This is a genomic window from Pseudomonas sp. YNh, assembly GCF_037993085.1.
GTDB classification, from domain to species: Bacteria; Pseudomonadota; Gammaproteobacteria; order Pseudomonadales; family Pseudomonadaceae; genus Aquipseudomonas; species Aquipseudomonas putida.
Map to the genome: position 1 here is coordinate 110,432 of NZ_JBBMRJ010000015.1, position 45,467 is coordinate 155,898.

Genomic DNA, 45,467 nt, shown 5'->3' on the forward strand with positions numbered 1-45,467 from the left:
GCGCCGGCCCGCGGGTTGATCCTTGAGTCGACCTTCACCTCCCTGGGCGATGTCGCGGCAGCGGTGGCCAATACCTCCCTCCCGGTGCGCTGGTTGATGTCGCAGAAGTTCGACTCGCTGGACAAGATCGGCAACATCGGCCTGCCAGTGCTGCTGGTGCATGGAACGGATGACCGTCTTGTACCCCCTCGCTTCAGCCAGCAGCTGTTCGACGCAGCCCGGCAGCCCAAGACATTGCTGCTGGTGCCGGGGGCCACCCATAACAACAGCATGAGCCTGGCCGGGCAGCGTTACAGGCAGGCAATACAGGCGCTGCTCTGAAACTACCAATGGCCTTGGGTGGCTGAAAACCTGGGGCCGCTACGCGCCCCTTTCGCGACATAGGGCGACTCCTACAAGGCCCTGCGCAACGGCTACGGTTCACTGCACGGGCAAAAAATTCATCAGCAACAGGCTTTGGGCGTAATTCAAACCAATCCGCCGATAACGTTCATCCAGCAACTCGGCTAACAGGTCCAGCCGCGCAACGATCTTGCCAAACTCCACGGCAAAACTCAGGTTGCTGCCCTCTTCCGAAATCTCGTTGGAGAACAGCAGCAACACCCCATTGGCGTCCTGCCGCTGGCTGAGCATCCAGGTGGCCTTTTCGATATTGCGCGCCGCATTGTTGATGAACAACGGGTCGATGGTATCGGTCATGTAGAACTCGGTACGCCCGCCGTGCGCGGTAATCAGCATGCTGCCGATGGCGTAGATGAATGCGCCCACCCGATCACCACGAAACTCCGGGCTCAGCGCGTAGCTCAATGCCGCCAGGTCACGGCGGTTGCCCAGTTGCGGCAGTGGCTGACGATGTTCGATAGCCATGCGGATCTGCCGCTCGGCCGTGGCAGCGTCCACATAGCCCGACATCTTCCACTGGTTGGGGTTGCGCAGGTACAGCTTGTTCATCAGCAGGTACAGGCTTTGCAAGTTGTCGCGCATCGATAGCGTGGCCAGGCGGTCGACGCTGGTCTGGAACAACTCACTGGGTTTGCCGTTGCCGAACTGGCTGACAATATCGCGGCCTTGCTCCTGGGTGCAGGCGCACAGGCATGTGAGGGCGCCTGCCAGCAGCAGGCGTGGGAGGAAATTCGGGGAGCTTGCAACCATCGGCACCGGGTCGATATTCGGCGGCCGCACCGGGGGTCAGTGCAGCCTGGCCAAGCATAGAGCCCGGAAATCGTAAAAAGTGCAGTGATCGGGATAGGTGGCTCACATGGCGTGGCGCAACATCTCTACCATCTGCGCATGCAGCGCCGGGTCACCACAGGCCACAACGCACCCGCCATTCTGTGCACTGCTGCCATCCCAGGCAGTGATCACCCCACCCGCCCCTTCGATGATCGGCATCAGTGCCTGTACGTCATACGGCTGCAGGCTCGCTTCGACAATCACGTCGACAAAGCCCGAGGCCAGCATGCAGTAGGCATAGCAATCGCCGCCGTAGCGCATCAGGCGCGCCTTGCCGGCAACGGCCTCGAACGCGGCTTTGCGCTCGGCGGTATCGAACATGTCCGGCGTGGTGCACATCAGCGTGGCCCAAGCCAGGTCGGCACAGGCACGGGTTTTCAGTGGCGTACCGCTGCGCCAGGCACCTTCAGGGGTACCGACAAAGCGTTCACCGGTGAATGGCTGGTTCATCACGCCAACCACAGGGCGCGTGCCATCGTTCAGGGCAATCAACGTGCCCCACAACGGCAGGCCGGTGATGAAGGCACGGGTACCGTCGATCGGGTCGAGCACCCAGGTCAACGGGCTGCTGCCGACGGCCACGCCCGCCTCTTCACCAAGAATACCGTGGTCCGGGTAGCGGGCCTGGATCAGCGCGCGCATGGCGTCCTCGGCCGCCTTGTCAGCCACGGTCACTGGGTCGTACAGGCGCCCGCCCTTGTCCTCGACATCCAGGCTGGCGCGAAAGTATGGCTTGATCGCCACTGCGGCAGCATCGGCCAACTGCTCGGCGAAAGCGCAAAATTCACCAATCTGTTCAGCGCTCAGGGACATGGGACAGGCCTTTTGACAATGATGGGGCACGCATCATACCCGACACATGGCGCTAGCCGCACTCAGGCAGGCGCAGGTGGAAAACGCCTGATCGGCTTGACCGGGCGCACACGGGTCTAGACTCAACAGAACCAGGTAACCGGGGGGCTGCCACACGTGGAGGTGTGAGATGAGCCAGTTCAAGCGCTTGTTTGTCATGCTCGGCCCGCAGATGCGCCATACGCCAGCGCTGCAACGCGCGGCGGCTCTGGCGGAATCCAGCGGTGCACTGCTGGATATCAACGTTTTCGTCGACGATGTCGACACCTTTGGCTTGATGAGCGATGGCCGCGAGCGTGAGCGGCTGCTCAGTCACAACCGCCAGTGGCTGGCAGATGAGGCTGAACAGTTGGGCAATGCTGGCCTGGACGTGTCTACCGAACTGTTGCTGACTCGCGACCCGCTGGGCAGCGCGCTGGAGCGGGTCGAACGGCAGGGCTGCGATTTGCTGGTCAAGGACGTGCAGCACGAACCGGTACTCAAACGCCTGCTGGTCACGCCACTGGATTGGCAGTTGCTCAAGGACAGCCCGGTTGCCGTGCATCTGGTCAGCGACATCCGCCTGCCCCTGCCCCGGCAGATTGCCGCGGCAGTAGACCTTAACAGCCACGGTGCTGGCGAGCACCTGGACGAGCAGGTGATCCACAGTGCCCGTGCCCTGGCCCTGCAGTGCAACGCCGAGTTGCACTTGCTGCATGTGTGCGACGCGGCCAAAACCCATATTGCCGACTTCGGTGCCGGTACGGTGACCATGCCCGGCTTCGACGGCAGCGTGCGTACTGCGCAGCGGGCGGCGTTCAACCGGCTGGGTGACCATCACCAGATCCCGCTGGAGCGTCGGCACTTCCTGGAAGGCCCAGCTATCAGGGCCATTGCCGAGTTTGTCGGCCACAGCCGGGCAGATGTGATCGTGATGGGCAGCCATCGGCATGACGCCATGCAGACATACCTGGGCGGGACCACAGCGCATGTGCTGGAACACCCGCTGTGCAATGTGCTGGCGATCAAGGCCGTTCGCTGAGTGTTAGCATGCCTTGGCCGGCCTCTAGGTGGTTTGATCCGCGAGAAGGCTGGCAACGATCCGGCACCTACGCCGACCCGGGAGCACCTCGGACGGTGCAGGCCGGGTTTCGTATACGCACTGAAAGGCTGGGGCCGCACTGCGGCCCCCTGCTTCAGAAACCTTTGCTGTAGAACAGCGAGTAGGACTCAATACCGTCGTTTGGCTGCTTGATTCCCGCATTGGAATAATGCATCGCGCGAATCCCGACTTTCTGCTCACCTGGCAACTTCAGGCCGAAACCGATGCGGTCTTCGAAGTTGACCGCCGACCCCATGCGCTGGTCACCCACGTCGGTCTTGGAAAACGCCGCCAGGCCAATACCGGCCTCGATGTACGGCGTGTAGGTAAAACCGCTGAACTCGTAAGTGAACACCGGGCTGAACGACAGCGAGTGCGCACCACTGGCGTCACCGCCCTCCCAATAGGTGTAGGCAGCATCCCAGTAACCGGTCACATAGCCAGTACTGCTCTCCAGCCACTTCTTGTCCCAATCGAAGGACAAGCCAATACGGTAGGTCATGTCACCTTGGCTGGTGGCGCCAACGGCGCCGGATACCTGCGCAGCCTGGGCCAGGTTGGCCCCTGCAAAGGCCAGCACTGCAGCGGCCAGCGAAGCAGCGAGACGGGTTTTCATCAATGACTTCTCCTGATGGTCTATAGAGCAAGCGGGGGCTTTGGCCCCTCGATTTTTAGAGTGAACCGGTGCATCCAGACCGGTCACACGAAGTAATAGTTTTTTGATTATTGTCCAGATGATCAGAAAGTTGAAAGTGTATTGCCACTATTGGCTAAATCGCTTGCTTAAGATGTGCCTTCTCGTGCTCCGCGCCTCAGTCGTATTCCGCCTCTTCATGTTCGCCCAGCAAGCGCCGCCCTGCTCGGTCAACATCTCCAGCTGAAGATCCAGGCTCATGGCGATGCGCTCCTCTCAGGCAGGAGTACATCCGTACTCCTGCCGTATTTTTTTATCAACGCCAGTTAAGGTTCACGGTCGCGGGGCCCTTGCCGTTCACGGTCACCAGTTGCTGCACCGTCTCACCTTGGGCATTGCCAGTGACCTTGTACTTGCCGGGAGGCAACTGCACATACAGCAGCGGCCCGGCATCCGCGACGCTGAGGACGGGCTGGCCTTGTGCATTCTGAATGTCGACTGTGGCACCACTCTGGAACTTGCCTTCCGGGCCAGTGGAAAGCTCCACGTGCAAGTCATAGCCGGTGGTTTTGCGTAGCGCATTGGCCTCATCCTGGCCAATACCACCTTGCAAATAGCGCACGCCGTTCTGCTCCTGCGGTTGCAACCGCACGGCCTGCATGTCGATGGGGGCATTGAGGTCGGCGGCAGCAGCCAGGGTCCATGGCATGGCCAGGGTGATCAGCAACGCCGCGCCGAGGGCATAGTGATGGTTACGCATGGTATGACCCTCCTTTAGAGGATGGCTTACCTATTATCTGATCCTCCCGGGGTATTGGTGTTCTGGCTGATGCATGGTCGTCATCGTGACATTCGGCACTAACCCATCAATCGAATGTAAATTTAGATACTGATCAAGAGGTTGTACGCCCTTCCTCAAGCAGTTTCACGAACATGCTCAAGCTGCGTGATACAGCGCCCCGCCGCCAGACCAGCCAGGTTTTCAGGTAGCGAAAATCTTCCGACATAGGCCAGGCACTGACTGTGCTGCACCCGGGCATATTGTCGAGCATGCTGCGCGGCATCATGGCCAGGCCTGCGCCAGCGCTGACGCACGCCAACATGCCATGGTACGACTCCATCTCGTGAATCTTGCCCGGCACTGCCTGGTCCTTAACGAACCAGTTCTCGAAGTGATGGCGATACGAGCAGTTGGCACGGAAGGCGTAGATGCTCTCACCGTTCACATCCTGGGCGCGCGTAACTGGCGCATGGTTGAGCGGCGCGATGACCATCATTTCCTCTTCGAACACCGGCATGCCTTCCAGTGTCGGGTGCAGCACCGGGCCGTCGACGAACGCGGCCACCAGCCGGCCAGACAACACGCCTTCGAGCATGGTCCCGGATGGCCCGGTGGACAGGTCAAGGTCTACCTTGGGGTAGCGCTGGTTGTACGCCGCCAGCAAAGCCGGGATGCGCACCGCTGCCGTGCTTTCCAGCGAACCGAGGGCAAAGGTGCCCTGCGGGTCTTCACCGGCGACGGTAAGGCGCGCCTCGTGCACCAGGTCGAGGATGCGCCGGGTGTATTCAAGAAAATTCCAGCCTGCAGGCGACAGGCGCAGGCGGCTTTTCTCGCGAATGAACAGCTCCACGCCCAGGTCTTCTTCCAGTTGCTTGATGCGCGTGGTCAGGTTGGACGGCACCCGATGGATGTGCTGCGCGGCGGCGCTGATGCTGCCCTGCTCTGCCACCGCCTTGAAGATCTCCAGTTGCACCAGGTCCACAGCCTTTCTCCAAACGTGAATGTTTCGCTCATTATTATTCAGTTTTCATTAAAGCCATAGCCCACTAGTCTGGCGTCACTGATTAACAACAACGAGAGTGTCCCGCCATGAGCGCGATCAGCAGCCTGACCCACGCCATCTCCCTCGACCCGTACAGCGGCGAGCAGATCGGCGCCTACCCGTTCGACACCGACGCCGCACTGGAAGCGGCGCTGCAACGTGCCAAGGTTGGCTACGGCCAGTGGCGCCAAGTGTCGCTGGGTCAGCGCAGCGAGTACCTGCTCGCCTTGGCCAGCACCCTCGAAGCCAAGGCCGAAGCCTTTGCCCAGATGATCAGCCGCGAAATCGGCAAGCCGATTGCCCAGGCCCGTGGCGAAGTCAGCAAGTGCGTCGGCCTGTGCCGCTGGTATGCCGAACACGGCCCGGCCATGCTTGCCGCTGAGCCGACCCAGGTTGAAAAAGCCCGTATCGAATACCGCCCGCTCGGCCCGATCCTGGCCGTGATGCCGTGGAACTTCCCGGTCTGGCAGGTACTGCGCGGCGCCGTGCCGGCGATCCTGGCAGGCAATACCTACGTGCTCAAGCACGCGCCGAACGTGATGGGCAGCGCCTACCTGCTGGGCGAGCTGTTCAAGGATGCCGGCCTGCCGGATGGCGTGTTCGAAGTGCTGAACGTGACCCCGGATGGCGTCACCCGCGCCATCAACGACCCGCGTATCGCCGCCGTGACCCTGACCGGCAGCGTGCGTGCCGGCATGGCGATTGGTGCCCAGGCCGGTGCGGCACTGAAGAAGTGTGTACTGGAGCTCGGTGGCTCCGACCCGTTCATCGTGCTGGCCGACGCCGACCTGGATGCCGCCGTCAAGGCCGCAGTCATTGGCCGTTACCAGAACACCGGCCAGGTCTGCGCAGCGGCCAAGCGCCTGATCGTGGAAGACAGCATTGTCGAGGAGTTCACGCGCAAGTTCGTTGAAGCAACCCGCGAGCTGAAAGTCGGCAACCCACTGGAAGACGACACCTACATCGGCCCGATGGCCCGTTACGACCTGCGCGACGAGCTGGACGGCCAGGTTCAGGCGACCCTCGCCGAAGGCGCCACCCTGCTGCTGGGCGGCAACAAGGTCGAAGGCGTGGCCAACTTCTATGCGCCGACCGTGTTCGCCAACGTCACCCCGCAAATGACCGCATTCAAGCAGGAGTTGTTCGGGCCAGTGGCTGCGATCATCACTGCACGTGATGCCGACCATGCGGTGGAATTGGCCAACGACAGCGATTTCGGCCTGGCCGCGACCATCTACACCGCCGACTATGCGCTGGCCGAGCGCATGACTGCGGCACTGGATACCGGTGGCGTGTTCATCAACGGCTACTGCGCTTCCGACCCCCGTGTGGCGTTTGGTGGCGTGAAGAAGAGCGGGTTCGGGCGTGAGCTGTCGCACTTTGGTGTGCGCGAGTTCACCAATGCCCAGACGGTGTGGCTGGACCGTAACTGATTCAAAACTTCTGGGGCTGCTTTGCGGCCCCAGATGCCTCAATCCCGAACCAGGTCCTTGACCCAGTCCAGCATCCCCCCCGGCACGATCAGTTCATGCCGCGCCCGCGAACAGGCGGTATACAGCCCCGCCAGCATCCGCGCCCGCTCATTGCGGTTGCCCGCCACCTGCGGCGCCACCATCAGCTCCGGCGACACCATCACCCGGGCGAACTCCATGTTTTTCACATCCCGCACCCGCCCCAGGAACAACTTGGGCGCCTTGTCCCAGCGGTAACGGCTCTTGGCTTTGGCAAAATGCTCCGGCGTATAGCCTTTGCGCAGCATGTTGGCCACGGCAACAAACGCCTTGTCATCGCCCTTGTCCTGCTCCAGCGCCTGCCAACTGGCGTAGCGGAACAACATCGGGTGACGCGGTCGAGTGCCAAAGCGGTATAGCTCGATGCAGTCCTCCACGAACAGCTCGAAGTCCTTGCGCGCGCTTTTCAGCAATACGAACGGCACACTTTGGTGCGTCAGGCGCTGGAACCAGCCAAACAGCCCCCACTCGTCATCGACGATCAGCGCCGTGGGCTGTTCCGGCACGGTTACCGTATCGAAGAAACTGACCCGCGTGTAATGCTCGGCGCTGCCACTGAAGGCTGCCTGGATCGCCGCCGGGTGTGCCTGGATCAGCGGGTTGAGCACATTGTCCATCGCCGGCCCGGCACGCAGGGAATGGTCGATGTAGCGTTGGCGGATGAAGCTGCCATGGTGCGGGCTGAGGCCGTTGAGGTTCTGCAACTCGTCGCCCAGCGCAATGATCGACTGCGGGCTGCGGTCCAGCACGGCAAGCATCGGTGCCGACAGCTCGTGAGCCTCGTCGACGATCACGTGGGTGTAGCGGCTATCGATCACATAACCGGTCAACGACAGCAACTTGACCCGGTGGTAGTCGCGCACCGGCAGCTGGACTTCCCGCGCGGACGGGCGAATCAGCTCTTGCCAATACAGGCGGGCCTTTTCCAGCAGTACCTCCTGATCCAGCGGCGAAGTACCCGGCCCGGCCCAGGGCAAATGGTGCAGCTGAAGCTGGGTATCGGCACTGTGGCAGAAGGTCCGCACGGCACGGACGCACAAGGCAACCACATCGCGCGCGGCGAGCGGGCCGATGTCAGGGATGGCCAGCCAGCGTACAACCTGCTCATTCTGCGGGCGCCATGACAGTTTGGTGCGATACGGGTCGCGCAGACGCCAGCCGTTGTTGGTGAGGTCGCGGTTGAGCAGCTCGTCAGCCAACTGACCGAAAGTCAGCGCGGTGTAGGCGGCAGCGTCCTTTACCCGCGCCTGCAAGGCGCGCAACTGGCTTTCGGTCAAAGCCAGAAGCAACGTGCGCTGTGGTTCCAGCAGGCGGGCGAACTGGTGAATCAGGAAGGTCTTGCCAGTGCCAGCAAAGCCCTGCACCGCCACTGACTCGTCGATACCACTGAGAAACTCGCGCAGCAGGCGGTTCTGCTGGTCGCTGAGCATCAGATCACTGGCCAGCGACGGCAGGTACACCGGATGCAGCGGTGTGGCCCGCTGGCGGTAGGTGTCGGCGAACTGGAAATTCCACTGGCCTTCGGTATCCAACAGTTCGTCTAGCGTGTACTGCACCTCGGCGGACAGCAGAGCAATGCCGTTTTCGCCCAGCATGCCCAGGCCCATGGCAAAGGCTTCACGATCGAAGTGCTGCGCTACCTGGCCTTGAAAGCGACCAGGCGCGGCGCTTTCAACTTCGTTGGCGATGCGTACGATTTCGGCGAAACGGCGCTCTTGGGCGTCGGCCGAGGCGGTGGCGGGCTGGCGCGGCAGGTTTTGCGCGAACAACACTGCGGCGGCTTCGAGGACGCTGGCAGTGGTGAAAAAGTCGGTTTTTGGTTCGCTGGCGAGGCGGTCGGCCTGGTCGCTGGGCAAAGGCAGGTAGAACATCGGCACCTCGGTTTGGATCAGGGCGGCACGATAGCAACTTTCGGCGTGAGATGCTGAGTTCAGTGCTGGCTGGGCCGGCCTCCTGGCGGGCGCGCCCGCTTCCACAGGATCGCCTCAGGTCCCTGTGGGAGCGGGCGGAGCGGGCAAGCCCGCGAAGAGGCCAGCAGCTTTTTCGCTACCTTAGCCCCTGCTCCGCTTCAAGGTTTCGCTCGGAAACTCCTTGAACAATTGCCGGTAACTCTCTGAAAACCTTCCTAAATGCCAGAATGACCAGCGCATCGCGACCTCGGCCACGGTCGCCCTGCCATCGCGTAACAGATCGCGACGCGCGCCATTCAGCCGGCGCAAGCGCAGCCACTGGGCAGGCGGCATGCCGGTAAATGCCTTGAACGCCTGCTGCAACTGGCGCAACGAGACCCCGGCAACATCTGCCAGCTCCACCAGGTTCAACGTCTCTTCTGGGCAGTCCGCCGCCCACTCGCTGACCCGGCGCATGATCGCCCGCTCTTCGTCGCGCCGCCCCAAGGCTATGCCCTGCAGGCGCTGGCTGGCGTTATCGAGAATGAACAGGCAATCCTCCAGCAGTTGTTCCGCCAGGGCTTGCCCCTGCAATGGGCAGTCGGCCTGCCCGAGGCGGGTCAGCGTGGCACTCAGCCAGCTGCCAAACAATGCGTTCTGCCCACTGCCCAGCGGCACCATGAACAACCCTTCGAGGCGTTGCGGGTCCAGCCCATGGCGGGCCAGGAAGGCTTGGTCGAACACCACTGCCACTTCCTGGTAGTTCTCCGGGGTGATCCAGATGTTGCGGCTTTGCTCGTTCAGCAGGTACAGGCTGTTTTCGCTGCGGTCGAAGCAGAACGCCAGTGAACCGCTCGGCGCACGGAAAAACTGTTCCACGCGGGTGTTCAAGCGCTCCTCGTACACCTCCACGCCGTCCATCCCCAGCCAGCGCAGCTCACCGCTGAAATGCCCCGGCGACATCTGCCGGTACTGCTGCTGCCAGCCGGGGGTAGCGCGCACTTGCTCGGAGACGTCGGTGGTATGGAAGGCCTGGACTTGCAGCGCATTGGGCGTTGTCACGCGAGATCCTAGTTGCACTCTTTTGGTGCATTGCTTGCCGAAGAAAATGGATAGATCGGCCCGGGGGGCTGCGACCAAGATAGTCTCCAGTGCGTCACCTGGGAAGTACAACGCCTTGTTCGCCTTGCCATGGCTTTCGCGAGCAGCATTGCTCCCACACTAAAACCCAACCAAGAGGTCTGTATGAACGCCCCCTTCGATCAGCTGTACACCTGGCTGAAAGAACACCGCATCACCGAAGTCGAATGCGTGATCAGCGACCTGACCGGCATCGCCCGCGGCAAGATCGCGCCCACCGCCAAGTTCCTCCACGAGCGTGGCATGCGCCTGCCCGAAAGCGTGCTGCTGCAGACGGTCACCGGCGACTACGTTGACGATGACATCTACTACAACCTGCTCGATGCCGCCGACATCGACATGGTCTGCCGGCCCGACCCCTCCGCCGTTTACCAGATCCCGTGGGCGATCGAGCCCACCGCGATCGTGATCCACGACACCTTCGACAAGCAAGGCAACCCCATCGAACTGTCGCCGCGCAACGTGCTGAAGAAAGTGCTCAAGCTCTACGCCGACAAGGGCTGGCAGCCGATCGTCGCGCCTGAGATGGAGTTCTACCTCACCAAGCGCTGTGAAGACCCGGACTTGCCATTGCAGGTGCCGCTGGGGCGTTCTGGCCGTGCGGAAAGCGGTCGCCAGTCGTTCTCGATCGATGCCGCCAACGAATTCGACCCGCTGTTCGAGGATGTCTACGACTGGTGCGAGATCCAGGGCCTGGACCTGGATACGCTGATCCACGAAGACGGCCCGGCGCAGATGGAGATCAACTTCCGCCACGGCGACGCGCTGGACCTGGCCGACCAGATCACCGTATTCAAGCGCACCATGCGCGAAGCTGCACTCAAGCACAACGTGGCCGCCACCTTCATGGCCAAGCCGATCACCGACGAGCCGGGCAGTGCCATGCACCTGCACCAGAGCGTGGTCGACATCGCCACCGGCAAGCCAATTTTCGCCAATGAAGATGGCAGCATGAGCCAGCTGTTCCTGCACCACATCGGCGGTTTGCAGAAGTACATCCCCAAGCTGCTGCCGATGTTCGCGCCCAACGTCAACTCGTTCCGCCGCTTCCTGCCAGATACCTCGGCACCGGTGAACGTTGAGTGGGGTGAAGAAAACCGCACCGCCGGGCTGCGCGTGCCTACCTCCAGCCCAGAGGCAATGCGGGTGGAAAACCGCCTGCCGGGCGCCGATGCCAACCCCTACCTGGCCATCGCTGCCAGCCTGCTGTGCGGCTACCTGGGCATGGTCGAGCAGCTTGACCCCAGTGCACCCGTACAAGGCCGTGCCTACGAGCGGCGCAACCTGCGCCTGCCGATCACCATCGAAGACGCCCTGCAGCACATGGAAGACTGCGAGACCGTACAGCAGTACCTGGGCAAGCAATTCGTCCAGGGCTATGTGGCGGTCAAGCGTGCCGAGCACGAGAACTACAAGCGGGTCATCAGCTCCTGGGAGCGTGAGTTCCTGATGATGAGCGTCTGACCCACCCCGGGGCGCTTTGCGCCCCCGTACACCGAACTCGAAGAACAAAACCAACGAGGTGTCCCCATGCGTCATCTGCAAGCCCTGATCCCCGCTGCGTTCACCCTGCTGTTCGCCACCACCACCCAGGCCACGCCCTCGGTCAGTGTGTACAACTGGACCGACTACATCGGCGACACCACCCTGGCTGACTTCCAGGCCAGCAGCGGGATCAAGGTGGTCTATGACGTGTTTGACTCCAACGAAACCCTCGAAGGCAAGCTACTGGCCGGGCGCACCGGCTACGACGTGGTGGTGCCGTCCAACCACTTCCTCGCCCGCCAGGCCCAGGCTGGCGCCTTCCTGCCGCTGGACCGCAGCAAGCTGCCGAACTGGCAACACCTGGACCCCAAGCTGCTCAAGCAGCTTGAACAGAACGACCCTGGCAACCAGTACGCGGTGCCCTACCTGTGGGGCACCAACGGCATCGGCTACAACGTCGACAAGGTCAAGGCGGCATTGGGCGTCGACCATATCGACTCGTGGGCGGTGCTGTTCGAGCCCGAAAACCTGAAAAAGCTCAAGCAGTGCGGCGTGGCCTTCATGGACTCGCCCGACGAATTGTTCCCGGCAATACTCAACTACCTGGGCATGGACCCGCGCAGCGAAAAGCCGGCGGACTACGCCAAGGCTGAAGCACGCCTGCTCGAATTGCGCCCCTACATCACGTACTTCCATTCATCCAAATACGTGTCCGACCTGGCCAATGGCGACGTCTGCGTGGCCTTCGGCTACTCCGGTGACGTGTTCCAGGCCGCCAACCGCGCTGTTGAAGCGAAGAACGGCGTAAAGGTCGCCTATAGCATTCCCAAGGAAGGCAGCAACCTGTGGTTCGACCTGCTGGCCATCCCCAAGGACGCCAGCAACCCCGACCAGGCCCTGGCCTTCATCAATTACCTGCTCGACCCGAAAGTGATCGCCAAAGTCAGTGCCACGGTCGGCTATGCCAACGCCAACCCGGACGCCAAGGCCTACATGGATGCGTCGCTGGTGCACAACCCCGAGATCTACCCACCCCAGGACGTGCTGGACAAGCTGTACATCTCCAGCACCCCGAGCCCGAAGATCATGCGTGTCATGACCCGCTCCTGGAGCAAGATCAAGTCCAACCGCTGAGCCGAGAACGCCCATGTCTTTCGATTCCCAACACACTGCTTCGTACTACGCTGCCACGGCACGCAACGCGGCGCCCTACCCCAGCCTGGACGACGAACTGACGGCCGATGTGTGCGTGGTCGGCGGCGGGCTGACCGGCGTCAACACCGCCCTGGAACTGGCTGAGCGCGGCTTGTCGGTGGTGCTGCTGGAAGGCCGGCGCATCGGCTGGGGCGCCAGCGGGCGCAATGGCGGCCAGCTGATTCGCGGCATCGGCCATGACGTCAGCGGCTTTACCCGGCATGTCGGTCAGGACGGCGTGCGCTACCTGAAGCAGGCCGGCATCGATTCGGTGGCGCTGGTGGCCAGCCGCATTGCCCAGTACGGCATTGCCTGCGACCTGCGCTGGGGTTTCTGTGAACTGGCCAACACAGCCGAGCAGTTCGCCGCTTTCAAGGACGAGCAAGATGACCTGGCAACGCTTGGCTATCGCCCTGAAACCCGTCTGGTAGGCCCCGGGCAGTTGCACGAAATCGTCGCCAGCGACCAGTACGCCGGCGGCCTGATAGACATGGGCTCGGGCCACCTGCACCCACTGGATCTGGTCCAGGGCGAAGCCCGTGCCGCGCATAGCCTGGGCGTGCGCATCTTCGAACAAAGCCCCGTACTGCGAATCGAGCACGGCCCCCGCGTGACCCTGCACACGGCCCGTGGCAAGGTGCGGGCAGACAGCCTGGTGCTGGGCTGCAATGCCCACCTCGATGAGCTGGAACCGCGGCTGAGCGGCAAGGTGCTACCGGCCGGCAGTTACGTAGTCGCCACCGAACCCTTGCCCGAAGCACTGGCTGCGACCCTGATCCCGCAGAACATGGCGCTGTGCGACCAGAAGGTCGGCCTGGACTATTACCGCCTCACCGCAGACCGCCGCTTGCTGTTCGGCGGTGCCTGCCACTACTCCGGCCGCGATCCCAAGGACATCGCCGCCTACATGCGGCCCAAGGTGCTGAAGGTATTCCCGCAACTGGCCAACGTGCGCATCGACTACCAGTGGGGCGGCATGATCGGCATCACAGCCAACCGCTTCCCCCAGGTCGGGCGCCTGAGCCAGCACCCAAACGTCTATTACGCCCAGGGCTATTCCGGGCACGGGCTGAACGTGACGCACTGGACGGCGAAACTGCTGGCCGAAAGCATCGCAATGGGCCACAGCCAAGGCCTGGACGTTTTCAGCGCCGTGCCCCACCTGACGTTCCCTGGCGGCAAGGCCCTGCGTTCGCCGCTACTGGCAATGGGCATGCTGTGGTACCGGTTGCGCGAAGCGCTGGGTTGAGTTCACCGCAAACCACGCGGCGCCCGGGAGATCGGGCGCCGCCACTTTTTGCCTTTTCCACAGGGGATTGAACTCGCCCACTGGCCAACTGCGGCGCAGCTGCTAGCGTTGTTCTGGCCGACCTCTCATGGATACGCCTTCATCATGAAATCACTGCCTCGCATTACCCTGTTGTGCGCCGCACTGCTTGCCGTGGGCGCCTGCTCCAGCAATCGCGTGGACCCCAAGGATTACTCCGGCTTCCTCAAGGATTACAGCCGGTTGCAAGAAGCCAAGAGCCCGTCGGGTGCCCCGGTAATGCGCTGGATCGACCCCAAGGTCAACATCAACCAGTACAGCCAGGTGTTCATCGAGCCCAGCCAGTTCTACCCCAAACCGCAGCCCACCCCGGTCATCTCCGCGCAGACACTGGGGGAAATCACCCGCTACTTCAACGAAGCGCTGCGGCGTGAAATCGGTGGTGTCATGCCGCTGGCCAATGGGCCTGGCCCGGGCGTGATCGTGGTGCGGCCGGCGATCACGGCAGTGTCTACCAGCAACGAGGGCCTCAAACCCTATGAGGTGATCCCCATCGCGCTGATCGCCGCAGGAGTGAACACCGCCACGGGCGGCCGTGACCAGGACGTGGACGTGGCCGTGGAGGCGGCGTTCCTGGATGGTGCCAGCCAAAAAGTGCTGGCCCAGGTGGTACGCAAAGGCGCGGGTCAGGAGCTGGAGAACGACACCCAGAAGCTGACCTTGAATGACGTCAAGCCGGTGCTCGATGGCTGGGCCAAGGACATGCGGGCGAGCTTCATTGAAGCCAAGCAGAAAGCCCGCTAAGGGGCCGCTCCCACAAAAGACCGCATTGCCCGATGCGGTTTTTTAGCACTCGACAAAAGCAACTGCCAAGCCGCCGCGCGAGGTCTCTTTGTAGTTGGCATGCATGTCTGCCCCGGTATCACGCATGGTGCGGATCACCCGGTCGAGCGAAATGAAGTGCTCGCCATCGCCACGCAACGCCATCTGCACCGCGTTGATCGCCTTCACCGCAGCAATCGCATTGCGCTCGATACACGGCACCTGCACCAGGCCGCCAACCGGGTCGCACGTCAGCCCCAGGTTGTGTTCCAGGGCAATTTCGGCCGCGTTTTCCAGTTGTGGCGGCGTCGCCCCCAACACCTGGGCCAGGCCGGCGGCAGCCATCGAACAGGCCGAACCCACCTCGCCTTGGCAGCCTACCTCTGCCCCCGAGATCGATGCATTTTTCTTGCACAGGATACCGACGGCCGCTGCCGCCAGCAGGAAGTCGACCACATCGGCATCGCAAACGGTCGGGTTGAATTTCATGTAGTAATGCAGCACTGCAGGGATAATGCCTGCGGCACCATTGGTGGGCGCGGTGACCATGCGCCCGCCGGCGGCATTCTCTTCATTCACCGCCAGGGCGAACAGGTTCACCCACTCCATGGCGCTGAGCGTCGAACCAATCACGTTGGGCTTGCCCAGTTCCTGCAAGCTGCGGTGCAGCCGGGCAGCGCGGCGCTTGACGTGCAGCCCGCCAGGCAAGATGCCTTCGTTGCGCAGCCCGTTATCCACGCACTCACGCATGGCCGCCCAGATGCGCAGCAAGCCTTCACGTATTTCCGCTTCCGGGCGCCAGGCCTGTTCGTTGGCCATCATCAGTTGCGCCACGCTCAAGCTGTGTGCTTTGCACAAGGCCAGTAACTGGGCAGCACTGTCGAACTCATAAGGCAGCACAACGTCATTGGCTTTGGCTGCAGGGGCATCAATTTCGGCCTGCTCGACGATAAAGCCGCCGCCAACCGAATAGTAGGTCTGCAGCAGCAGGCTGCTCTCCCCGTCCATGGCCTCCAGGCTCATGGCATTGGGGTGGTAAGGCAGGTTTTCGTCGAGCAGCAACATGTCCCGGCCATACTCGAAGGCCAGCGGGTGGCTGCCATCCAGCATCAGGCAATGCTCCTGCAACACTTGGCCAATGCGCGACTCGATGGTGGCCGGGTCGATGCGGTCCGGCCACTGGCCCATCAGGCCAAGCAGGCAGGCGCGATCGGTGGCGTGGCCAACCCCGGTGGCCGATAGGGAGCCATACAACCGCACTTCGACGCGCGTTACCCGCGCCAGCAGCCCCTGCTCACGCAGGACCTGGGCAAACATCGCCGCTGCCCGCATCGGCCCGACGGTGTGGGAACTGGACGGGCCGATGCCGATTTTGAAAAGGTCGAAAACACTGATAGCCATGCTAATGCCTGACCGTGCCCTGATATGAATCCACAGCACGGTTATCTGATGAAATTGAGCGGTAGTGCGATTTTGCGCGATACTGACGCGATGACTCATGGATGACCAACGAAACTTTCTAAGCAAGCCTTTAGCAGGACTAAACAATGCGACGGCAACTCAATGGGCAGATGTTCGTCTGGCTGCATGTATTCGCCTGTGCAGCCCGGCATCTGTCCTTTACCCGATGTGCCGAAGAGCTGCACATCACCCCCGGCGCGGTCAGCCAGCAGATGCGCCAGCTGGAAGAACGCCTGGGTTACCGGCTGTTTCTGCGCCGGGCGCGCGGTGTGGAGTTGAGCGCCGAAGGGCAACGCCTGGCCCAGACGGTGGCCGAAGCCTACGGCAGTATCGAGGCTGAACTGTTGCGCCTGGACGCCGGTGAAATTCGCGGCACCTTGCGTGTGCGCTCCATTCCGTCGTTCCTGGCCAAATGGCTCACCCCGCGCCTGCCGCGCTTTCAGCAGCGATACCCGGACATCGAGCTGCGCCTGGTGGCCGAAGACAGCGCCCAGGCATTGACCCCGGGCGACTTCGACCTGGCTATCGACCTGAACGATGGCAGCTACCCTGGCATGCTTTCGACACCGCTGCTGGACGAACAGATCTTCCCGGTGTGCTCACCCACCTTGCTGCGGGGGCGCCCGCCACTGCATGGGCCGGCAGACCTGGTGCACTACCCGCTGCTGCATGACATCACAGCCTGGCGTGGCAGTTCGGAGTATGCAGAATGGGAGTTCTACCTGGAGGGGATTGGCGCCGCCGGCCTGAATGTGCGGCGTGGCCATACCTTCAACCGCAACCACCTGACCATCGAAGCTGCAATTGCCGGTATTGGTGTAGCGATCGCCCGGCGGACACTGCTGAATGACGAACTGGAGCGCGGCGCGCTGATCGTGCCGTTTGGCGTGGCGATCGCCAACCACAAACGCTACGTGGTGCATTACCCGCCAGGCGGGTTGAATCAGCCGGGAGCGCGGGCGGTGCATGACTGGCTGGTGGAGGAAGCGCGGGGGTTCAGGGAATTGCATCCACTGAACAAGGTGTAGGAGCGGCCTTGTGCCGCGATGGGGTGCGAAGCGGCCCCGGCAAGGCCGCTCCGACAGGGGGCTTGCGAGCGTTCGATGATTAGTAAGCCTGCTTGCCGGTAAACGCATTGAGTGTGCGCACCAGAATCACAAAGTCCAGCCACAGCGACCAGTTGTTGATGTACTCGATGTCCGAGTCCACCCGCTGGATCATCTGCTCGATGTCCTTGGTCTCCCCCCTGAAGCCGCGCACTTGCGCCAGGCCAGTCATACCCGGCTTGATGTTGTGGCGGGCAAAGTAATCGACGATGTCCTGGGAATATAACGTGTCATGTTGCAACGCATGTGGCCGTGGCCCAACCAGTGACATCTCCCCGGTCAGCACATTGAATAACTGTGGCAGTTCATCGAGGCTGGTGCGGCGGATGAAAGCGCCAATTTTAGTCAATCGCGGATCATTCTTCTGCGCCTGTTTGACCACGCCATTGTCCGGCTGATGAACATGCATGCTTCTGAACTTCCAGATACGGAATGACTCGCCGGTCCAGCCCGTACGTTCCTGGCGGAAGAACACGGGCCCGCGGCTGGTGAATTTGATAGCCAGTGCAACGCCAATCAACACAGGCGATGCACACAGCAGTATCAATGCCGCCAGCACCCGGTCCTCGATATTCTTCAGGAACAAACTCATGCCCGTCAGCGGTGTTTCAGACAAAGTCAGCACAGGAATACCGGCAATTTCCCGCACGCTGTGGTTGATCAGGCGCAACGAGAAGATATCCGGCACCCAGTTCACGGCAATGCACTTGTCGAGCAACTTGAAGTACACGTCGTTGATAACCTCGGAGCCCCCCAGCGGTGTCACCAGGTACACGGTGCGAATGCCATACTGGGCAACGATTTCATCCAGATCTGCAATGTGGCCGAGCACGGGCAGGCGCTGCTTGCCCTCGCCACCTTCGTACGCCTGCTCGCCAGCCTTGTCGGTCAGCACACACCCCAGAACCCGTTCGCCAAACCAGGGGTTGTTGCTGATTTTCTGATAAAGGAAATTGGCCAGGTCGCCGTTGCCGATAATCAGGGCATTGTCCAGCCGCGCATGCGCGGTAAACCGTTTTTGCAGTTCACGAACCGCAAAGTGCAAGAACAACTGGGCAATGTAACCAATGATGAACAACTGCACGACCAACAACCGTGAGTACGTTTCACTCTGTTTAGTGAGAAAGGCCATGACCACAAGAAAACAGAATGTTGCCGACCACGCCTTGAACAGGCGGAAGGCCTTGATCGAAAGGCCGACGTTAGTGCGGTAGATTGCATAATGGTCGTAGATGACGGCCAGTGCGCCAATCAGCAACAGCAGCATGATTACATAATCAGAGGTAATGTAACCAAACTGGTCATAGATGAGATACCAGGCAATACCGATTACTGCAATGCCATCGAGCCCCGCCTGAATGGCGTTACTTACGCTGCTTCTTCTTTGGAGTAAGGAACGACTGCTTCTGGGTTCGAAAACCATTTCAGACCTCATCTATTTGAGCGTAGCAAGTGCCGTCCATCAAACATCAAGTCTTGAATACAGCTTATTCAACGCCAGTGAAGCAGGATCGTGCAGCCCCCAAGCCACTGCTTTCACTGTAGCAGCCACCCGCCATCAGCGCGGATTTTGGCCGATTCATACGGTGCCCCTGGCCGAATCGGCTGCCTTGCGGCACAGCAGGGTGCGCAGCAAGAACAATGGATTGCCTACCACATAACGCATGAACAAACGTTTCGGCTCACGCAACAGACGGTAGGCCCACTCGCCACCCACATGCCGTAACCACTGCGGGGCCCGGCTGACCTTGCCACCGAGGAAATCCAGAATCGCCCCGCCGCACACGATCAGGCACGGCCCGCCAACGGCTGCCAACCTGGCCGCCACCGCTTCCTGCTTGGGCATGCCCATCCCCAGCACGATCAGTTCCGGTTGCTGTTCCTTGGCCAACTGCAGGTAGGTGTCGATGCTGGCAAAGCCATCGTGGACCGATACCGGCACCACGCCAAACAAGGCTTCGCTGCGCTGCACCGCCTGGTTCAGGTACGGTTGCTGCGTGCCCCAGAACGCAACCCGCCGCCCGCGGTATGCCTCCATGAGGCTGGGTATGAAGTCGGTGCCATTCATGTTGAGCCCAGGCTCCAGCCCCAACCGGCGATAAAGGATCGCCATGCCAGAGCCGTCGCGCAACAGCACATCGGCCGCCGACAACGCCTGACAATACTCACCGTCGTGCACCACCAGGTTCATTGCATGGGCATTGACGAACCCCAGCACGGTTGCAGACTCCGGGGCGGCAAGCCGGTCGAGCAGGCACTGCGCCGCGCTGCTGTCAGGCACCACCTCAAGCGTGTCGATAATGCGCTTCCAGCGTTTCTGCCATTGCCACTGAGCCATCAGTCATCATCCCGTTTGGAGCGCACCCATTCGACCTGGCGCTTGATCAGGAACCCCAAATACAAGGGGATCTTCCTTGCGGCGTAAAAAGGCGCGTACAACAGCACGGAAAACGGGATCAGCTCACGGCAGAAGCGTGCCCACGCCAGCACAACGGCAAGGCCGAGCATGACCAGCGCAGCCAGTGCGATCCACGCAGGCGCCGCATGGCCTGACAGCAGGTAAGCCAGCCAGGTCACCAGGTTGAGCCCCAGCAGCGCCAGCACCAGTAGCGCCAGAGGTGGCACCAACAGGTCCAGGGTCATGGCCAGCAGGCTACCGTTGCGCTGGCGGATGGCGGCCAGCGCACGCTTGGGCGCATCCGCCAGCATCAAGCCCAGGTGGCCGTGCTCCCAGCGGGTGCGCTGGCTGTTCATGCCTTGCTGGCTGGCAGGAAACTGGCTGGTGACCAATGCCTCGGGGCAAAACACCGGCGGCTTGCCCTGCTGGCACAGGTCCAGGCCCAGCTTCACATCTTCCACCAAGTGCCCATTGGCCAGGTTGATCAAAGCCAGGTCGTGCCAACCGAATGCCATGCCTGCCCCCATCAGCTGGCACGGTAGCCCCAGCCGCGCCCAGCCACGCGGGCGCACCAGGTTCTTGACCCGCCAGGCAAACTCGGCCACCTGCACCTTCAGCCCGCTACCGGCGGGCGCGCGCATCAGGTACAGCGCCTGCACCGGGCGTTGGGCCTGGTGATAACGGCGTGCCAGGCAGTCAATCGCGCCCTCGGCTACCTGGCAGTCGGCATCCACCACAATCACCACCTCGGGCGGCTGCAGGGCCAGGTGTCGTACGCCGAAGTCCAGGGCATAGCCTTTGCCACGCAGCACCGTATCAAACCGCTCTACCACCTCGGCGCCGGCCTCGCGGGCAAGCCGCGCCGTGTCGTCCGTGCAGTTGTCGGCCACCACCAGCAAGCGGTCGCCTGGCAGCAACTGCGGGGTTACGCTCGCCAGCGTTGCACGAATGATCGCAGCCTCATCATGGGCCGGTACCAACACTGCCACCCGCGGACGCACGCTGACGCCCAACGGCCGCGAGCGCGGCGGCAGGCAAGCCAGCAGCATCTGCAGGAAGAAAACGGACACAGGCACAAGGGCGATGACCGCCAGCAGGCCCAGTAACCAACTCAATACACTCATCATGCGGATGCCTTGAAGTAGCCGGCCAGCTTGGCCGCCTCGGTGTCGATGTCATGCCGTTGCAGCACACGCTGGTAAGCCGCCTCGCCCATGCGCTGCAGCACTTCGGCGGGTTGCGCAAGGCACTCGCCCATGGCCTGGGCCAGTTCGTCCACGGCGCCAGCGGGGAACAGCCAGCCGTTCTCGCCCTGACGCACCAGCTCCGGGATACCGGCCACATAGGTAGTCAGCACCGGCCGGCGCAAGGCCATGGCTTCCATGATCACCACCGGCAGGCCCTCGGCGAAGCTCGGCAATACCAGCGCGCGGGCGGCAAGTATTTCCTCGCGCACCTGTGCACTGCTGATCCAGCCGGTGATGCGTACTTGCTGCTGCAAGCCATGCCGGGCAATCAAGGCCTCGACCTGCTGGCGCATCTCACCGTCACCCGCCAGCACCAGTTCGAAGGCGATCGACTGCGCCGCAAGCTGGCCCGCCGCCTCAAGCAACAACAGTTGGCCTTTCTGTTCACAGAGCCGCCCGACGCACACCAGCCGCGGCACTGCCGGCACACCGACTGGCGCCACCTCATGAAACCCTCGCTCCAGGCCGCAATGCACCACTTTCACCTTGGCCCAATGCTCGTGCGCCACCCAACGAAACAGCTGGCTGCGCCCGTAAGAACTTACCGCGGCAACAAAGGCGGCACGCCGCACCTTCTCGTCCATGTGCAGGAACTGTGGTTTGTCGAATTCTTCCGGCCCATGCACGGTAAAGCTGTAGGCCGGACCGCCCAGCAAGTTGGCCAGCATCACTACCTCGGTAGAGTTGGTGCCAAAATGGGCATGCACGTGTTTGGCCTCCCCGGCCTGCAGCCATTGCAACACCTGGCAGGCCTCGGCCAGGTACACCAGGTGGTAGGGCCACGCGCGGTCGGCGCGCAGGCCAAGGCGCATGGCCACCCGCAATGCCTGGAAAAAACGCCGCGGTTGCGCACGCAGCACCTGCAACGTTGGCGTCAGCAACCCCTTGACGCCGCCTTGCAACACATACCGGGTCCTGGCCCGTTCGCTCGTGTCCTCGGCGTCCTGCAACTCGGCGTCCCACCCCCGCAGGGCAATGCGTTGTACCTCTATGCCCTGGCGCTCCAGCGCCAGTATCTCGCGGCGGATGAAACTGTGGCTGACCTTCGGGTACTGATTGATGAAGTAAGCGATGCGCATACGAATCCAGATCCAAACCCGCTTGATGACCCACCTCCCCTGCCAACCTTCACTTCAGGCTGTCGACTACGGGCGGTCGGTCCACTGCCGATGCACTCACAGCAAATGCATCCCCCTGTTTTCCTTGTAGTCCAAGGTTGTGACTGCTGCTTGGCAATGCGGCCTGCAAGCGTGAGAAAACATCGTCGAGCATCGCTTGGCGGCGGCGGTACATCGCCCGTTTCTTCGCTGGAATGTCGGCTTCTGCCCGCTGCGCCTGGGCAAGCGGAAGGCTGAAGAAATCCGCAAAATTCGATGCACTGGCACCGTGTTCATGCCAGATGACGTCATAGTTGGCGGCAAGGTCCTGGCCCTTGTCGCTGCCAAAATACGCATGCCGATGGTGCCGGCAGTCATCGCTGACCGCGTACAGGTGCGTGACACCCAGCGCCCGGGCCAGGCACTTCAGCGCTTCGAGCACCAGGCTGCGCGGGCGCAGGCCTTCGAAGTCCTTGGTCAGGTCGCGGTAGATAGCCAATGAGGTTTCGCTGTCGATGCCTTTGTGAATGCCCTGCACGGCCCCGATGAACAGGCACAGTTCGCCCTGGCTGCGGCACAGGGTGAACGCCAGTGAAGCCACGCGCAGGTCGCCCTGGAACAGGTTCAGCACCAACTCGCCTTCGCGTTTGAACCAGATCGGCCGGTCCAGCACCAGGCGGCAGCCCGGCGAATGGCTGGCCAGATCGCACAGCGTCAGGCTTTCGTCCCGCCCCAGCAGCAACAGCGCCGGAAACTCGCCGGCCAGCACTTCATAGTGCGAAGCGACCACCGCCAGGCGCTGCGGGGCTTCCCAGCATTTGCTGAGGTAAGGCCACTGCACCACACCGATGCAGTCCACACCCAGCCGCCGCACGCCTTGCTCGCCGAGTGCCGCCGTGATGCGCTGCATGAAACCATTCAACTCAGGCCATTGCCTGGCAATCTGCAGCATCAATTTGTACTTGTTGTTCAACGCCCGCAACGAGTAGCCCGGTTGCAAGGTAAACACGCTTGTCACGAGGGTGCCGAGCATCATGGTCATCTCTCATTTGTACTCGATCAACGCTGATTTGCCGGCCGCGAAGCGGTGGCGCAAGAACTTCAGCTGGCCGAGCATTTCCGGGAATTTGCCCAACACCAGGAATACCGCCTGCAGCCAGTTTTCGCGCGCCGACTTGCCACCGCGGCGAGCCAGGCGCACGACCTGCAACGGGTAAATCAATAGCAACAGCAAGCCCCAGCCACCCAGCAGCAGGCAGGCCAGCACGATCACCAAGGGTATGCCCAGGCCCCATAGCCAGGCCCGACGTGACTCGCGCAACCAGTGCTGCTCGGGCGGCTTGCCATGCAGGTAGGCCCCTTCGGCATAGGCGTGGCCGGCACGCAGGCTGCGCCGCCACCACTGGCTGAACCGGGTCATGGCAGCGTCGTGCAAGGTCATTTCGGCGGCCAGGCGCCAGACCTTCCAGCCCTTGGCGCGCAAGCGTACGCACAGTTCAGGCTCCTCACCGGCAATCAGCTCGGAGCGAAAACCACCGACGGCGGCAAAAGCGTCTGCCCGCATCAGCGCATCGCCACCGCATGCCTTGGCTTCACCGATGGGGGTGTCCCATTCCAGGTCGCAGAGCAGGTTGTACACCGACCGCTCCGGGAAGCGCTCCCGTCGGCGACCACACACCACCGCCACCTCGGGGTGCTGGTCGAGAAACACCTGCGCCGTGGCCAGCCAGTGGGCATCCACCTCGCAATCGCCATCGACAAACTGCACCAGTTGCATCGAAGGCAGCAGCCGCTGCAAGGCGCTGAAGCCTTCGTTGCGCGCGCGCGCGGCGGTAAACGGGATGGCCATGTCCAGCGCCAACACCTCCACCCCGAGGCTGCGGGCCAGTTGCAGCGAGCCGTCGGTGGAGCCCGAGTCGACATACATGACCTTGCCCGCACCGTTTACCAGCGAACGCAGGCAGCGCTCCAGGCGCGGGCCCTCGTTGCGGCCAATGACCACCACACCGGTTACTGCCGCCATGGGCCTCACTCGGCGGCGGCCGTGGCGGCTGGCTGCCTGGCCTTGATGGTGGCTGGCACCCCTACTGCCAGGCAATTGTCCGGAACATCCACCAGCACCACGGCATTGGCGCCGATGATCACGTTGTTGCCAATGCGGATGCTGCCCAGCACCTTGGCCCCGGTGCCGATATCGACATTGTTGCCGAACACCGGGGCAATCGGTTCATCGACGTTCTTCAAGCCCACCACCACACCGTTGCGGATGCGGCAGTCATCGCCAAACCGGGCATAGCCACTGACGACGATGCCACCAAAATGGTCGATGACGAAGTTGCGGCCGATCACCACTTCGCACGGCAGTTCGATACCCGTGATGATCTGCACGAACTTGAACAGCACCTTGTAGACCAGCGAGAAGAGTTTGCGCAGCAGTGCCGGGCGCACGGTGTAGCGCCAGCGGCCAAAGCGGTACACCAGCAGTACCCAAAAGCCCTGCGCGCCCCAATCTCCGCCATGGGCGCGCAGGTCGGCACGAATATTCTCGAACATGGCTTTACCTACCTTGTCGGTTGGCTGGCGTACCGGGTCTTGAACAACAGTGACCAGGTCGCCCGGCAATGACGCCAGCAGGCCTGAATCGCGCCCCAGCCGCGTCGCTTCAACAGCGCCTTGAGTGCCAGCACCAGGTCACCCAGGGTGACCAGCACCATGTGCAGGGCAAGGCCCGCCACCCCGTGATGCTTGCGGAAATACAACAGCTCGCTTTCGATCTGGTAGGACGAGATCTGCCGGCTGGCCGCCTCCAGCTCTGCCACCGACTTGGAGCTTTCGCCCCCGATGTGCACCACGGTGGTATGCGGGTAGAACACGACTTTCCAGCCCGCTTCCTTCACCCGCTTGCAGTGGTCCACCTCTTCGTAATAAAGAAAATAACGCGGGTCGAACAGGCCCACCTTGTCCAGCACTTCGCGGCGCACCAGATAGAAGCAACCCGGTAACCAGTCACACTCGCGCACCGAGGCGTGGTCCCAGGTCATTTCATCGACCATCTTCAGCCCCGGGAAAAACCGCCCCAGCCCTGTACGCCCGACAAAGACGTTGAGCGGCGTTGGGAAGTAGCGGCAGCTGGGCTGCAGGTCACCGTCGCGGCCTTCCAGGCGCACCCCTAGCACGCCGCACTCCGGGTGAGCGTCCATGTAGTCGAGGGTTTTTTGCAGGGAGTCGGCGGCAACGAAGGCATCGGTATTGAGCAGCAAGGCGTACTTGCCCTGCAGGTGCGCCAGCAACTGGTTATTGGCCCGGCCGAAGCCCACGTTCTGCTTGTTACTCAGCAGCAGTGCCTCGGGGCACACCTGGGCCATGCGCTGCACCGAGTCATCGCGCGATGCGTTGTCTACTACCAGGTAACTGGCCAGCCGCTCGCTGTCGGCCCGGCGCAGCGCATCGAACATCGGCTGCAGCAGCCCGGCGGTATTGAAGTTGACCACCATGACATCCACAGGTTTGCTAGCCATTGTTGCCGTCCCCGAAGAAGTACTGGCGCCTTTGCGCCATCAACAGCGGTTCAACTTCCGGGTCGTAAGCGCCGTTGCGCTGTTTTACCAGTTCGATCCACGGGTAACTTTCGCAACGCGCCTCGACCCGTTTGATCAACTGTTCGGTGGTGCAGATGAACTGCGCCGGGTTGCCGCCAAACACGGTGCCTGGTGGCACGTCCTTGGTCACCACCGCGCCTGCGGCCACGATCGATTCCGGGCCGATGGTCACGCGGGGCATGATGATCGCGCCATGGCCGATGAAGCAGTTGTCCTTGATATCGATGAAACCGACCGAATCCAGGTGCTTGCCAAAGCGATGTTCGATCAGCAATACCACCCCGTCATGACCGATCAGCGTGCAGTCGGACAAGCCCACGCTGTTACCAATGCGAACCAGCGAAGGGTCGAGAAACTTGCAGCCGGTATTGACGAAGAAGTTGCTGCCGACAGAGTGGAAGTTCCCCCATCGGGCGAGGTAGGCACCCCATTCAAGACCAGAAGGGTTGCAGAACCTCCTGTAGAACTTGCCCCCTCGCCCGGTTGCATGGGCGTAGTGCGCCACTGCCTTGCGTATCCATCCCTTCATACTGCCTGGCCTCGCGATCTGAACAATCTGGAGTGTCCTGAGGCGTTCCGGTCTCGTTCTTCTAGGTGCTGACCGCAGCGCTCAACCCATGTACAACCTGCATCATGCAGCGGCGCCGCTAGCCGCTCTCATCCTGGTGTCGAGGTGGTCGGCCAGCCGCACGGCAAACTGCAACAACGGCATGGTCGGGTTGGAAGCGCCGCCCTTGGCGAAGATACTGCTGCCGGCGACATACAGGTTCTCGGTACCGAACACCTTGCAATTGGCATCCACAACACCGAACTGCGGCGAAGATGCCATGCGCGTGGTACCCATGTGGTGGGCATGCGGCGCCATCTTCAGCGGTATCGAGGTGTCGTAGACGAAATCGTTGAGCTTGACGAAGCCCAGGTCCATTTCAGCGAACTGCTTGGCCAGTTCGCTGCCAATGCACTTGATGGTATGTCGGTCATCAGCACTCAGCGCCCAGTTGACATTGACCTTGGCCACCCCCAGTGCGTCCTGCTCGTCCAGCAGCGAAATGCGGCTGTGCAGGTTGGGGAACTGCTCGATCATGGTGCTGATCACGCCGTCACCGGGGCAGCTGAACTTGGCGACGAAGGCGATCTTGCTGGCAACCCCCATGTCGCAGGCCAGGTTCTCGAGAAAATGCTTGACCTCGGCGGTGCGGCCATAAGTCTGCACATCGGCCAGCAGCGCGGCGGTGACATTGCCTTTACCGGCCTTGTACTCCTCGACAAAAGCATCGGTGGTGTAATACTGGCGCGGCGCCGGGTCCTGGCCGGACTTGAGGATGAACGTGCCCAGGTCGATGTTCAGGTGCTCCATGAAACAGCCACCGACCAGCCCTTCCTTGCTCACCACGCCTGCCGCCACCAGCGTCTGGCTGTTAAGCAACTGCCGGGCGTTCTCGATGGCACCCGTAGCCAGAATGAAGTGCCTTGCCACCAGGCGCTGACGATTGCGTTCATAGTCGGATAGAACCACCGCAGCCAGATGGCCGGAGCCTTTATCGAACTCCAGGTCTACGCAATTGCAGTTGATGAACACGTCCAGGCCTTTGGTCTGCTCCATTGCCGTGGCGTACTTTTGCGCAAAACGTGTCGGGGTGCTGAGCAGAAAGCGGTCTGCCTCGAAGTCACCGCCATCCAGGCCGGTATTCATCGCACGAAAATCCGAGCCGGCTGGCAGGTCGACGATGTCCATGGCCGCCGGCAAGTAGCCTTCGATCTCCGAATAGGGAATCGGCCAACCGGGCAAGTCACCTGGCGGGTCGACGGTAAAATCCGACGGGGTGAAAGGCCGGCAACGGCCGGCCCAGTGGTTGGAGGTGCCCCCCAGGTAACGCAGGCGGGTCTCCTCGGCATACAGCTCCAGGCCCGTGGATGCGCAGGCGTACAAGCCTTGCGAGTGCGGCGCATACTCGCGTCCCCCGCCTTCGGCGAGTAATACGTTCCAGCCGGCGGCGGCCAGGCGCAAGCCCAGGGTAATACCCGCCGGGCCGGCACCGATGATGCAGAAATCGTAGTTGTCGCGCAGCGCTTTGTGCTGCTGAAAGTCCTTGATCATGCTGGCTGGTTCCGCAGGTAACGGGACGGCAATACCCAACCGTTGATTATCACGAACCCGGGCGGTTCGACAGGTTTGCCAGCCACGGACGCCGAGGCGCCGAACACCGCCCCACCCACACCGAGCAAGACACAACTCTGGAGAAAGCCTCTACGGCCCAACTGCGCAGTACAAAAAATGAGCTTCCCCATGATCACGTGACCTGTACCCATGAAAGTTACACCCAGCACGCCGCTTTACAGCCAGTCGAAAAAGGCCGTCAGCAGCGCCCCGCACAGAGCCCCGACCAGCAGCATCGGCAGCACTACCAGCTCACGTTTCAGGCTGAACATGCCCAGTTTGCAGTTCACATACACAACCAGCACCAGGGTTGGCACGGCATGCAGGGCAACCCCCCAGATCGCCCACTCCACACCACCAATCGCCAGCAATAGCGGCAGCAGCCCCCATAGCGAGACCAGGCGGATGATGTTGTCCATGGCCTGATACTTGGTCAGGCCCAAGGCAATCCACACCTGATGAGCCAATGTATAGCGCATTACGATGAACGACAGCGAAAGAATTGCCAGCATAGGGCCAGCTTCACGGTAGCGATCATCGTACATCCAGCCAATCAGCAGAGGGCTGGCGGTCAGGAAACCACCGCAGATGAACAGCACCAGCAGGTCGACCAGCAGGCGGAAGCGGTGATACAGCGCTGTCAGGCGCTCCTTGTCATCGGCCCTTGCCGCTTCACTGAAGGCAGGAAGCGCCACGGCACCGACAATTTTCATCAGCGCGGTCTGCACCGCGCCAAGAATCAGCACGGCAATCGAATACACCCCCAGTTGCGCCGCCGACATGCTGGCGCCAAACCAGATGCGGTCACCGTACATGGCCAGCACGCCAACCATCGACGACAACAGGATCCAGCGGCCAAACACGATCAACTCGGTCAGCGCCGTACGGTCCCAGCGCAGGTGGTTGTTCGGCCCCAACAGGGCGGTATGCCCCAGCACGGTCCAGGCTACCGCCGAAACCAGGCCAGAGATCACCAGGGCCCAGATCGAATGGGTCAGCAAGCCCAGCACCAGCATCACCACCAGGCCGGCCACCTGCGAGGCCAGGTCGACCAGCACCACGCGCTTTTGTTGGAAAGTTCTTACAGCCACATCTATCTTGGTGGACTGGAATCCCCAGATGGCTGCCGACAGGCCAGTTACCGCCAGCACCATCGGTAGCACCGGGGCAGCATAGGTGGAGTCCGCAGGCCATAGTTCCGCCAGTTGGGCCAACCAGGCGCCCACCGCCAGCAGCAGGGTGAGGGCAAACAGCAGGAAGCCGCGAATGATCTGCACGGTCCAGGCGGTGTTGAGGAAATCCGGGTCGTCACCCCGGTGACTCTGGATGATGTTCTGGCGCAGGCCGACATCGGAAAGCAGATGCAGGAGTACCGAAACGGTGGTGGCGATAACCATCACCCCGAACATTTCCGGCAGCAGCAAGCGGGCCATGATCAGATTGCCGCCCAGGCGCATCACCTGAGAAGCCACCTGCGAGACCAGGTTCCACGACCCGGCCCTCAAGGCCCGGTTGCGCAGGCTCGCAGCGGCTGACACATCAATCGACGGCATGACTTCAATCTCTGACTGATTGGCTAAAAGTCACTATAGTTTCAATTAGCCACGATGCTAGCCGTTGCCCACCGAGGGAAAGGTGTACATAGCCGATGCCTGAACATTTTCGTGCGTTGATCGTCATCCTGTTTTTGGCGAGCGTGGTCTTCCTGATGGCGCGGCGACCCGCCACCGACCTTATTCCGCTCAGCGACTACAAGCGCCGGCGCAATCTCTGGTTCCTGCTGACGGTGCTGGCCTTTGCCTCGCACAGCTTCTGGCTGTACCTGGGTGCAGGCGCGGTCATCCTGTTGCTTGCAGGGCGCCGCGAGCACAACCCCATGGCGCTGTTCTACATGCTGCTGTTCCTGATTCCGCCGGCATCGGTGCAGGTGCCCGGGTTTGGCGTGGTCAACTACCTGGTCGACCTCAACCATATCCGCCTGCTCACCCTGTGCGTGCTGCTGCCGGCCGCGCTGCAGCTGCGCCGGCAAGCGGACACGTTGCGCTTCGGCCGTACCTGGGCGGACAGGCTGCTGGCAGCCGGGCTGCTGCTGATGAGCGTTTTGTATCTGCGCGAAACCACCCTCACCGACACCCTGCGCCAGGCGCTGTACCTGTATGTCGACGTATTCCTGCCGTACTACGTGGCCAGCCGTGGCCTGCGCCATATCAGCGATTTCAAGGATACCTTGCTGGCCTTCGTGCTCACCGCCTTCATCATGGCGTTGATCGCCGTGGCCGAGTATGTGCGTCACTGGTTGCTGTACAGCGCCCTGATCGATGCAATGGGGGTGCCGTGGAGCATGTCCGGCTACCTCAGCCGCGGCGGCGCGCTGCGGGCCAGCGTCACCACCGGCCAGGCGATTGCCCTGGGTTATGTGATGAGTGTGGCCATCGGTCTGTTCCTGTTCGTCCAGGGGTATGTGCAACGCCCGCTGCACAGAGCCATGGGCGCCCTGCTGCTGGCCGCCGGGCTGTTCGCGCCGTTGTCACGTGGGCCGTGGATCGGCGTCGTGGTCATCGTGGTGGTGTTCATTGCCATGGGCAAAGGCGCAATCAGGCGCCTGGCGCTGCTAGGCGCGGCTGGCATGCTGGCGCTGCCCTTGCTGACCGTCGTACCGGGCGGTGACAAGGTGCTGGACCTCTTGCCGTACATCGGCAACATCGAAAAAGAGAACATCACCTACCGCGAGCGGCTGATGGACAACTCCTGGATCGTCATCCAGCGCAACCCGCTGTTCGGCTCGTTCGACTTCCGCAACACCCCGGAAATGCAGTCGATGATCCAGGGCGAAGGCATCATCGACATCGTAAACACCTACATCAACCTGGCGCTGCGGGTGGGGCTGGTCGGGCTCGGCCTGTTCGTTGCGTTCTTTGCTGTGGTGTTGAGGGGTATCCGCAGGGCCATGCTCACTTTCCCCGACAAGGATGACGAACGACGACAGCTGGGGCGAGTGCTGCTGGCAACACTCATCGGCATTCTGGTGATCATTTTCACCGTCAGCAGCATCACCTTCATACCGGTGGTGTACTGGTCAATCGCGGGGCTTGGCGTGGCGTACATCCAGATGGTCCGCCGGCTGGACGACAGCCCGGCTACCGAGCTGGCCGAAACCGGCCTTCAACCCAGGTAATGTCCATGAAACTGCTTACCCTGCGTCACCTTGTGCAGGCTTCGGCCATGGCTGGCCTGGCTTTGCTGCCGTTGGCCGGCTGGGCTTCGCAGTGGCAGGTCAGTGTCGATGAGCAGAATGGCCTGCCTACTGTGACATACGGCGGCGGGCCGGTGATGAAAGCCAAGTTCGACTTCTGGGCGGCCAACTGGAGCTGGACCGGCTTTTACACCGATTTCAAGGTCAATGGCCCCTACCAGTACACGCTGCTGGGCAAGAACAAGGAACTGGACTTCGACCTGAAGGCGGATATCCGCAAGGAACAGGCACAAACCCTGAGCTGGGCCTTCGACCTTACCGCACACAGCCGCCAGGCCGGGGTGATGGGCGGCGGCATGGTGTTCCAGTTCGACCCGGCGCAAATCGCCGGCGACATGGGCGCCCCGCAACTGCTGCCCGACAATCGCGGCTGGTCATGGGGCAAGGCGGACCAGGGCCGACGCGTCGAGATGCGCTTCGATCCGCCACTGGCCAAGGTCTATTTCGAGCGCGGCAACCCGTCCGAGCTGCGTGCGTTCCTCTACAAAGACCCGATCAACGCCGGCCGACAGCAGCTGAAGGCGGTGCTCAACGTTACCGGCGACATCGAGCTGGGGCCCACCCCCACCGAGCGTTTCGGCCTCGCCGACCCCGCCAGCTGGCCCGATGACCAGCTGGACTGGCGCACCTCGCCGGTGGACCTGTCCTTCCTCAACGCCGCGGAAAAGCCCGCCGGCAAGCGCGGTTTCGTCAAGGCGGTCGGCGAACAGCTGATGTTTGCAGACAACACCCCGGTGCGCTTCTGGGGCACCAACCTGTCTGCCTATTCGCTGTTCAAGAGCCCGGACGAGGAAATCCGCCAACAGGCCAAGCGCCTGTCGGCACTGGGCTTCAACCTGGTGCGCCTGCACCACCACGATTCGTCTTGGGTCAGCCCGAACGTGTTTGGCGACGGCACCCTGGTGCGCGATACCCAGCAGCTCAGCGCCGAATCGCTGCGCAAGCTCGACCTGTGGATCAAGGCACTCAAGGACGAAGGCATCTACATCTGGCTGGACATGCATGTGCAACGTGCGTTGACCGCCAACGACAACATTGAAGACTTCGATGAACTGCCCGAAAAGGAGGGCCGCGCAGACCTGAAGGGTTACGCCTACATGAACGACAGCATCCAGAACGCGATGAAACGCTTCGCCGAGCAGTATCTGACCCATGTGAACGAATACACCGGCCTGGCCTACAAGGACGACCCGGCCATCGCCGCCGTGTTGATCACCAACGAAAACGACCTCACCCAGCACTACGGTAACGCTCTGATGCCGGACAAGGACGTACCGCGCCATAGCGAGCGCTACATGGCGGCAGCCAAAGCCTTCGCCAGGCAACATGACCTGCCCGCCGACCTTACCTGGCGTGCCTGGGAGCATGGCCCGTCGAAGCTGTTCCTCAACGACCTGGAGCAACGCTTCAACGCCGACATGATCGCCCACCTGCGTGGCCTGGGCGTCAAAGTGCCGATTGCCACGACCAGCACCTGGGGCGGCAACGGCCTGAGCGCACTGCCGGCGCTGACCGCAGGCGATGTAGTCGATGCCCACAGCTACGGCGCCATTGGCCAGCTGGAGAAAAACCCGTTGACCAGCGATGGCATGATCGACTGGATCGCCGCCGCCCAGGTCGTCGGCAAACCGCTCACCGTCACCGAGTGGAACGCCGAGCCGTTCCCGCTGCCCGACCGCCACTCGTTGCCGCTGTATATAGCCGGCACCGCCAGCCACCAGGGCTGGGACGCCATGATGCAGTACGCCTATAGCCAACAGGGGTTCAACCCGGGCTGGCGCACGGCGGACAACTGGCACGCGTACAACGACCCGGCGATGATCGCCACCCTGCCCGCAGCCGCCCTGCTCTATCGCCGTGCGGACGTCAAGCCGGCAACGACCCGCTACGTGTTCGCGCCGACGCCCGCCACCCTCTACAACCAGGAGATCACCCCGCGCAATTCGGTACTGCTGCGCACGGCCATGGAAAAGGGCCAGTTGCAGATTGCCCTGCCGCCGACACCGGAACTGCCCTGGCTGAAACCCGCTGCCATCCCGTCTGGCGCGCAAGTGTTGCAGGACCCGGGGCAATCGCTGCTGCCCGCAGATGCAAAGGAGTCGGTGACCGACACCGGCGAGCTCAAGCGCGACTGGCAACAAGGCATCTATACCATCGACACGCCACTGACCCAGGCCGCCACCGGCTGGCTGGGTGGTCGCTCGATCAGCCTGGCGGCCGTCCAGGTACAGACGAAAACACCTTACGCCAGCGTCGCGGTACAGAGCCTGGACGGCAAACCCTTGGGCCAGTCGCGTGAGCTGCTGCTGTCGCTGGGCACGCGTGCCATGCCCAAGGCCGATGACAAGACGCCGTTCAACGTGGAACCGCTTCAAGGCACTTTGACCATCAAGGCACCCGCCGGTCTGAAACTGTTCGCCCGCGATGCACAGGCACAGTTGAAGGCATTGCCGGTGGTCTACAAGGATGGGCAGTACAGCATTACGTTCGACGGCAACTACATGTCCAACTGGCTGTTCTTGAAATAGGGCATAGGGCCATCTACGCTCAGGTCACCTGTAGCTGATCATCCCACCTGCACGTTTCAGGGACGGTTCACTGCGTCTGTAAACAGCAGATTCCAGGAGGTGCGGATGAAATTTCTGGTAGTGGGTGGTGCAGGCTACATTGGCTCACACATGGTCAAGCACCTGCTCGGTGCCGGCCATGAGGTGGTGGTGGCGGACCTGGTTTCGCCTGGCCCCGGCATCCAGTGGGCCAAGCTCGACATTGCCGACGAAGCTGCCCTGGATGTGCTGTTCGGCGTCTGCCACTTCGATGCGGTGTTCCACTTTGCCTCTTTCATCCAGGTGGGCGAGTCGGTCAGCGCACCCGGCAAGTACTACCAGAACAACGTCGCCGCCACCCTCGCCTTACTGCAGGCCATGGTGAATGCCGGCATCAAGCACTTGGTGTTTTCTTCCAGTGCCGCCGTTTACGGTAACCCGCAGTACGTACCAATCGATGAAGCGCATGCCAAAGGGCCGATCAACCCTTATGGACTGAGCAAATGGATGGTCGAGCAGATTCTCGAGGACTTTGACCGGGCTTATGGCTTGAAGTCTGTATGCCTGCGTTACTTCAATGCCGCCGGTGCCGACCCCGATGGCCAGCTGGGGGAACGCCACGAACCGGAAACCCACCTGATCCCGCTGATCCTGCAGGCCGCTTCAGGCCGCCGCGAGGCGGTGACGGTGTTTGGCCGGGATTACGATACGCCGGATGGCACCTGTATCCGCGACTACGTGCATGTGGCCGACCTGGCGGCCGCGCATGCGTTGGCGGTGGATTATCTGTTGGCGGGGGGCGAGCGCACTGCGTTCAACCTGGGCAATGGCCTGGGCTTTTCGGTGCAGCAGGTGATCGATACAGCCAGGGCGGTAACGGGGCGGCAGATCAATGCCCTTGACGCGCCACGCCGCGCTGGCGACCCTCCACGGCTGGTGGCGGATGCGAGCAAGGCGCTGCAGGTGCTGGGCTGGCGGCCGGAGTTTGCTTCGCTGGAGCAGATTGTGCGGCATGCGTGGCAGTGGGAGTTGCAGTATCCCTGGGTTACGCGCCAGCATACCTGAGATTCCGAAGGCGCTGCGCCTTCTGGGAGCAGCAGCTGTCTTGCTCAGACTCTGCAAGCTTGCGCAATCACTGTGGGAGCGGGCACGCCCGCTCCCACAGGGGCCATGATCCACGGACAAGCCAATGAATCAGTAGTAGGTTCGCGGCTGCTCGTCAGCCTTGTTCAGCACCGTCCCGACCAGGTTCACCGTGGCCAGGTGGTGCAGGCAGTCCTCGATTTCCTTCTTGTTGTTCATTCCGTTGGCCACCACCAGCAGTACACAATCGAACTTGGGTATCACGGTGATCGCATCGTCAGAGCTGAGCAGTGGCGGCAAATCGAAAATGCAGATGCGCGAGTCGTAGCGGTTGCGTAAATCACTGATCAGGTTGTTCACCTTGGGCGACGACAGCATCTCGGTCGACATCGGCACCGGCACACGTGTCGGCAACACCACAAAGCGCGGTAACGTCGGGTTGACCAGGCATTCCTGCAACTCGGCCTTGTCCGTCAGGTACTCGTTCAGCGCCTGCTCCATGGGCAGGCCAAGGGTACTGCCGACTTTGGGCCGGCGCAGGTCAAAGTCCACCAGCAACGCAGTCTTGGTCGTGTGGTGAGCAATACTCATGGCCAGATTGATCGCCAGCACCGTCTTGCCCGCCTCAGGCGTTGGCGAGGTGATCGCCAGCGTACGCCAGCCGTTCTCCTCCATGGCCCTGAGCACCTGCGTGCGCAGCAGGTCGATCGGCCCGTTCATGTTGGAGTTCTTGTTGTACGCCACGATGCGGTGGCGCTCCAGATGGTCCGCCCGCAGCGGCACCACTTTGGTGTTCACATAATCGAACTGGCCTGGCACTTCCGCCAGCGCGGTGCCGGGGGCGGGTGACAATGCCTGGGGGGTGCCCGGGGTAACCTGGTGAAGATTATTGCCAACAGACGGCTTGGTCCTGTCCATCACTGCTTTCCCTATGCAAACCGAGATATGACTTTGAACAACAGCACATCCAGTGGCATGTAGAAGACGTGCACCAGCACTACCATGATAGCCGCCAACGCCAGTGCCGCCAGGATCAGCCAGTTACGCCAGCGTTTGCGCCTGGCCACGTCGGCCCGGGTATCGATGTAGGGGATTGCCACCAGCACCCGTTTGCCCAGCAGGTTTTCCAGAGCACCGACGCCACGCACGCGCTGGTTGAGCATTTCCAGCAGCATCACCAAGGCGCCGCCGCCTGCCGGTGCCAGCACCAGGCCCAACGCAGCGATCTTCTTGCGATTAGGCTTGATCGGTTTTTCAGGCATCAGCGGTGGCTCCAGCAGCACAAAGCGCTCGGCCTTGTTCTCCTGCTCCAGGCTTTCGGTAATCTTCGCGCCCATTTCCTTGGCGCGGATTTCTTCATACTTCTTGCGCGCGTTATCGTGGTCACGCATCAAGGTCACCAGGCCACGCTCGACTTGCGGCGCCTCGAGGATTTCGGCCTCGTAGCCCTCCATCTTTCTGGTCAGCTCGCGCTTCTGATCGGCCAGCGAGCTGATACGTTCCTGGGCCGCGCTCATCTTGGCGCGAACGCGCGCCACGTCGAGGCTGACTGTGGACGTGGTGGCCGTGCGCCCGCCGCTGGCTTCGAGCGCCTGGATCTTGCGCTTGACCGCCACCACATCCGGGTGGGCATCCTTGTAGCGGGTCAGCAACCGGGCGTATTCGGCCTTCAGGCTTGGCAGGTCCTGGGGCTGGTCGGCACTGGCTGGCTTGCTGCCTTCGGTAGTCTTGGTGGCCAGGCCGGCATTGGCCGCCGACAGCTCAAGCTCCAGGTAGCGCAGTTCTTCCTGGGCGGCCTTGTAGTCACGGTCGACTTCGCGGAACTCCAGCTCCGAACGCGAGAGCATGTTCATGCGCAGGGTCTGGTGCTCTGGCAAGGCATTGGCGTGGGCCTGTTTGAAGTCGGCCAGCTGATTCTCCAGGCTGGCCAGTTCGGCGCCCAGCTTGTTGGCCTCCTGGGTAAGAAACTCGGTGGTTTCGTTGGCCCGCTCGGTGCGCTGCTTGAGGTTTTCGTTGAGAAACAGGGTGACCAGTTCATCGGCCACTTCCTTGGCGACTTCCGCCTGCTTGTGTTCGAAGGACACATTGAACGCAACCGTCGCCTCGCCTCGCCCGCGCACGAACGTGGTAAGGGTTTCGACCACGATGGCATTGCGCATCTGGTCGATCTTGTCGGACTCGCTCAAGCGCTTGTCGGCGAACAGGTTGTACTTGTCGATAATGCGCAGCAGGTTCTCGCGGGTCATCACCCGCTGGCGAATCACCTCGATGCGCTCATCGGCAAAGCTGGTGGTGTTGGTCGACACCAGCTCGGGCGAAATCTGCTGTGACTCCACAAGGATGGTGCCGGTCGACTGGTAGAGCGGCGGCACCATCAACGCGACCGCCACGGTCGCGGCAAGAATGACTACGGCACTCACCCCTAACACCAGGGCCCTGTCCTTGATAATGGCGATGTAATCTCTGATGGAGAGTTCGTAGTCAGACTTCATGGGGCCACCTGCCTGAAGTTCAGATGTCGGGGTACCTGTACGTCAACGTCAAACCAACGATCGTAGCGGTTGCATCGGGCGCCTGGTCCTGTTGCCGCTCCTTGTACATCAGCGAAAGACGCAGGTCCCAGTAAGGTGAAAACTGGCGGCTGGCCCAGACGCTGTACGTCTGCAATGTATTAGGGCTCTGCCCTTTGCTGTCTTGCCAGGCAGCGTCAGCGCCCACCCGGTCCAGTTCGGTGAGGGCGTAACTCCACACGCCACGCACCTGGTCCAGCTCGGCAAAGCCGCCTTCAGCACTGGCCACCGTGCTCCGCTCGGCGGTCAGGCTGGCAATGGCACGCGTGCCGGTGTAGAGCAACGCCACCCCACCCTCCCCGCGTCGACCGCCGTCGTCGCCAGACACCTGGTTGACGCCAATGTGGGCATCGGCGCTCAGGCCTTCGGCAAGCTGGTACTTGATGCCGACTGCCGGGGTGTAGCTGTTGGACGCGGTCGCGGTAAGGTCCTGCTCTGGCTCATAGCGTCGGGCACCGAAGCGGGTATACACATCGGCCCGCTCGCTCCAGGCATAGGTCCAGGTAAACACGTTTGCCAGTTCGTCGTACCCCGTCAGCGTACTGATGTCATAACGGGCACGGTTAAAGGTGGTTTCGTTGCTCAAGGTGCTGCGCTCGGTAACCGCCTGGCTCCAGTTGCCGGTCAGGGTGTAGAGCTTTTGCGTACCGTCAGTGGTGATCACCCCGGTATCCAGCACTGTCCCCGACAGTGTCGAACTTTCGTTGTAACGCGCCACCAGGCCGAAACGCCCACGCTCGGTGGTACGCTGCCAGCCCAGGCTGATATCAGGGTCTTCACGGTCATCGACCACATCCGTGTCGGACGAGCGCAACACATGCATGCCCAGCCCCAACCTCAATTCGTCCTGGCCGAAGGTACCGATCAGGGTGTAGTCCGGCGCGATGATCGTGCGCGTTACACCCTTTTCCCCCGAGGTCAGCAACAAAGGGTTGCTGTCATATTCGACGGATGTCGGTACCACTACCGTAGACTGCCAATTTGCCGCCAGGACCGCGTCCGTGAACGGCAAGACCAAGATTGCCGTTGCAATGCTAGTTGTTCTAAGAAGAGGCATTAAATGTTCTTATTAAAGGCAAGATCAAGGAACGACCAGCGTATCGCCAGCCTGAAGTTGGATGTTGGTGGACATATCCCGCCCAGACACCAGGTCCTTATATCGCACGGGCAGGATCTTTTGGGAAGCACCGGTGCCGCGGACCACCTTGATATCGCTTTCGTCAGCAAACTTGTCCAGGCCGCCCGACATGCTCAGCGCCTGAAGCACTGCGGTAGGGCCTGCCATCTGCACGGGGCCTGGCTTGATCACTTTGCCTTGGACATAGACCAGGTTGCCGGCGATGCTCTTGACGACAACGCTGACATTCGGGTCGGGGAGGAATTTTTCGAGTTTGGCAGCCACTTGCTTCTCAACTGCCGTTACATCCAGCCCGGCAACATTTATGCGCCCGGCCAAGGGGAAGGTAATACTGCCATCGGGTAGTACGGTGGCTTCTTGACGCAGGCTGTCTTCCTGCCACACCGAAACCATCACCACATCACCGGGGCTGAGCAGGTAAGCCGCACCGCTCTGATCGGCGTTGCCAGCACTGGACCACACGGTCAGCACGCAGAATGCGGCAATCAATGAACGCATCATGAGGGTCCCTCCGGCCAAATGGCCCGAAAAAGAGCACTGAATGAGAACAGCACACCAACTCTCGCTCTGCTTCGCGGCTCAAGCCCGCCGCGATGGCCTCGTCTTTCCTGGAGGCCCCAACCTTGACGCTGTACAGGTAGGCTGCCTTGCTCTGCAAACCAAGGCCTTTCAAGGGCTACTGGGAATATAGCAACGGTTGGGAAATTCACAAGCCAGGCCCCGGGCTTGCAACAACCTCTGCCCACGCTGCAAAAAAGGCGGTCAGCCTCAGATTTTTCTTCTGTTTGCCACCAGCACAAAGCCAACCACTGCGAAGGCTAACAACCAGCCGGCGGTTGAAACAGGAATGATACTGTTTTGGTTTACATATGAATCTGCCGCACGCGCAGCGCCACTCAGCAACACCAGCAAGAACATCGATTTGATAATCAGAGTCGTGCGCATACGCCCCTCCAAAAAAACAGGAAAATCAATTAGTTATTTGCTCGGTGTGGCGGGAGTTGTTTCGCTGTTGACTTGAGCTTATGGGCACAATGACACTACGTCAATGATCCGACACCATAATAAAATTCAATGGGAGATGGGGGTATTCGTCAAAATACCGACATGCAAATTATGCAAAGAAATGCCGCTGCAAGGGACGCTGCGTTTCACGGATGAGAATACGTGGGGGCGTTGCCCTGCCCCCTGTGGTTTTATTCGTCTGCGTGGTGAACCACGACCAGCAATTGCGCCGGCTGGGCACCTACCGAGCGTAGTCGGTGCGGTGTCTGGGCGTTGAAATGCAAGGCATCGCCCTGCTCCAGCAGCACCCGTTCGTTCATGAAATCCACCTCCACCTGGCCTGCGTGCACAAACAGAAACTCCTCGCCCAGGTGTTCCTTGAACGTGGGGTCGCTGAACTCGTTCGGCGGCTGGATCAGAAACGGCAGCAGGCTGCGCTGCCCGACTTGGCTGGTGAGGGCTGCATAGCCCGGCCCTTGCCCATCGCCTACCAGGGCCTGACGTTCGCCATGGCGCACCAGGCTGTAGCGGCTCTGGCCGGCCTGCTCTTCAGCGAACAGCTCTTCGACATTGACGTTCAATGCCCGTGCGAGCTTTAGCGCGGCGGCAATCGAGGGTGTATTCAGGCCGCGCTCGACCTTGGACAGGTAGCTTTTGGTCATGCCGGTCTTCTCGGCCAGCATTTCCAAGGTCATTCCCAGTTTCTTACGCAGCAGTTTCAATCGGATAGACATGTGACGCGGGTTTCCCAGGCTGAGGCAGCCTGGTAATGATACGTGGACTGCCGGCGAAATGCTGGGGCTGCTTTGCAGCCCATCGCCGGCAAGCCAGGCTCCCACAAATAATGCATCACTTTTTGACCATGAGCCGTACCTGTGGGAGCTGGCTTGCCGGCGATAGGCCGCACAGCGGCCCTGCCTTCATGGCATCACAGGCGGTACGTATTGCAGCGTCGTACCCAGCGCCCACAGCAACACCAGCACCAACGGCACGTGCACCAGCAACTGCACGAACGAGAAGCCGATCAGGTCGCGCGCCTTGAGCCCCAGCACGCCCAGCAGCGGCAGCATGTAGAACGGGTTGATCAGGTTCGGCAAGGCTTCCGCAGCGTTGTAGATCTGCACCGCCCAGCCCAGGTGGTACTGCAGGTCGTTGGCCACCAGCATCACGTACGGCGCCTCGATGATCCACTTGCCACCGCCCGACGGGATGAAGAAGCCCAGTACCGCCGAATACACCCCCATCAGCACGGCATAGGTGTCATGGGTGGCAATCTGGGTGAAGAACAGCGAAATATGGTGGGCCAGCGTCTGTTCATCGACACCCTTCACCTGGGTGAGAATGGCCGCGATGGAGCCGTACAGCGGGAACTGGATCAGTACTCCCGTGGTGGTCGGTACGGCACGCGCCACTGCGTCAAGAAAGCTGCGCGGGCGCCAGTGCAGCAAGGCACCGAGCATGATGAACAGCAGGTTGTAGGTATTCAGCCCGGAGATCGCGGTAATCGCAGGCTTGGTGGCGAACTCCTGATAAAGCCAGCCAGCGGCCAGGGCCACCAGCAGCAGGATCAGGATCGGGCTGTGCTCCAGCCACTCACCCGGGCGAGTACGCTGCGGTGCAGGTGGCGCGGTGAAGCTGGGGTCGACGCCGCAGTCTTCGGCGCTACGTGCACTGTTCGGGCCTGGGGCCGTGGCATAGGCGATGAACAGCGAGACCACCACCAGCGCCGCCAACATGACGCCGGACTGCCAGAGGAAGATGGTTTCAGTGAACGGAATCACGCCGGTAATCGACAGGATCGAAGGTGGCAGGCTGGCCGGGTTGGCCTGCAGTTGCGCCGCCGACGATGACAAGCCCAGTGCCCACACTGCACCCAGGCCCAGGTAGGCGGCCGCGCCGGCGGCGCGGTAGTCCATCTTGAGATCGGTGCGCCGCGCCAGCGCGCGTACCAGCAGGCCACCGAATACCAGCGACAGCCCCCAGTTGAGCAAGGAAGCCAGCATCGAGATGAGCGCTACCCAGCATACTGCCGAGCGACCATTGCCGGGGATGCGCGCCAGGCGATCGATCAGCCGCGCGGCGGGCGGCGAGCTGGCCACCACATAACCGCCAATGACCACGAAGGCCATCTGCATGGTGAACGGGATCAGGCTCCAGAACCCGTCACCAAAGGCTTTGGCGGTGTCGGTCGGCTTGGCCCCCATGGCCAGGGCACCGATGCACACCAGCAGCACCGCCAGGGCGGCGAATACCCACGAGTCGGGGAACCAGCGTTCGGCCCAGTTGGAACAGCGCAAGGCAAAGCGCGCGGAACGGCTGTCTTGGATTTCAGCGGCCACAGTGGAATTCCTTTTATTGGTTTTATCGGATAAATCAGCAAAAACACAAAACCCCTGTAGGAGCAGCCTTGTGCTGCGAAGAGGCCAGTACAGACAAACATTATGTGAATGCCTGCACTGGCCCCCTTCGCAGCACAAGGCTGCTCCTACAGGGGAATGTATGAAGCCCGTTGAATCAGAAGGTCATTTCCTTCACATCATCCGGCACGATCAGCTTGCCGGCGGTTTTCGCGATGATCTCTTCAACGCTTACCCCTGGCGCGGTTTCGCGCAGGATGAAGGCGCCGTCTTCGATTTCCAGGTAGGCCAGGTCAGTCAGCACCTTGCGGATGCAGCCGGCGCCGGTCAGCGGCAGGCTGCATTGCGCCAGCAACTTGGACTCACCGTCCTTGGAAGCGTGGGTCATGGTGACGATGATGTTCTCGGCGCCAGCCACCAGGTCCATGGCACCACCCATGCCCTTGACCAGCTTGCCGGGGATCATCCACGAGGCGATGTTGCCTTGTACGTCCACTTCAAAGGCACCCAGCACGGTCAGGTCGACGTGGCCACCACGGATCATGGCGAACGATTGTGCCGAATCGAAAATCGAGGCGCCGCGGCGGGCGGTGACGGTTTGCTTGCCGGCGTTGATCATGTCGGCATCGAGGGTGCTTTCGGTCGGAAACTCGCCCATGCCGAGCAGGCCGTTTTCCGATTGCAGCATCACATCCATGTCTGCGGGTACGTAGTTGGCCACCAGGGTCGGAATGCCGATGCCCAGGTTGACGTAGTAGCCGTCTTTCAGTTCACATGCGACGCGTTGCGCCATCTGTTCGCGGGTCAGTGCCATGGTCAGGGTCTCTTTGTTGTTCTGGTGGATGGCGCTCAGGCCTTGACGGTGCGCTTTTCGATACGCTTCTCGAAGGTGCCGACGATGACACGGTCCACGTAGATGCCCGGGGTGTGGATTTCGCTGGGCAACAGCACGCCGGGTTCGACGATCTCTTCCACTTCGACCACGGTGATCTTGCCGGCGGTGGCAGCCAGCGGGTTGAAGTTTTGCGCGGTGTTGCGGTAGACCACGTTGCCGTAGTGGTCGGCCTTCCAGCCCTTGACGATGGCGAAGTCACCGGTAATGGATTCTTCAAGGATGTACTTGCGGCCCTTGAACTCGCGTACTTCCTTGCCCTCGGCAACCGGGGTGCCGTAACCGGTGGCGGTGAAGAACGCCGGGATTCCGGCACCGCCGGCGCGCATCTTCTCGGCCAGGGTGCCCTGCGGGGTCAGCTCCACGTCCAGCTCACCGCTGAGCAGTTGGCGTTCGAATTCGGCGTTTTCTCCCACATAGGAGGCGATCATCTTGCGAATCTGCCGGTCTTCCAGCAACACGCCGAGGCCGAAGCCGTCGACGCCGCAGTTGTTCGACACTACGGTCAGGCCCTTGACGCCACGTCGCTTGATTTCGCTGATGAGGTTTTCCGGGATGCCGCACAGGCCGAAACCACCGGCCAGCACTGTCATGTTGTCGGTCAGGCCTTCGAGGGCCTGTTCGTAGGTTGCAACGCGCTTGTCCAGTCCGGCCATGCTGATCCGCCTTTTGTAGTTGTAGAACCGACGAGGCTGTCGGTGAGCGTGTGCAGACATCTTCACCGCACGCGACTGATTTGTTAATTTTGTTTTCGTCATCGATTGATAACTTTTACAAAACAAACAATAGGCCTGTCATGAACGTCAAGCAACTGCGTGCCTTTGTCGCCGTGGCCAAGTACCAGAGCTTCGCCCAGGCCGGTGAGCACCTGCATATATCGCAGCCCGCCCTGAGCCTGACCATCAAGGCCCTGGAAGAAAACCTCGGCGGCGCCCTGCTCAGCCGCACCACGCGCAGCGTCAGCCTGACCGCCGAGGGCGAAGTGTTGCTGCCGCTGGCACGGCGCCTGCTGGCAGACTGGGACGACACTGAAGAGATGTTGCGCCAACGTTTCACCCTGCAACTGGGCCGGGTGTCGGTGGCGGCCATGCCAGCCTTTGCCGGCAACCTCCTGCCCCAGTCGCTCAAGGTATTTCGCCAGTGCTACCCAAAGGTCAACGTCACGGTGCATGACGTGATCAACGAACAGGTGCTGGAACTGGTACGCCATCGCCGCGTCGAACTGGGCATCGGCTTCGAGCCGGACAACATCGACGGGCTGGATTTTCACCCGTTGTACCTGGACCGCTTCGTCGCGGTGGTACCGGCCGACTCGCCCCTTGCGCTGCTGCCTCAGGTCAGCTGGGCACAGCTGATGGCCGAAGACTTCGTGGCCCTGCAACGCCCTTCGGCGGTGCGCCTGCTGATGGAGCAGAATGTGGCCACCCACCACGGCAAACTGGCCGTGGCATTCGAGAGCCACCAGTTGGCAACCATTGGCCGCATGGTCGCCAGCGGCCTGGGGGTCAGTGCCGTACCGGCGCTGTGCATCAACCAGATGCAGGAGCTCGGCGCCCGCTGCATTACCTTGGTGGAGCCCACCGTCGAGCGGCGCATCGGCGTGATTGCCCTCAGTGAACACAAGCTTTCCACCGCAGCGCAAGCGCTGCTTGAGGTTCTGCTTTCCAATACACGGATCCCGGAGGTGACATGCGTTACGTGAAACTGGCAGGTTCGAGCGTTCCGGCCATTGGCCAGGGCACTTGGTACATGGGTGAGGACCCCGGCCGCAAGGCTGCCGAAGTGGCGGCCCTGCAACAGGGTATCGAGTTGGGCCTGACCCTGATCGACACCGCCGAGATGTATGCCGAAGGCGGCGCGGAAGAAGTGGTTGGCCAGGCCATTGCCGGGCGCCGCGACCAGGTGTTTCTGGTCAGCAAGGTGTACCCGCACAATGCCAGCCAGCGCGGCATGGCGGCCGCCTGCGAGCGCAGCCTCGCCCGCCTGGGTACCGACTGCATCGACCTGTACCTGCTGCATTGGCGTGGCCAGCACCCCCTGGAAGAAACCGTCGAAGCCTTCGAGCGTTTGCGCGAGCAAGGCAAGATCAGGCGCTGGGGCGTGTCCAACTTCGACGTCGACGACCTGCGCGAACTGCACAACCCTGAATGCGCCACCAACCAGGTGCTGTACAACCCGGCGCAGCGTGGCATCGAATTCGACCTGCTGCCGTGGTGCGAAAAGCGCGCGCAGCCGACCATGGCCTACTGCCCGCTGGCCCAGGCCGGGCGCTTGCTGCAGCACCCGGTGCTGGCAGAAATTGCCGAGCGCCATGGCGCCACGCCGGCCCAGGTCAGCCTGGCCTGGGTGACCCGTAGTGACGGAGTGATCGCCATCCCCAAGGCCGTGGCGCCCGAGCATGTGCGGCTTAATGCAGCCGCAGGTGCGCTGACCTTGAACAGCGAGGACCTTCGGGCAATCGACCGGGCGTTCCCGGCACCGACGCGCAAGCAGCGGTTGGCGATGGTGTAACTCACGAGCCGTGAATCGTTTTTATCTTGCCGATCTGAAAGCGTGCGCGGCCCCTGTGGGAGATTCTATGGTTTTCAGCAAGGCGCTTTCCCACCCTTGGTGACATATTCGTCCT

Annotated in this window: 41 protein-coding genes (1 of these 41 cut by a window edge); 13 read left to right on the forward strand and 28 right to left on the reverse strand. The window is 61.8% G+C overall.

Features of this window, described 5'->3' with window-relative positions:
• Positions 1 to 321, forward strand: partial view of an alpha/beta hydrolase gene (locus WF331_RS17015; protein ID WP_284398232.1) — the 3' end only. The gene continues 564 nt to the left of window position 1, outside the view; the window shows 321 of its 885 coding nt (coding positions 565-885); its start codon lies off the left edge, out of view; its stop codon occupies positions 319 to 321.
• A gap of 99 nt (positions 322 to 420) precedes the next feature.
• Here the strand turns inward: WF331_RS17015 and WF331_RS17020 are convergent, their stop codons facing one another.
• Positions 421 to 1,152, reverse strand: coding sequence for a hypothetical protein (locus WF331_RS17020; RefSeq protein ID WP_016499602.1), 732 nt, complete (start codon positions 1,150 to 1,152; stop codon positions 421 to 423).
• A gap of 102 nt (positions 1,153 to 1,254) precedes the next feature.
• A complete protein-coding gene (hisN, locus tag WF331_RS17025; RefSeq protein WP_284398230.1) occupies positions 1,255 to 2,046 on the reverse strand; it encodes a histidinol-phosphatase in 792 nt (263 codons plus the stop codon).
• Positions 2,047 to 2,215: 169 nt separating this feature from the next.
• Here hisN and WF331_RS17030 point away from each other — a divergent pair, with 169 nt between their 5' ends.
• Positions 2,216 to 3,106 (forward strand): universal stress protein, encoded by an 891-nt coding sequence (locus WF331_RS17030; protein ID WP_284398228.1) that lies wholly within the window; start codon positions 2,216 to 2,218, stop codon positions 3,104 to 3,106.
• A gap of 154 nt (positions 3,107 to 3,260) precedes the next feature.
• Here WF331_RS17030 and WF331_RS17035 read toward each other — a convergent pair whose 3' ends face one another.
• The 3 genes from WF331_RS17035 to ptrR all read right to left on the reverse strand — a co-directional run bounded on the left by WF331_RS17035 (position 3,261) and on the right by ptrR (position 5,563).
• Complete coding sequence (locus WF331_RS17035) at positions 3,261 to 3,782, reverse strand: acyloxyacyl hydrolase (protein ID WP_049273855.1); 522 nt, start codon at positions 3,780 to 3,782, stop codon at positions 3,261 to 3,263.
• Positions 3,783 to 4,116: 334 nt separating this feature from the next.
• The gene (locus WF331_RS17040; protein ID WP_016499598.1) at positions 4,117 to 4,560 is read right to left on the reverse strand and encodes a hypothetical protein; all 444 of its coding nucleotides are present in this window, start codon (positions 4,558 to 4,560) and stop codon (positions 4,117 to 4,119) included.
• 133 nt (positions 4,561 to 4,693) lie between these two features.
• On the reverse strand, positions 4,694 to 5,563 hold the full coding sequence (ptrR, locus tag WF331_RS17045; RefSeq protein ID WP_016499597.1) for a putrescine utilization regulator PtrR: 870 nt from the start codon (positions 5,561 to 5,563) through the stop codon (positions 4,694 to 4,696).
• Positions 5,564 to 5,670: 107 nt separating this feature from the next.
• On the opposite strand from ptrR, the gene WF331_RS17050 reads away from it, so the two are divergent.
• Positions 5,671 to 7,056, forward strand: coding sequence for an aldehyde dehydrogenase family protein (locus WF331_RS17050; RefSeq protein ID WP_016499596.1), 1,386 nt, complete (start codon positions 5,671 to 5,673; stop codon positions 7,054 to 7,056).
• A 38-nt stretch (positions 7,057 to 7,094) separates the two neighbouring features.
• Here the strand turns inward: WF331_RS17050 and WF331_RS17055 are convergent, their stop codons facing one another.
• Together WF331_RS17055 and WF331_RS17060 are read right to left on the reverse strand one after the other, a co-directional pair.
• Positions 7,095 to 9,005 carry an AAA family ATPase gene (locus tag WF331_RS17055; protein ID WP_284362216.1) on the reverse strand — a complete coding sequence of 637 codons (1,911 nt, stop codon included), beginning with the start codon at positions 9,003 to 9,005 and terminating at the stop codon, positions 7,095 to 7,097.
• A 180-nt stretch (positions 9,006 to 9,185) separates the two neighbouring features.
• Positions 9,186 to 10,085 carry a helix-turn-helix domain-containing protein gene (locus WF331_RS17060; protein WP_016499594.1) on the reverse strand — a complete coding sequence of 300 codons (900 nt, stop codon included), beginning with the start codon at positions 10,083 to 10,085 and terminating at the stop codon, positions 9,186 to 9,188.
• Between the two features lie 183 nt (positions 10,086 to 10,268).
• Between WF331_RS17060 and WF331_RS17065 the strand changes: the two genes are divergently transcribed.
• The 4 genes from WF331_RS17065 (at position 10,269) to WF331_RS17080 (ending at position 14,913) form a co-directional block, all read left to right on the forward strand.
• A complete protein-coding gene (locus WF331_RS17065; RefSeq protein ID WP_016499593.1) occupies positions 10,269 to 11,627 on the forward strand; it encodes a glutamine synthetase family protein in 1,359 nt (452 codons plus the stop codon).
• 66 nt (positions 11,628 to 11,693) lie between these two features.
• On the forward strand, positions 11,694 to 12,782 hold the full coding sequence (locus WF331_RS17070; protein ID WP_016499592.1) for a polyamine ABC transporter substrate-binding protein: 1,089 nt from the start codon (positions 11,694 to 11,696) through the stop codon (positions 12,780 to 12,782).
• 13 nt (positions 12,783 to 12,795) lie between these two features.
• Positions 12,796 to 14,091 (forward strand): NAD(P)/FAD-dependent oxidoreductase, encoded by a 1,296-nt coding sequence (locus WF331_RS17075; RefSeq protein WP_016499591.1) that lies wholly within the window; start codon positions 12,796 to 12,798, stop codon positions 14,089 to 14,091.
• A 144-nt stretch (positions 14,092 to 14,235) separates the two neighbouring features.
• Complete coding sequence (locus WF331_RS17080; protein WP_016499590.1) at positions 14,236 to 14,913, forward strand: DUF3313 domain-containing protein; 678 nt, start codon at positions 14,236 to 14,238, stop codon at positions 14,911 to 14,913.
• Between the two features lie 42 nt (positions 14,914 to 14,955).
• On the opposite strand, the gene WF331_RS17085 is transcribed toward WF331_RS17080, so the two are convergent.
• Positions 14,956 to 16,332, reverse strand: coding sequence for an L-serine ammonia-lyase (locus tag WF331_RS17085; RefSeq protein WP_041167710.1), 1,377 nt, complete (start codon positions 16,330 to 16,332; stop codon positions 14,956 to 14,958).
• A gap of 146 nt (positions 16,333 to 16,478) precedes the next feature.
• On the opposite strand from WF331_RS17085, the gene WF331_RS17090 reads away from it, so the two are divergent.
• On the forward strand, positions 16,479 to 17,420 hold the full coding sequence (locus WF331_RS17090) for a LysR substrate-binding domain-containing protein (protein WP_016499588.1): 942 nt from the start codon (positions 16,479 to 16,481) through the stop codon (positions 17,418 to 17,420).
• Positions 17,421 to 17,499: 79 nt separating this feature from the next.
• Here WF331_RS17090 and WF331_RS17095 read toward each other — a convergent pair whose 3' ends face one another.
• The 11 genes from WF331_RS17095 to WF331_RS17145 form a co-directional block, all read right to left on the reverse strand.
• Complete coding sequence (locus WF331_RS17095; RefSeq protein ID WP_174370367.1) at positions 17,500 to 18,921, reverse strand: undecaprenyl-phosphate glucose phosphotransferase; 1,422 nt, start codon at positions 18,919 to 18,921, stop codon at positions 17,500 to 17,502.
• A 156-nt stretch (positions 18,922 to 19,077) separates the two neighbouring features.
• Positions 19,078 to 19,836 (reverse strand): WecB/TagA/CpsF family glycosyltransferase, encoded by a 759-nt coding sequence (locus WF331_RS17100; RefSeq protein WP_016499586.1) that lies wholly within the window; start codon positions 19,834 to 19,836, stop codon positions 19,078 to 19,080.
• Positions 19,836 to 21,023: a glycosyltransferase family 2 protein gene (locus WF331_RS17105; RefSeq protein WP_049277514.1), complete on the reverse strand. Its 1,188-nt coding sequence runs from the start codon at positions 21,021 to 21,023 to the stop codon at positions 19,836 to 19,838. Before WF331_RS17105 ends, WF331_RS17100 begins: the two co-directional genes overlap by 1 nt.
• Positions 21,020 to 22,222 carry a glycosyltransferase gene (locus WF331_RS17110; protein ID WP_340623129.1) on the reverse strand — a complete coding sequence of 401 codons (1,203 nt, stop codon included), beginning with the start codon at positions 22,220 to 22,222 and terminating at the stop codon, positions 21,020 to 21,022. The genes WF331_RS17105 and WF331_RS17110 overlap by 4 nt, the downstream gene beginning before the upstream one ends.
• A gap of 49 nt (positions 22,223 to 22,271) precedes the next feature.
• A complete protein-coding gene (locus WF331_RS17115) occupies positions 22,272 to 23,276 on the reverse strand; it encodes a VirK/YbjX family protein (RefSeq protein ID WP_016499583.1) in 1,005 nt (334 codons plus the stop codon).
• A 9-nt stretch (positions 23,277 to 23,285) separates the two neighbouring features.
• A complete protein-coding gene (locus WF331_RS17120) occupies positions 23,286 to 24,263 on the reverse strand; it encodes a glycosyltransferase family 2 protein (protein ID WP_340623130.1) in 978 nt (325 codons plus the stop codon).
• Between the two features lie 5 nt (positions 24,264 to 24,268).
• Positions 24,269 to 24,793 (reverse strand): serine O-acetyltransferase, encoded by a 525-nt coding sequence (locus WF331_RS17125; RefSeq protein WP_016499581.1) that lies wholly within the window; start codon positions 24,791 to 24,793, stop codon positions 24,269 to 24,271.
• Positions 24,794 to 24,801: 8 nt separating this feature from the next.
• Positions 24,802 to 25,758: a glycosyltransferase family 2 protein gene (locus tag WF331_RS17130; RefSeq protein WP_340623131.1), complete on the reverse strand. Its 957-nt coding sequence runs from the start codon at positions 25,756 to 25,758 to the stop codon at positions 24,802 to 24,804.
• The gene (locus tag WF331_RS17135; RefSeq protein ID WP_016487256.1) at positions 25,751 to 26,368 is read right to left on the reverse strand and encodes an acyltransferase; all 618 of its coding nucleotides are present in this window, start codon (positions 26,366 to 26,368) and stop codon (positions 25,751 to 25,753) included. The genes WF331_RS17130 and WF331_RS17135 overlap by 8 nt, the downstream gene beginning before the upstream one ends.
• Positions 26,369 to 26,470: 102 nt before the next feature.
• Positions 26,471 to 27,937 (reverse strand): GMC family oxidoreductase, encoded by a 1,467-nt coding sequence (locus tag WF331_RS17140; protein ID WP_340623132.1) that lies wholly within the window; start codon positions 27,935 to 27,937, stop codon positions 26,471 to 26,473.
• Between the two features lie 236 nt (positions 27,938 to 28,173).
• Complete coding sequence (locus WF331_RS17145; protein ID WP_340623133.1) at positions 28,174 to 29,550, reverse strand: oligosaccharide flippase family protein; 1,377 nt, start codon at positions 29,548 to 29,550, stop codon at positions 28,174 to 28,176.
• Positions 29,551 to 29,645: 95 nt separating this feature from the next.
• On the opposite strand from WF331_RS17145, the gene WF331_RS17150 reads away from it, so the two are divergent.
• From WF331_RS17150 to galE, 3 genes are all read left to right on the forward strand, one after another.
• Positions 29,646 to 31,172, forward strand: a complete 1,527-nt coding sequence (locus WF331_RS17150; protein ID WP_340623134.1) for an O-antigen ligase family protein — start codon at positions 29,646 to 29,648, stop codon at positions 31,170 to 31,172.
• A gap of 5 nt (positions 31,173 to 31,177) precedes the next feature.
• Positions 31,178 to 33,778, forward strand: coding sequence for a cellulase family glycosylhydrolase (locus WF331_RS17155; protein ID WP_340623135.1), 2,601 nt, complete (start codon positions 31,178 to 31,180; stop codon positions 33,776 to 33,778).
• A 105-nt stretch (positions 33,779 to 33,883) separates the two neighbouring features.
• Positions 33,884 to 34,861, forward strand: a complete 978-nt coding sequence (gene galE, locus WF331_RS17160) for a UDP-glucose 4-epimerase GalE (RefSeq protein ID WP_049276763.1) — start codon at positions 33,884 to 33,886, stop codon at positions 34,859 to 34,861.
• 129 nt (positions 34,862 to 34,990) lie between these two features.
• On the opposite strand, the gene WF331_RS17165 is transcribed toward galE, so the two are convergent.
• The 9 genes from WF331_RS17165 to WF331_RS17205 form a co-directional block, all read right to left on the reverse strand.
• Positions 34,991 to 35,797 carry a CpsD/CapB family tyrosine-protein kinase gene (locus WF331_RS17165; RefSeq protein WP_016499574.1) on the reverse strand — a complete coding sequence of 269 codons (807 nt, stop codon included), beginning with the start codon at positions 35,795 to 35,797 and terminating at the stop codon, positions 34,991 to 34,993.
• A gap of 11 nt (positions 35,798 to 35,808) precedes the next feature.
• Complete coding sequence (locus WF331_RS17170; RefSeq protein ID WP_016499573.1) at positions 35,809 to 37,371, reverse strand: GumC family protein; 1,563 nt, start codon at positions 37,369 to 37,371, stop codon at positions 35,809 to 35,811.
• A 19-nt stretch (positions 37,372 to 37,390) separates the two neighbouring features.
• The gene (locus tag WF331_RS17175; protein WP_041167708.1) at positions 37,391 to 38,506 is read right to left on the reverse strand and encodes a hypothetical protein; all 1,116 of its coding nucleotides are present in this window, start codon (positions 38,504 to 38,506) and stop codon (positions 37,391 to 37,393) included.
• Positions 38,507 to 38,530: 24 nt separating this feature from the next.
• A complete protein-coding gene (locus tag WF331_RS17180; protein WP_016499571.1) occupies positions 38,531 to 39,088 on the reverse strand; it encodes a polysaccharide biosynthesis/export family protein in 558 nt (185 codons plus the stop codon).
• Positions 39,089 to 39,355: 267 nt separating this feature from the next.
• Complete coding sequence (gene eppA / locus WF331_RS17185; RefSeq protein ID WP_016487266.1) at positions 39,356 to 39,532, reverse strand: EPS-associated small membrane protein EppA; 177 nt, start codon at positions 39,530 to 39,532, stop codon at positions 39,356 to 39,358.
• Between the two features lie 251 nt (positions 39,533 to 39,783).
• Complete coding sequence (locus WF331_RS17190; protein WP_016499570.1) at positions 39,784 to 40,326, reverse strand: helix-turn-helix domain-containing protein; 543 nt, start codon at positions 40,324 to 40,326, stop codon at positions 39,784 to 39,786.
• A 186-nt stretch (positions 40,327 to 40,512) separates the two neighbouring features.
• Positions 40,513 to 41,931 carry a short-chain fatty acid transporter gene (locus WF331_RS17195; RefSeq protein WP_016499569.1) on the reverse strand — a complete coding sequence of 473 codons (1,419 nt, stop codon included), beginning with the start codon at positions 41,929 to 41,931 and terminating at the stop codon, positions 40,513 to 40,515.
• Positions 41,932 to 42,106: 175 nt separating this feature from the next.
• Positions 42,107 to 42,763 carry a CoA transferase subunit B gene (locus WF331_RS17200; protein WP_340623136.1) on the reverse strand — a complete coding sequence of 219 codons (657 nt, stop codon included), beginning with the start codon at positions 42,761 to 42,763 and terminating at the stop codon, positions 42,107 to 42,109.
• 35 nt (positions 42,764 to 42,798) lie between these two features.
• On the reverse strand, positions 42,799 to 43,497 hold the full coding sequence (locus tag WF331_RS17205) for a CoA transferase subunit A (protein ID WP_016499567.1): 699 nt from the start codon (positions 43,495 to 43,497) through the stop codon (positions 42,799 to 42,801).
• 140 nt (positions 43,498 to 43,637) lie between these two features.
• Between WF331_RS17205 and WF331_RS17210 the strand changes: the two genes are divergently transcribed.
• Together WF331_RS17210 and WF331_RS17215 are read left to right on the forward strand one after the other, a co-directional pair.
• Positions 43,638 to 44,543, forward strand: a complete 906-nt coding sequence (locus tag WF331_RS17210; protein ID WP_016499566.1) for a LysR family transcriptional regulator — start codon at positions 43,638 to 43,640, stop codon at positions 44,541 to 44,543.
• Complete coding sequence (locus WF331_RS17215) at positions 44,531 to 45,352, forward strand: aldo/keto reductase (RefSeq protein ID WP_016499565.1); 822 nt, start codon at positions 44,531 to 44,533, stop codon at positions 45,350 to 45,352. Before WF331_RS17210 ends, WF331_RS17215 begins: the two co-directional genes overlap by 13 nt.
• Positions 45,353 to 45,467 lie beyond the last annotated feature (115 nt).

What these genes read in the sequence shown, in the direction of transcription:
- WF331_RS17180 (WP_016499571.1), bottom strand. Translation starts at nt 39,088, where the DNA reads ATGATGCGTTCATTGATTGCCGCATTCTGCGTGCTGACCGTGTGGTCC.
- WF331_RS17175 (WP_041167708.1), bottom strand. Translation starts at nt 38,506, where the DNA reads ATGCCTCTTCTTAGAACAACTAGCATTGCAACGGCAATCTTGGTCTTG.
- WF331_RS17090 (WP_016499588.1), top strand. Translation starts at nt 16,479, where the DNA reads ATGCGACGGCAACTCAATGGGCAGATGTTCGTCTGGCTGCATGTATTC.
- WF331_RS17140 (WP_340623132.1), bottom strand. Translation starts at nt 27,937, where the DNA reads ATGATCAAGGACTTTCAGCAGCACAAAGCGCTGCGCGACAACTACGAT.
- WF331_RS17210 (WP_016499566.1), top strand. Translation starts at nt 43,638, where the DNA reads ATGAACGTCAAGCAACTGCGTGCCTTTGTCGCCGTGGCCAAGTACCAG.
- WF331_RS17035 (WP_049273855.1), bottom strand. Translation starts at nt 3,782, where the DNA reads ATGAAAACCCGTCTCGCTGCTTCGCTGGCCGCTGCAGTGCTGGCCTTT.
- WF331_RS17130 (WP_340623131.1), bottom strand. Translation starts at nt 25,758, where the DNA reads ATGGCTAGCAAACCTGTGGATGTCATGGTGGTCAACTTCAATACCGCC.
- WF331_RS17020 (WP_016499602.1), bottom strand. Translation starts at nt 1,152, where the DNA reads ATGGTTGCAAGCTCCCCGAATTTCCTCCCACGCCTGCTGCTGGCAGGC.
- WF331_RS17150 (WP_340623134.1), top strand. Translation starts at nt 29,646, where the DNA reads ATGCCTGAACATTTTCGTGCGTTGATCGTCATCCTGTTTTTGGCGAGC.
- WF331_RS17110 (WP_340623129.1), bottom strand. Translation starts at nt 22,222, where the DNA reads ATGCGCATCGCTTACTTCATCAATCAGTACCCGAAGGTCAGCCACAGT.
- WF331_RS17135 (WP_016487256.1), bottom strand. Translation starts at nt 26,368, where the DNA reads ATGAAGGGATGGATACGCAAGGCAGTGGCGCACTACGCCCATGCAACC.
- WF331_RS17070 (WP_016499592.1), top strand. Translation starts at nt 11,694, where the DNA reads ATGCGTCATCTGCAAGCCCTGATCCCCGCTGCGTTCACCCTGCTGTTC.
- WF331_RS17170 (WP_016499573.1), bottom strand. Translation starts at nt 37,371, where the DNA reads ATGAAGTCTGACTACGAACTCTCCATCAGAGATTACATCGCCATTATC.
- WF331_RS17145 (WP_340623133.1), bottom strand. Translation starts at nt 29,550, where the DNA reads ATGCCGTCGATTGATGTGTCAGCCGCTGCGAGCCTGCGCAACCGGGCC.
- WF331_RS17055 (WP_284362216.1), bottom strand. Translation starts at nt 9,005, where the DNA reads ATGTTCTACCTGCCTTTGCCCAGCGACCAGGCCGACCGCCTCGCCAGC.
- WF331_RS17190 (WP_016499570.1), bottom strand. Translation starts at nt 40,326, where the DNA reads ATGTCTATCCGATTGAAACTGCTGCGTAAGAAACTGGGAATGACCTTG.
- WF331_RS17085 (WP_041167710.1), bottom strand. Translation starts at nt 16,332, where the DNA reads ATGGCTATCAGTGTTTTCGACCTTTTCAAAATCGGCATCGGCCCGTCC.
- WF331_RS17100 (WP_016499586.1), bottom strand. Translation starts at nt 19,836, where the DNA reads ATGGCTCAGTGGCAATGGCAGAAACGCTGGAAGCGCATTATCGACACG.
- WF331_RS17115 (WP_016499583.1), bottom strand. Translation starts at nt 23,276, where the DNA reads ATGATGCTCGGCACCCTCGTGACAAGCGTGTTTACCTTGCAACCGGGC.
- WF331_RS17105 (WP_049277514.1), bottom strand. Translation starts at nt 21,023, where the DNA reads ATGATGAGTGTATTGAGTTGGTTACTGGGCCTGCTGGCGGTCATCGCC.
- WF331_RS17200 (WP_340623136.1), bottom strand. Translation starts at nt 42,763, where the DNA reads ATGGCACTGACCCGCGAACAGATGGCGCAACGCGTCGCATGTGAACTG.
- WF331_RS17050 (WP_016499596.1), top strand. Translation starts at nt 5,671, where the DNA reads ATGAGCGCGATCAGCAGCCTGACCCACGCCATCTCCCTCGACCCGTAC.
- WF331_RS17030 (WP_284398228.1), top strand. Translation starts at nt 2,216, where the DNA reads ATGAGCCAGTTCAAGCGCTTGTTTGTCATGCTCGGCCCGCAGATGCGC.
- galE (WP_049276763.1), top strand. Translation starts at nt 33,884, where the DNA reads ATGAAATTTCTGGTAGTGGGTGGTGCAGGCTACATTGGCTCACACATG.
- WF331_RS17040 (WP_016499598.1), bottom strand. Translation starts at nt 4,560, where the DNA reads ATGCGTAACCATCACTATGCCCTCGGCGCGGCGTTGCTGATCACCCTG.
- WF331_RS17155 (WP_340623135.1), top strand. Translation starts at nt 31,178, where the DNA reads ATGAAACTGCTTACCCTGCGTCACCTTGTGCAGGCTTCGGCCATGGCT.
- WF331_RS17205 (WP_016499567.1), bottom strand. Translation starts at nt 43,497, where the DNA reads ATGGCCGGACTGGACAAGCGCGTTGCAACCTACGAACAGGCCCTCGAA.
- WF331_RS17125 (WP_016499581.1), bottom strand. Translation starts at nt 24,793, where the DNA reads ATGTTCGAGAATATTCGTGCCGACCTGCGCGCCCATGGCGGAGATTGG.
- WF331_RS17165 (WP_016499574.1), bottom strand. Translation starts at nt 35,797, where the DNA reads ATGGACAGGACCAAGCCGTCTGTTGGCAATAATCTTCACCAGGTTACC.
- WF331_RS17120 (WP_340623130.1), bottom strand. Translation starts at nt 24,263, where the DNA reads ATGGCGGCAGTAACCGGTGTGGTGGTCATTGGCCGCAACGAGGGCCCG.
- WF331_RS17080 (WP_016499590.1), top strand. Translation starts at nt 14,236, where the DNA reads ATGAAATCACTGCCTCGCATTACCCTGTTGTGCGCCGCACTGCTTGCC.
- WF331_RS17065 (WP_016499593.1), top strand. Translation starts at nt 10,269, where the DNA reads ATGAACGCCCCCTTCGATCAGCTGTACACCTGGCTGAAAGAACACCGC.
- hisN (WP_284398230.1), bottom strand. Translation starts at nt 2,046, where the DNA reads ATGTCCCTGAGCGCTGAACAGATTGGTGAATTTTGCGCTTTCGCCGAG.
- WF331_RS17095 (WP_174370367.1), bottom strand. Translation starts at nt 18,921, where the DNA reads ATGGTTTTCGAACCCAGAAGCAGTCGTTCCTTACTCCAAAGAAGAAGC.
- WF331_RS17215 (WP_016499565.1), top strand. Translation starts at nt 44,531, where the DNA reads ATGCGTTACGTGAAACTGGCAGGTTCGAGCGTTCCGGCCATTGGCCAG.
- eppA (WP_016487266.1), bottom strand. Translation starts at nt 39,532, where the DNA reads ATGCGCACGACTCTGATTATCAAATCGATGTTCTTGCTGGTGTTGCTG.
- WF331_RS17075 (WP_016499591.1), top strand. Translation starts at nt 12,796, where the DNA reads ATGTCTTTCGATTCCCAACACACTGCTTCGTACTACGCTGCCACGGCA.